This window comes from Pseudoruminococcus sp. (assembly GCF_047012705.1).
Classification (GTDB): Bacteria; Bacillota; Clostridia; order Oscillospirales; family Acutalibacteraceae; genus Pseudoruminococcus.
Genome location: NZ_JBKXNW010000010.1, coordinates 1 through 57,671, shown reverse-complemented (window position 1 = coordinate 57,671; position 57,671 = coordinate 1). Strand labels below are relative to the sequence as shown.

The following is a 57,671-nucleotide window of genomic DNA, read 5'->3' as shown; positions in this document are numbered from 1 at the left end:
TCGTCTGTGACAGCCTTTTTTATCTCATCAGCATAACTTACATCTGATGGTGTTACAAGAAGTGCATTAACCTTACCTTCTTTTTCAACAATAGCATAGTCCGCCAATGCTTTAGCTTCTGCTGCATAGTCGGTTGTTATGCTTGAATCTACAAAGTGGTCTTTTGTGCCGACTTGTGTATTATCAAGGCTTATAATTTTTAAACCATTTGCCTGAGCTGTTTCAATAGAAAGAGAAATTTTGTCTTTATTGATATTTCCGATAAGTATTACAGCTGAGCACTGGTCAGAAACGGCATTTTCAAGTGCAGAAATATGAGAATTTGATGTTCCGTCAGTATCGTAAATAAGTACATCCTTAAAGCCCACTTCTTTTGCAACAGACTTTAATTCCTGTGAGATATAAGATGAATAGGTATTATTGTTTGAATCTGAAATAACCGCTATTTTTTTATTTTTAGAGATTTTCTTTGCGTCAATAGATTTTGTGGCATTAAATTTTGGCTGTGATTTATATGCCTCAAGTTCAGCAGAAAGTGTAGCAAATTTTTCCTTACTTGCTACTGCATTATTTGTAGATTTTGATTCTGTAACTGATTCTGTAGCAGAACCATTTCCATTATCCTTACAACCAGAAAGCATCGCAACAGATGACAAAACCATAGCTGAAAGCAATACTGCTAAAATTCTCTTCATTTATAATTTCCTCCCATTTTCCCAACTATCAACATCTGTCAGTAAAACAGCACATTATTACGCAAATTTATTATACTTCCACATCTCATTCATGTCAATAAACATAATTGTAACATTACAATTTATTAACACTTAATATCCTCAATAAAGCTTTTCATTGCTTCATTTACTTCCGGAGGATAAACTATTGCAACAGGTTCTGAAAGTCCCAAAAGCCATGCAAAGAATTGTCTGCTGACAGCGACCTTTGCACCGACAACATAGTAATCATCATAATTTCCGCATATATCAAGACTGCTTCCGAATTGGTCAACAAAAACATCAACCAATCTGCTCGGAATTTTCATCTTAACATAACATTCCTCGCCACCAAACATTCCAAAGATTTTTGAGGAATAACTTTCTATATCAAACTCCCTGAAATCATTGTTCTTAATCCGAGCATTGTCTGAAACAGTAGTGTTTCTCATTCTGTCAACTCTGAAATGTTTAATAATCTGGTCCTTATGGTCAAAGCCTATAAGATAATAATTTCCGTCGCTCCAGCTTACTCCCCAAGGAGAAACTTCATAGAAGCTTCCTTGATGTTTAAAAGCCATTGCCGGTTTATTATTTTCGTCAATTATCCACTTGAAATATTTGAATTTTACCGCTCTATCAAGATTTATCGCATTATGAATTGTATCTATCGCATAGTAGATGGTTTCATTCATACTTTTAACACGGTTTTTCACAAAAACCTGCCTTTTAAGCAATTCCGCCTGATAAATGCTTGTCAGACATTCAAGCTTAGATATGAGCTCCTCTGTTTTTTTGAGTGTAAAAAATCTCGAACAGCCAACAGCGTCTATCAATAATTTAAGCTCCGAAAGCTGAAACTCTCTATTACCGACATAATATTTAACCGTGTCAGACTTTGTGCTCAGAATATCCATTCCGCTCTCTTTAAGAGCGTTAATATCGTCGTAAAAAGTCTTTCTGCCAAATTCAAAGCCTTTTTCAGCTAAAATCTGTTCTATCTCTATTCGAGAAAGAGCGTGTTCTTCATCTGTATATTTAAGTAAATATTCTCTGAGATAAAGCAATCTTTTCTTTTGTTCAGAAGCCATTATATAAACCTTTCTATGCTGAGGACGCTGACCTTAAAGCCTGCGAGGGACACTGTTTCTCTACCCTGCAAGCCTTTGAAAAAACTTGAGCGTGATTTTTAAATTTCTATCAGGCTCAAATTAAATTATCGAGCAATAGAGGTGACAAAACCCTAACCCTAATTAATAAAATGTAATTATCACAAAATAAATTACAAGGAGAAAGGTCAGAATGTCATACATTAAACTTTTACATCACAAATAGTGATAATTTTAGCTATAGAGCCTTCGTATCAATTTGCTGTTTCAAGCAGGTTACTTACCTTTTCCAAAACACGAATATCATTTTCGTGCTTACAAAGTTTTTGAGCCTGGTCCATAGTTACCCAGCGGTAATAATCAATCTCCCGCCGTTGAATACTTACTTTGTCACTATTTGTTTCGGCAAGAAAGAATACAACCTTTTTGCTTGTCCTGCCGAATGGGTGATATATTCCCGTTTCTCTGAAATCTGACTTGAAATGTACATCAAGTCCTGTTTCTTCTTTAATTTCTCGTGCGGCGGTCTGCTTTTCGCTTTCTCCATTTTCTATATGTCCTTTAGGAAAACTCCAACAGCGACCATTGCGGTTTTTGACAAGAAGATATTTTATAGCGTCTTTCGAACGATAAAAAACTACTGCGCCGCAAGATTTTTCATATAAGCAAATCATATGTGAAATTTCAGTATGAGCCATAGCAACACGCTTACGGATTTCAGGTTCATAAAATATTTCTCCAAGAGGTGCGGCAACAAGCTTTTTTGTAGAGGAATTTTCAATAAATTCCTCTGCAATGATAACGCACTGCTCGCTTGTTTTTAGCTTGTGGTTTGTAAGTATGTAAACCTTATAATTCATACCCTTTTCGCGATAATAACCGAAATAAATCGAGCCTTCGGATATTGTGCCGAATATTTCTATATCAAGTTTTCTTCCTAACAATATGCACATCTCCTTTCGGCTTTAAATTTCTGGTTTTATGTCATATCAGAAAGGGCGCTAATTTGCTCTTTCTCGTTAGCTGTATTTATACCATTTATGAAAAGGACATCAGTTATACTATGGTTATAGCAATAGCCTGTCAAAGAACCTTCAAAAAGCCTTGCGTCAATTATATGAACTTCGTCATAATTTTCCATAAAGTATGGGGCAAGCTCGGAACCATAGCTATCCTTTACAATACAAAGGCGTTTGCCGGTGCTTTTACCTGTATTAATTTTAAAAAGGGAAACATCTCCATAGCAAAATATATCTCGTGCATTTTTTGCGGAAACTGAGTTATTGATGAAAGAAACTGTTTCTTCCCCGCTATTTTTAGTTTTCCAGATACCGCATTGATAATTGTTTCCGAAGTTATAATATGCGACAGTATCAGGATTTTTCAAGAGGTCGGCATTGCCTTTTTTATTTTTGTCAGTTTTTGTCGAAGAAATAAGTCCGCCCAAAAATCCCTCTATCTGCTTTTTTTCTACCCCTGAAAAATCAGTTGCGGTAAGTCCTGCATTTTCACAAAATTCTTTATAAGCGTAATATGCTCCGAGAGAAGTCCAGTTTTCATCGGTATTATAGTAAATATATTCGTTTTTCTTGTTCTTGAGAGCATTTTCTACATCTATAAAGCTAATTCTTTCAGAAAGATTATTGCTGATAATCTGAAGATTAGCTTTTTCATTGGCATTGTTTTCTTTTTGAAGCTTATCAAGAGAAACTGTGCTATGTGTAGGAACAATAATTGAATAAATACTTACGCTTGAATCGAGCGTTGAGGCGATAGCATTCAGACTATTTGCGTATTTTAAAGCGCTTTCGTCAGAACCCTTAAAGCTTGAATAACCTATATTTTTGTATATAAATACATTTCCGTCAAGATAGCCTGTGTCCTCTTTTTGACTTGTTTCGGGCTTTGAACTTTCAGCTTTGGAATTTTCTTTTTTTGATGTTTCAGACTTTGAACTTTCTGCCTTACTTTCTGGTTTAGAGCTTTCGACCTTGCTTATAGTTGAAGATTCCGCTGAGGACTCTGTGCTTATAAAGTTTTTCTTTGAAATATCGACTAATTTCGGAATATATACAGAGCAGCAGAATATAACAAGCGAAGTTGCAGCTACAACAGCAAAAGATAAAGCTACAGCCTTGCCTAAGCCTGTTCCCTGAGAACCTGTTGAAGCAGAATATCTTTTGTAATGATTATACCCGCGATATGAGGAAGTTCTTTTAATTTTATTGCGTCTATTAATATGATTTTTGCTCATTTTTTCTCCCTTCATATCCCATATGAATATAACCAAAGTATAATTTTAGAAAATACTGTCGATTTCTGATAATTCCCTACCTTATATTATATAATGAACAGTAATGGAACACAAGCAATTTTGAATATAAAGTCCGTAGAAAATTACGCAAAAATCCGCACAATATTTCGACAGATTTTTAATATACGCTGATAGACATTTATTTTCATATATGATATATTTGTGTTTGGTATAAATATAAAGGGGAATTTAATGATGATATTTACGAAAATAGTGGGTTTTGCTAAGAAAAATGTTGTTCTTATGGTAGCAATTCTTGCAGCGGTGATTACATCTTTTATTATACCTCCTGACGGACAATATATTTCATACTTCGATTTCAAGACATTGAGTTGTTTGTTTTGTGTTCTTGCGGTTGTATGCGCCTTAAAGAATGTAAATTTCTTTTATATCCTCGCACAGAGAATAGTCAAATCTTGTCGGAATATTCGCGCGTCAATTCTTACTCTTGTTTATATAACTTTTATCGGTTCAATGCTTATCGCTAATGATATGGCATTGCTTACATTTTTGCCTCTTGGATATTTTGTGCTTGAAAGCACAGGAAAACAAAAGTATATGGCGTTTACATTTATTATGCAGAATATTGCCGCAAATCTCGGAGGTATGCTTACTCCCTTTGGAAATCCACAAAACCTATATCTATATACAAAGTATAATATAAACGATTATGAATTTGTCGGGATAATGTTTGTTCCGTTTGCTGTTTCGGTAATTCTCATAACTATTTGTTGTCTGTTCGTAAAGAAAGAACCGCTTGAGATTTCCGAGAAAACCGAAAGCTTTAACAAAAAACGCACTATCCTATATGCTATTCTTTTTGTACTTGCAATAGCAATAGTATTTCGAGGAATACCCTACTATGTAGGTCTAATAGTGATACCCATCGTTTTGCTTTTTGCCGACCGAAAAGCACTTAAAATGGTTGATTACCCGTTATTACTGACCTTTGCTGCATTTTTTATTTTTGCAGGAAATATGGCAAGAATAGACGCCGTTCGGAATCTTTTCTCTTGGTTACTTGAACAAAACACTCTACTCTTTAGTGCGATTTCGTGTCAGGTGATAAGTAATGTTCCGTCTGCAATATTGCTTTCTCAGTTTACGGATAATTACAGAGAATTGCTTGTAGGTGTAAATATCGGTGGCACAGGAACCCTAATAGCCTCTCTTGCAAGTTTGATTACATTCAGAGAGTATACTAAACATAATCCGACTAAGGTTAAATCCTACATAGGAATGTTTTCAGCGTTTAACTTTGGCTTTTTGATAATTTTGCTTATTGTTTCATCGTTGTTATTCCACTAAATAAAGACTAACCATAATAACTATTCTAAACTTTAATTTACTTCTATTGCACCACAAAATAATTTATTGGGAACGATTTTTTTCGTTCCCTTTTATAATGCTTGAAATATACGGAAAAATGGTATAATATATGTATGTATATAACTTAATGTAGGAAGTAGGAGGATATTATGGATAAGAAAACATTCTATATAACAACACCGATTTATTATCCGTCAGGCAATCCGCATATCGGACATTGTTATACTACGGTTGCCTGCGATTCTATCGCAAGATATAAGCGTATGCAGGGCTACGATGTAATGTTCTTGACAGGCACAGATGAACATGGTCTTAAAATAGAGCAAAAAGCCGCTGAGAAGGGCGTAACTCCAAAGGAATATGTTGATGAAATCGTTGCTATTTTTAAAAACCTTTGGAAATATATGAACATAAGCTATGATAGATATATCCGTACAACTGACGATTATCATGTAAAAAGTGTTCAGAAAATTTTCAAAAAGCTTTATGATAAGGGTTATATCTATAAGGGTGAATATAAGGGCAAATACTGCACTCCTTGCGAAAGTTTCTGGACTGAATCTCAGCTCAAAGACGGCAAATGCCCGGATTGCGGCCGTGATGTTGTAGAAGCTAAGGAAGAAGCATATTTCTTTAAGATGGCTCCTTTTGCTGACAGAATTGAAAAGCTCCTCACAGAAACAGACTATCTCCGTCCAAAGACTCGTGCAGTAGAGCTTGTCAATAACTTTATCAAGCCAGGTCTTGAGGATTTGTGCGTATCAAGAACAAGCTTTAAGTGGGGTATACCTGTAACTTTCGATACAAACCATGTTGTCTATGTTTGGATTGACGCACTTTCAAACTATATAACTGCTCTTGGCTATGAGAATGACCAATATGACGATTACAAAAAATATTGGCCTGCTGATGTTCATATGGTTGCAAAGGATATTATGCGTTTCCACGCTATAATCTGGCCTGCAATGCTTATGGCTCTTGAAGAACCACTTCCTAAGCATCTTGCTGTTCATGGTTGGATTACTTTCAACGGTGAAAAGATGAGTAAATCACTCGGAAATGTTGTTGACCCTCTCGTTCTTGGCGAAAGATATGGTGCAGACGCTATTCGTTATCATATCCTCAGAGAAATGGCTCTCGGTTCGGATAGCTCATTCTCTAACGAAATTATGATTAAACGCATTAACTCCGACCTTGCAAACGGTCTTGGCAACCTTGTTTCAAGAACCGTTGCAATGGTAGAAAAATATTTTGGTGGAACTCTCCCGACAGAGCGTGAAAGTGGTGAATTTGACGAAAGTCTTATCGAAACTGCAAAGGCTCTCCGTCCTGCTGTTGATGATTATGTTGAAAAAACACAGCTTAATAATGCTCTTGCAGAAATATTCAAAGTTGTTTCTCGTGCAAATAAGTATATTGATGAAACTACACCTTGGATTCTTGCAAAAGACGAAAATAACAAGATTCGTCTTGCTACTGTACTCTACAATCTTCTTGAAACAATTCGTATTATCTCAACACTTCTTTCTGCATTTATGCCTACAACTATGCCAAGTATCTGGGAACAGATTGGTGCTTCTAAGGAAGATGTAAGCTATGAGAATGCAGCTAAATTCGGCGTGCTTCCTTTAGATGTTACTGTTAAGAAGGGTGAAGTTCTCTTCCCAAGAATTGATGTTGATAAGGAAATTGAAGAACTTAACGCACTTATTGCTAAAAATCAGCCTAAAGAAACAGCAAAGCCCAAAATAGAAGGTCTTGCTCAGATTGGTATAGATGATTTCGCAAAGGTAGAACTCAGAGCTGCAAAGATTCTTGCTTGTGAGCCTGTCAAGAAGTCCAAAAAGCTTTTGAAACTAACGCTTGATGATGGTGAAGGCGAAAGAACTGTCGCAAGCGGAATTTCACAATATTATAAGCCTGATGAATTAGTCGGAAAGACAATCGTTCTTGTTGCAAATCTCAAGCCTGCAAAGCTTTGTGGAGTTGAGAGCAATGGTATGATTCTTGCCGCTGATTGTGGAGAAGATGATGTAAAGGTATTGTTCCTTGATGATTCAATCCCGGCAGGTAGCCGAATCCGTTGATTAGCTAATGCACTTCTCTAAGACACTTAAAAGTTTCGCTCGAGCCTTTGTAAAGGCTCGCAGGGCCGAGGGACAGAGTCCCTCGTGGGTTTTAAGGGCAAAGCCCTTAACATTCTTTACACTCTAAGTGCGGACTTTGTCCACCCTTAATGACTAATGTTGCTAATATACAAATAATCAGCCTATTATAAATTTCTAACGGAGAATTATATGCAAAATATTTTTGATACTCACGCACATTATGATGACAGCAAGTTTGATGATGACCGCACTACTTTGCTCGAAACACTTCCTCAAAAAGGTGTGTGTAATGTTGTGAATCAGGCAACAGACCTCAAAACAGCTCAAATCTCTATCGGATTTGCGGAAAAATATGATTATATTTATGCGGCTGTAGGAATTCACCCAGAAAATCTCGATGGCTTGCCTGATAATTATATTTCCGTTTTGCGTGAGCTTACAAAGCATAAAAAGGTTGTCGCAATCGGCGAAATAGGACTTGACTACTACTATGATATTCCAAAGGATTTTCAGTTTAGAGTTTTCGAGGAACAGCTCGCCCTTGCAAATAAGCTTTCTATGCCTGTATGTATTCATGACAGAGAGGCTCACGGCGATACGCTTTCTTTACTGCAAAAATATAAGCCAAAGGGCGTTGTACATTGTTTTTCTGGAAGTAAAGAAATGGCTCGTGATATCTTGAAACTCGGAATGTATATAGGAGTCGGCGGAGTAGCTACCTTCAAAAACGCACGAAAGGCAATAGAGGTAATTGAGGAAACACCACTTGAAAGAATAGTCCTTGAAACAGATGCACCCTATCTTGCACCTGTACCATTCAGAGGCAAGCGAAACGATTCTTCAATGATAGTTTATATAGCTCAAAAAATTGCAGAAATTAAAAAACTTTCAACAGAAGAAATTCTGAAAATCACCTGTGAAAACGCGAGAAAAATGTATGAAATAAATTAAAAATTCGCTCGGGTCTTTTCTTTGAGCTATTATTAACTAATATCTATCATAAAATCTATACTAAATTAACAGCAAACTTTTGCAGCAGTTTTTGTTGTATAAAATAAACTTAGTAACTTATTGCTGAATTTATTATAAACATCTTTTAAAAAGACGAGGAGGACACAAATTATGAGAGCATTGATAACCGGGGCAAGCTCAGGAATGGGGCGAGATATGGCAAGAGTTTTGTCGTGTATGGGCTGGGAGCTTTTCCTTGTTGCAAGGAGAGCCGATAGACTTCTCGAAATCAAACAAGAGCTTGGTGACAAAACGGTTTGTATTCGCTGTGACATTTCTAAGGAAGAAGAATGCAGAAAGCTTTATGAGGTTCTCAAGGATAAGGAAATAGATATGGTTATCAATAACGCAGGCTTTGGTTACTGCGGAGAATTTGTTTCTTCAACTCTCGAAAATGACCTCGCAATGATAGATACAAATGTAAGGGCCGTTCATATACTGACAAAATTATTTCTAAAGGATTTTGTTTCAAAAAACAGCGGAAGAATATTAAATGTTGCGTCTATGGCAGGTTTTATGCCTGGTCCAATGATGGCAACATATTACGCAACAAAAAATTATGTTACGAGCCTTTCAAGAGCTGTTTCATATGAGCTTAAAGAAATGGGAAGTGCAGTTACAGTTACAGCGTTTTGTCCGGGACCTGTTAATACTGAATTTAATCAGGTTGCGGGGGTAAGCTTTGCAACAGCCTCAATAGAAAGCAAAACGGCCGCAAGAATGGCTATCACAGACGCACTCAACGGAAAGCGTGTTTCTATCCCTACATTTAAAATGAAGCTGGTTCGTTTTGGGGCAAGACTTGCTCCCGATTGTCTGCTTCTAAAAATATGCAGTAATATTCAACAAAAGAAAATAAACTAAATTGTCTATTAAAAAACTGCACCAAATCGTATCTATGTTATTGATTTGGTGCAGTTTTTATTTGAAATTATTGAATTTTAATGATGAAGAAGTAGTTACTGAACGACCTAAATATTCATTTGATACACAGTTTATAAATTTAAGCTGTATATTTTGAATTATGCTTTTTCGCCAATCATAAATTCTATTTCAGGGTGCATTTCTGTAAGGGCTTTAATAATGGTTTCCTTTGCATTTGTATGGGATATAGGGTCTATTTCATTGTGAAAGCTTAAGTCGAAAAGGATATAAGTTTTCGCATACCCTTTTGTTATGCGAAAATGTTTTACCGAAATCAGCTGGTCTATGGATTTTACAGCTTTTAGTACATCTTTATATATCGGTGTGGTTATCTTTCGGTCAACCTCAATCGGGTCTGCATGAATTGTAATTTCACAACCGAATTTTGTATGAATTTTGTCCTCAAGTTCATCAACGATATTGTGTGCGGTCATAAGGTCTATATTTGCAGGGAGTTCGGCGTGCAGAGAGGCAACTATGTGTGTTGCACCGTAGCTATGTACGAGAACATCGTGTAGGCCGAGAACTCTTTCGTCTTCCAGAACGGTCTTTTCAATTTCAGCGACAAATTCGCTGTCGGGAGCTTCTCCGATAAGTGGATTGAGGGATTCTGCAGCACTCTTAAAGCCGGCAACAATGACAAAGCAAGCAACAAGCATACCAATATATGCGTCAAGGTTTATTCCTGTGAGCATACCGATAACAATTCCAATTATGACAGCGGAGGTTGCTATGCAGTCGCTGAGGGAATCTATTGAAGTTGCGTGTAGGGCAGAGGAATTGAGTTTTTTACTGAGCTTTCTGTTGAATAGCGACATCCATAGCTTGACCAAAATAGAAAATATCAAGACGATGATTGATATAATGCTAAAATCGGTTTCTGATGGATTTATTGCGGTGTCGATAGATGAGCGGAAAAGTTCAGCTCCGACAAGCATAATCACAAGCGAGATAAGCAGACCTGTGATATATTCGATTCTGCCGTGACCATAGGGATGTTCTTGGTCGGCGGATTTTCCGGCCATTTTAAAGCCGACAAGGGTTATAACCGATGAGGCCGCGTCTGTGAGATTGTTTATAGCGTCGGCAGTGATGGATATAGCGCCGGTTAAAATACCTGTAATAAGCTTTGAAATGCAGAGAATTATATTGCATATTATTCCGACAATTCCTGCCATAGCTCCATATGAACGCCGAACTATACGATTATTTATGTTTTCGCTGTCTTTGATAAAAGTCCGAACCAAAAAATCCGTCATAATCATTCGCACCTTGTTAATAGTATAATTCTTATATTATATCATATTAAAAGTGTGAAATCAATAATTATATTGAAGATATTTTGTTTTTAGGCTTAAATATATAAATTCGAGAGAAATTAGTTTTATTTTTAAATTTGTATATGGACAAATTGCCCAATTTATAATATAATTAAGAAAGTATAGTGTATTATGATATGATTATGATTTAAAATAGTACATTTGGATAATTATTTTAAGCTTTCTCTGTTAGTAGCTATAAAAATGTAATTATCACTTAATTTAATGCTTCAAATAAAGAGAGGAAAGTTAAGATGGAGATTCAATTCACACCTATTGTAACACAGAAACAAGCGTCAGAGCTTGCAAAGGTTGCAGAGAAAATTTATTATGATTATTATGCAGGTCTTATCGGCGAAGAAAATGTCAAATATATGCTCGCAGAATATCAGACAGCTAATTCTGTTATAGAGCAAATCAGAACTCGCAAGCATAATTATTACGAAATCTTCTGTGATGGGGAATTTTGCGGATATTTCGATATAATGTATGAAGGCAGACGAGTTATTCTCGATAAAATCTATGTTAGTAAGGAATATAGAAAAAAGGGCATAGCAAGATATGTTGTTGCACATATAGAAAAGCTTTGTCAATCAGTTAATGCGAATAAGATTATCGTAGATATTCTTGTTAAGAATGAGGCTGCTTGTATAGCATATGAACACTTAGGCTTTGTTAAGCTTAAAGAGGGAGTTATGACTCTCGGAAACGGTTTCCAGACAGAATATGCTGAGATGGAAAAGAAAATAAAATAAAAATAAGGTGATTATATGGGCAAGAAGTTAAAAAACTATGTGCTTTATTTAGAAGCACTTCTTGCGGATAGGTCTAAGATAGAGGATATAGAAAAGTTAAAGCACGATATTTTGTTAGAGATTGGTTTCTGGCAACACGAAAGGCTTATACATCTTCTTATAACGATATTATTTTCGCTTTTGCTTATGTCTATGATAATAGTAAGCTTTTTCTATGCGACTATTCAATCACTTGCACTGACCTTATTGCTTTTGTGCTTAGAGATTCCATATATTCGTCACTATTATATATTAGAAAACAATACTCAAAAGTTATATCGTATTTATGAGCAGTTTGCCGAGGTCGGTGGCTGTGACGAAAAATAATTTATTCAAAGCTGAACCTTAGATGGTTCGGCTTTTTTGTTTTTAGAAAATAAAATAATAGCCATTCAGGCTCAAATATGCTATAATGTAAGTGCAATTAATCTAAAGACTTCCACAAGACAGTTAAAAGTTTCGCTCGAGGCGGCGAGCCGCCGCCCCCAATACACGGAATCGATCGACAAGTCTCGCTCGGTTGTTGGTAAGGAAAACTTGTTGACGCGGTCGAAGAAATTAGCAATGAAATACCGCTTGGTTAATAAACTTCTCCAAGACAATTAAAAGTTTCGCTCGAGCCTTTTTAAAGGCTCGCAGGGTTGAGGGACGGAGTCCCTCATGGGTTTTAAGGGCAACGCCCTTAACCTGTCTTGCCCCTAAATTTCTTTTGGTAGCAACATTAGTCAACAAGGGCGGACAAAGTCCGCACTTTAGGAACAAAGAGATGTTAAGGGCTTCGCCCTTAAGCGGCGAGCCGCTGCCCCCAAGACGCATAATCGTTCGGTAAGCCTCACTCGACATCTGCAAGGGAAGTTTATTGCTGCGAATAAAGTAATTACCAATGAGTTACCAAAGGCTCTGCCGTAGGTGACTACCTTTGGAAACCGCAAGCCTTTAAAAAGGCTTGACCTAAACTTTGAGTGTATTGGGAAAGATTGCTAACTAATCGGTAGTTCATTGGCAGTTTATTATATATAAGAGTGTTAGCAACACGCATCTTGACAAATAAACCGATAGCGTATACAATAAATAGGATATGCACACATGGATTTTATTCGGGCTTCTGCTGAGATAATGGCTTTATCTGATATGGCAGAATTTCCGAGAAAAGGAGGGGCTTGTTTGAGATATACTGAAAAAGAAGTTCTGCAATTTATCGAGGAAAACGATGTTAAGTTTGTAAGACTTATGTTTTTCGATATTTTTGGTACAACTAAAAATATTTCGATAATGGCAGATGAGCTTCCTGCTGCTTTTAAAAAGGGTGTTACCTTTAATGCTTCTGCTATTGGAGGCTTTGAGGGCTTTGACGCAGACCTTGTGCTTGTGCCGGACCCTGCAACACTTGCTGTCTTGCCGTGGCGACCACAGCACGGCAGAGTTGTAAGACTTTTCTGCACGATAACTTATCAGAACGGTGTGCCTTTTGATGCAGATGTCCGTATGGTACTTAAAAAGGCTATGAAAAGAGCCGCATCTGTCGGTCTGACCTGTAATATCGACCTTGAATGTGAATTTTATCTATTCAAGACAGATGATGACGGCAACCCTACAAAATTGCCGTATGATAACGCAGGCTATCTCGATATTGCACCGCTTGATAAGGGCGAGAATGTCCGCCGTCAGATTTGCTTCACACTCGAGCAAATGGAGATGACTCCGCTTTCATCTCATCATGAGAGAGGTCCGGGACAGAATGAAATCGACTTTATGTATTCTGACCCACTAACCGCAGCCGATAACTTCTCTATGTTTAAGGCTATGGTTAAAACTATCGCAAATTCAAACGGACTTTTTGCTTCATTTATGCCAAAGCCGCTTGATGATAAGAACGGAAACAGTATGCACATCAATGTTATGATTGAAAGATATGGCTATAACATATTCAAAAAGAAGGACGGCGAGCTTAATACAACAGCTGGTTACTTTATCGCAGGTGTGCTTAAAAGAATTTCTGAGATTACTGCTTTCCTTAATCCTATCGAAAATTCATATAAGCGTTTCAATACCGACCTCAAGGGTGGCAGTGTTGGCTGGGCTTACGGAAGTAATATGGATATAATCAGAGTTATTTCCTCTGAGCGTGATAATGCCAAGCTACAGATTATTTCGCCGGACCCTGCCTGCAACCCATATCTTGCCTTTGCGTTGATAATTAACGCAGGTCTTGATGGTGTAGAGGCTCGTGAGGAACTTCCTGCCCCTTCTGTCGGAATGAGCAAGCTTGCTTTGCCGTCATCGCTCGAATCAGCAATAAATCTTGCAGAGAAAAGCGAATTTATTAAATCAATTATTCCAGAAAAGCTTTTTGAGAGCTATATAAGCCATAAACGACAAGAGCTTGAACTTTCTAAGAGAAGTGATGAGATAAAGCTTGCAACAGACCACAAGTATTTTGAAATTCTATAAGAAATATTTCATTTAATACTTGATAGAATTATCAGGATTATGTACAATAGATAGAAAGGGTGTCGGCACTTGGACAATGTTCTTCTTGTGTCCAAATCAGAGAAAAGTACCGATTCTTTGTCGGGACTGCTTCGTGAAATCTCAAGTCCCACTATCGACATTGTAAGGAGCGGTTCGGAGGCTCGGCGAATATTACTCGAAAAAGAATACGATTTCGTTTTTATCAATACGCCGCTCACTGACGAGTTCGGTGACGGTCTGTCGATATATGTTTCCGAAAATACTCATGCAGGCGTTGTCCTGCTTGTCAAGGCAGAGATTGAGGAACAGGCAGAGGCTAAAACAGAGGACTATGGTGTTTTCGTTTTGCCAAAGCCGCTGAGCAAACATCTGATGTTTAAATCAATTAAGCTTCTTGAGGCGACAAAACACCGTCTTGAAGGAGTTCGTAAAGAAAATATCAAACTTCAGAAGAAGATTGAGGATATAAGAACAATCAACAGGGCAAAATATGTGCTTATGGAGTATCTCTCTATGAGCGAACCGCAATCGCACAGGTATCTTGAGCGACAGGCTATGGACCAGCGAATAACAAAGGTCGAGGTCGCAAAGAGAATCCTTAGCACCTATGAGAACTGATTGAGAGCTTATAGATGAGCCACAAGGCTCGAAAATTGTAGAAAATATGCTTTTAATGCAAATTGGGTAACTGCTTTGCTTAAATATACACACGAAAGGAATGGTCAAAGAATGGAACAAAAGGCATACCTTACCTTAGAGAACGGTGATGTTTTTGAGGGTTATTCTTTCGGAGCCCAAACCGAAACCACAGGAGAGCTTGTCTTTACTACTGCTATGACAGGCTATCTTGAAACACTTACCGACCCAAGCTACTATGGACAAATTGTCTGCCAGACATTTCCGCTTATTGGTAACTATGGGGTTATTAAACCTGACTTTGAAAGCAAAAAGCCGGCTTTGAAGGCTTATATCGTAAGAGAATGGTGTCAGCAACCCTCAAACTTTAGGTGTGAGGGACAGCTTGACACTTTTTTAAAGGAGGCAGGCATTCCTGCTCTCTATGGAATCGATACAAGACATCTTACGAAAATCGTTCGTGAATACGGTGTTATGAACGCTCGTATATCCTTCGAGAAGGTTTCAGAAGATGTTATCAAGAATGAAATCAAGCCTTATAAGATAGTTGATGCCGTAAAGTCCGTAACCTGCTCTGATTTTGAAACATATCAGGCAGAGGACGAGAAATTCAAGGTCGTTCTTTGGGACATCGGTGCTAAGTATAATATCAGAAGAGAGCTTGTAAAGCGTGGCTGCACAGTTACAGTCGTGCCTGCAAGCACAACAGCAGAGCAGATTAAGGCACTCAATCCTGATGGCATTATGCTCTCTAATGGTCCTGGCGACCCGGAGGAAAATGTTGAGATGATTGCCGAGCTTAAAAAGCTTTGTGACGCTAAGATTCCTACTTTCGGAATCTGCCTCGGACATCAAGTCCTCGCACTTTCACAGGGTGCTAAGACTGAAAAGCTCAAGTATGGTCATCGTGGAGCAAACCAGCCGGCTGTAGAAGTAGGCACAGGCAGAGTTTATATCACAAGCCAGAACCACGGCTATGCCGTTATCGCTTCATCTTTGCCGGCAAATGCAAAGGAAAGCTTTATTAACGCAAATGACGGTACTTGCGAGGGCGTAACATATACAGATATGCCAGCTTTTTCCGTACAGTTCCACCCGGAGGCTTGCGGTGGTCCACAGGATACATCATTCCTTTTCGATAGATTTATAAATATGATGAAGGAGGGTAAATGAGATGCCAAAGGATAAAAGTATAAAGAGAGTTATGGTTATTGGCTCGGGTCCTATCGTTATCGGACAGGCTGCCGAATTTGACTATGCAGGTACACAGGCTTGCCGTGCTCTTAAAGAGGAAGGTCTTGAGGTTATCCTCATTAACTCAAACCCGGCTACTATTATGACGGATAAGGCTATGGCTGATAAAATCTATATCGAGCCTCTTACCCTCAAGACAGTAAAGAGAATTATCAAGAAAGAAAAGCCGGACAGCCTTCTTTCCACTCTCGGCGGACAGACAGGTCTTACACTCTCTATGCAGCTTGCAAAAGAGGGCTTCCTTGAGAAAAACGGTGTTAAGCTCCTCGGTGCTAACCCTGTAACTATTGATAAAGCAGAAGACAGACAGATGTTCAAGGATACTATGGAGGAAATCGGTCAGCCGGTTATCCCTTCAACAGTTGTAAACGATGTTGAATCTGCTGTCGACTTCGCAAACGAAATCGGCTACCCTGTTATCATTCGTCCTGCATTTACACTCGGCGGTACAGGCGGCGGTATCGTTAATAACGAGGACGAGCTTCGTGAAATCACTGCAAACGGACTTGAGCTTTCTCCTATTACTCAGGTTCTTGTTGAAAAGTGCATCGCAGGCTGGAAGGAAATCGAATATGAGGTAATGCGTGATAAGAAGGGCAATGTAATTACCGTCTGCTCTATGGAAAACTTCGACCCTGTCGGCGTTCATACAGGCGATAGTATCGTTATCGCTCCAACAGTAACTCTTGCTGATAAGGAGTATCAGATGCTACGTTCAGCAGCTCTTAATATAATTTCTGCTCTTGGCGTAGAGGGTGGCTGTAACTGCCAGTTCGCTCTTAACCCTGAAACCTTTGAATACGCTGTTATTGAGGTTAACCCAAGAGTTTCCCGTTCATCTGCTCTTGCTTCTAAGGCAACAGGTTATCCTATTGCTAAGGTTGCCGCAAAGCTTGCTATCGGCTATACTCTTGATGAAATCAAGAATGCCGTTACAGGTACAACATATGCTTGCTTTGAGCCTGCACTTGACTATGTTGTTGTTAAGTTCCCTAAGTGGCCCTTCGATAAATTTGTTTATGCAAAGCGTACACTCGGCACACAGATGAAGGCAACAGGTGAGGTTATGGCTATCGCTCCTACATTCGAGCAGGCCATTATGAAAGCTGTTCGCGGTGCTGAAATCGGTCACGATACAATGGATAGCCCTAAGTTTGCCGCTCTCACAACAGAAGAACTTAGAGAAAGACTTCATGTCTGCGACGATGAGCGTTCTTTCTGCGTATATGAGGCATTGAAGCGTGGAATTACAGTTGATGAAATCCACGAGATAACTCTCATTGACGAATGGTTCTTATCTAAGCTCCTCAATATTATCGATTGCGAGCGTGAGATGGAGAATGAAAAGGGCGAGATGAGCAGAGAGCTTTATGTAAAGGCTAAGAATCTCGGTTTCCTCGACAGAACTATTGAAAAAATCACAGGCAAAAAGGTTGAAAATCCACTCGTTCCTGTCTATAAGATGGTTGATACCTGTGCCGCTGAATTTAAGGCTGAAACTCCTTACTTCTACTCTACCTTTGACAACGACAACGAGGCAGAGGCATTCATTGAGGAGCAGAACAGCGACAGAAGAACAGTTATCGTTTTCGGTTCAGGCCCTATCAGAATCGGTCAGGGTATCGAATTCGACTATGCTTCAGTTCACTGCGTATGGGCGTTGAAAGAGGCTGGCTTTGATGTTGTTATCGTAAATAACAACCCTGAAACAGTTTCTACTGACTTCGACACAGCAGACAGACTTTATTTCGAGCCACTCACAAATGAAGATGTTATGGGCATTATCAACACAGAAAAGCCATATGGCGTTGTTGTTGCCTTCGGTGGTCAGACAGCTATTAAGCTTACAAAATACCTCAGCGACCACGGCGTAAATATCCTCGGAACATCTGCTGACAGCATTGATATGGCAGAGGACAGAGAACGCTTTGATGAGCTTCTCGAAATGCATCATGTCGCTCGTCCTCAGGGCTATACAGTTATGACAACAGACGAGGCTCTCGATGTTGCAAATAAAATTGGCTATCCTGTACTTATGCGTCCATCATATGTTCTTGGCGGTCAGAATATGATTATTGCCTTTAATGATGACGATATTAAGGAATATATGGCTATCATTCTCGCACAGAATATCGAAAATCCAATCCTCATAGATAAATACCTTATGGGTATCGAACTTGAGATTGACGCTATCTGCGATGGTGAGGATATTCTTATTCCTGGTATTATGGAACATGTTGAGAGAACGGGTATCCACTCAGGTGACTCTATTGCTGTATATCCGGCTTGGAACATCGGCGATGAGATGACTCAAACAATCATTGAAACCTCTAAGAATCTTGCAGTTTCACTCAGAACAAAGGGACTTGTCAATATTCAGTATCTTATCTATCATGATAGACTTTATGTTATCGAGGTTAACCCTCGTTCTTCAAGAACTATCCCATATATCAGTAAGGTTACAGGCGTACCTATGGTAGACCTCGCAACTCGTGCTATGCTCGGCGAAAAGCTTGCAGATATGGGCTGGGGAACAGGTCTTTATAAGAAAGCTCCTTACTTTGCAGTTAAGGTACCTGTATTCTCATTCGAGAAGCTTATAAATGTTGATAACCACTTAGGCCCTGAAATGAAATCCACAGGTGAGGTTCTCGGTGTTGCTAATACACTTGAAGAAGCTCTCTATAAAGGACTTATCGCAGCAGGCTACAAGATGAAAAAGCACGGCGGTGTATTCATCACTGTAAGAAATTCCGACAAGAACGAAGTCGGTCAGCTTGCAAGAAAGTATGCAGACCTCGGATTTACAATCTATGCAACAGTCGGTACTGCAAGGGTTATCAAGGATTACGGCATAGACGCTATTGTTGTTCCTAAAATTCACGATAACGCTAAGGAAAATACTCTCACACTTATCGAGAGCGGTATCATCAACTATGTTATCTCTACATCTTCTAAGGGCAGAATTCCTACAAGAGATAGTGTTAAGATTCGCCGTAAGACAGTTGAAAGAAATATTCCTTGCCTTACTTCTATCGACACTGCAAACGCACTCGCAGAATGCCTAAAGAGTAAGTATTCTGAGGAAAGCACAGAGCTAGTCAACCTCAACGATATGAGAAGTGAAAAGGTTAAGCTCCATTTCACAAAGATGCAAGGCATAGGCAATGACTATATTTATTTCAATACATTTAACCAGAAGATTAACAATCCGGAAGGACTTAGTATAAGACTTTCCGACAGACATTTCGGAATCGGCGGTGACGGCGTTATCCTCATAGGCCCATCTGATGTTGCAGACGCTAAGATGAGTATGTTCAACCTCGATGGCAGTGAGGGTAAGATGTGCGGAAACGGTATCCGTTGCGTTGCAAAGTTCCTCTTTGATAACGGTATGGTTCAGGGCGATACGGCAACAGTTGAAACCCTTAGCGGTATCAAGAAACTCAAAGTATATAAGCAAGATGGCTTAGTCAACAGAGTAAGAGTTGATATGGGCAAGGCAGAGCTTAACCCTAAGAATATCCCTGTTGCTATGGATAAGACCAAGATTATCAATGAGCCAGCCTTTATAGATGGCGTTGAATATAAAATCACCTGCGTTTCTATGGGTAACCCACACTGCGTAGTATTCTGCGATAATATAGACAGCCTTGATATAGATAAGGTAGGCCCTGCATTCGAGAATAGCCCACTCTTCCCAGAGAGAGTAAACGCAGAGTTTGTTAAGGTAGTTGACAGCAACACAATCCGTATGAGAGTATGGGAGCGTGGCAGCGGCGAAACCTGGGCTTGCGGTACAGGTGCTTGTGCGGTTGCAGTTGCAGCGGTTGAGAACGGCTATTGCAAAAAGAATGAGGACATCACTGTTAAGCTAAAGGGTGGCGACCTCGTTATTAAGTATACAGATGACGCAGTTTTCCTCACAGGTAATGCAGAAACAGTATTTGAAGGAGAAGTAGAGCTATGACGACAAAGTATATTTTCGTTACAGGCGGAGTTGTTTCGGGTCTTGGTAAGGGTATAACAGCAGCTTCTCTCGGACGACTTCTCAAGGCAAGAGGACTTAAAATTGCAGCACAGAAGCTCGATCCGTATATAAATGTTGACCCGGGCACAATGAGTCCATATCAGCATGGAGAGGTTTATGTCACAGAGGACGGTGCAGAAACCGACCTCGACCTCGGTCACTATGAGCGCTTTATAGATGAAAACCTCAACAGATTCTCAAATCTTACTACAGGTAAGGTTTACTCAAATGTTCTGGAGAAAGAGCGTAACGGCGAATATCTCGGCGAGACTGTTCAGGTTATTCCTCATGTTACAAACGAAATAAAGGAATTTATCTACGCTGTCGGTAAGCACTCTGACGCTGATGTTGTTATCACAGAAATCGGTGGTACAGTCGGCGATATAGAGAGCCAGCCTTTCCTTGAGGCGATAAGACAGGTTTCTCTCGAGGTTGGTCTTGAGAATAGTTTGTTTATTCACGTTTGCCTTGTACCTTATATAAAGGGTAGCGAGGAGCATAAATCCAAACCGGCACAGCATTCCGCAAAGGAGCTTCGTTCTCTCGGAATCAACCCTGATATTCTCGTTCTCCGTTGCGATGAACCGCTCGAGGAAAGCATTTTCAAGAAGATAGCAATGTTCTGCAATGTTAAGCCGGATTGCGTTATTGAAAATATAACTCTCCCTGTTCTTTATGAAGCACCTATGATGCTTGAAAAGAATAATTTCTCCGATATTGTCTGCCGTGAGCTTGGAATAAATCTTCCGGCCGGCGATATGTCTGAGTGGGAAAAAATGCTCGAAAGAATCAAAAATAGCGCAAAGACTGTCAGAATAGCTCTTGTCGGTAAGTATGTTCAGCTTCACGACGCTTATTTGTCGGTTGCCGAAGCATTAAGACATGCAGGCTATGAGAATAGTGCTGTTGTAGATATTAAGTGGGTTGACGCAGAGCTTGTCACAGAATATACAGTCAATGAACTTCTCGGCGATTGTGACGGCATACTCGTTCCTGGTGGCTTTGGCGACAGAGGCGTTCAGGGCAAAATCAATGCCGCAAAATATGCTCGTGAAAACGATGTTCCATATTTCGGTATTTGTCTTGGTATGCAGACCGCTGTTATAGAGTTTGCTCGCCATAAGCTCGGCTTTAAGCACGCAAATTCAAGCGAGTTTGATAAGGATACAGAATATCCTGTAATCGACCTTATGCCAGACCAACAAGGAAATATTCCGCTCGGCGGAACAATGCGTCTCGGAGCATATCCTTGCAAGGTTCACCCTAATTCAATTATGGAAAGAGCCTACGGCAAGCCGGAGGTTGCAGAGCGACACAGACACCGCTATGAATTCAACAACAAATATCGTGATATATTTGAAGAGAACGGTATGGTCTTCACAGGCACATCTCCTAATGGCTTGCTTGTAGAGGCTGTTGAGATTCCTGCGAATAAATTCTATATCGGTGTTCAGTATCACCCAGAGTTCAAGAGCCGTCCAAACAAGGCTCACCCGATATTCAGAGAGTTCATCAAGGCTTCTTTAGAGAATAGGGAAGCAAAGTAGGGGAGAACTTGTTCGCTTGCTCGGAAGTTTGAAAGCAACATTAGTTAATAAGGGCGGACAAAGTCCGCCCTTTGGGGGCAAAGAGATGTTAAGGGCGTTGCCCTTAAAACCCACCAAAGGCTCCGCCTTTGGAAACTGCAAGCTTTTGAAAAAGCTTGAGCAAAACTTTTGAGTGTCTTAGAGAAGTGCGTTAGCTAAGCGGTAGCTCATTGGGAATTTCCCAGACTGCGTCAATAAACTTCCCTTGGTGGTGGCGGCTCGCCACCGAACTATGTTCGCCCGTTCGGTAGCTCATTGGGAATTTCCTCGACCGCGTCAACTATCTTACCACGCTCACTACGAGCGAGACTTGTCGAGCGATTCCGCGTCTTGTCCTGTGCGGTCACGCACCGCGTCTTGGCGGTGGCGGCTCGCCACCGCCCTTAACAACAAATTATTATAAAGGTGGTTAGTAAAATGCCAAAGTTAAACGAAAATTATCTTAAACTCGAAAAGAATTATCTTTTTATCAATATTGCTAAGAAGATTAACGAGTATATCAAAAATAATCCTGATAAAAAGGATAGAATTATCCGTATGGGTATCGGTGATGTTACCCTGCCTATCGCACCTTGCGTTGTTGAAGCAGTTAAAAAGGGTGCTGACGAAATGGGCGTTAAGGAAACCTTTAAGGGCTATGAGGATAGCGGTACAGGCTACGACTTCCTGAAAGAGGCTGTTGCTGGCTACTACAAGAGCTTTGGCGTTGACATTGCCACTGACGAAATCAGAATAAGCGACGGTGCGAAGTCTGACTGCGGAAACATTGTTGATATTTTTGGCGATGATAATGTTGTGCTTATCACAGACCCGGCATATCCTGTTTATGTAGATTCTAACCTTATGAACGGCAGAAAGGTTATCTATGCTGATTCTACTGAGGAAAACGGCTTCTCCGCTGTTCCGGACCCATCAGTTCACGCTGATATTATCTACCTTTGCTCACCGAATAACCCAACAGGTGCAGCTTTCAAGACAAGCGAACTCAAGGCTTGGATTGATTATGCTATTGCAAACGAAGCTGTTATTATCTACGACGCAGCTTACGAAGCATTCATCACAGAGGACGATGTTCCGAGAAGTATCTTTGCCGTAGAGGGTGCAAGAAAGTGTGCTATTGAGATATGCTCACTCTCTAAAACAGCAGGCTTCACAGGTATGCGTTGCGGATATACAGTTATCCCGAATGAACTTGAGTTCAAGGCTTCTAATGGCGAAGTCGTTAAAATTTCACAGCTTTGGGGCAGACGAGAGGGCAGTAAGTTCAATGGTGTTTCATACCCTGTTCAGTGTGGTGCTGCCGCTGTATTCTCTGAGGAAGGTCAGAAGCAGTGCAAAATTAACCTCGAATACTACAAGGAAAATGCCCGTATCATCGCAGAAACTCTCGATGAACTCGGTATCTGGTATTCAGGCGGTAAGAACTCCCCATATATCTGGCTTCGTTGCCCGAACGACATGAAGTCTTGGGATTTCTTCGATTTGCTCCTTGAGAAGGCTAATGTTGTCGGCACACCAGGTGCAGGCTTTGGTAAGAATGGCGAAGGCTATTTCCGCCTTACATCATTCGGCGACAGAGATAAGACAATAGAGGCTATGGCAAGAGTTAAAGAGCTTATCAAGAGCCTTTAATTAAATAAAAATTATTCCCGGCAGGCTGATATGGTCTGTCGGGATTTTTTTGTCTGTATTCAGCAAAATAGTAAATATTTTCAAAGCAGTCTAAGCCGATAGGGTTGCAGGTGATACCCTCGGAAATATTACAGCTTAAAAAGGCATAAAATAGAATGCTGCTGTTTACGCTCTTTTAGCGTTCAGTAGCCTTTGTTTTTTCGCAATAGTAGACAAATCGACTTTTTTAGGTATAAAAAATCAAGCCCATTTCCGAAGAAAGGCTTGATTAAGTGGTTAAGTTTACTGCTAACATACTCATATTCAGACGCGTGAAGATAACTTAAAACAGAAAATGCCCCGCACGCGTAATGCGTGTCGAGGCACTCGACTGGAGCTGATAGGCAGGCTCGAACTGCCGACCTCATCCTTACCAAGGATGCGCTCTGCCGCCTGAGCTATACCAGCAAAATTGGCGACCCGGATCGGGTTCGAACCGACGACCTCTAGCGTGACAGGCTAGCGTTCTAACCAACTGAACTACCGGGCCAAATGGCAGGGGCAGAAGGACTTGAACCCTCGGCACGCGGTTTTGGAGACCGCTGCTCTACCAACTGAGCTATACCCCTATGTGAGCCGAATATAATATTATCATATTCGGCGTAGTTTGTCAAGAATTTTTTGAGATATTTTATATAATGAAGACTGAGAAATTATCCTGCAGCTTTAGCCTTATCGGAGAACATAAGAGTTAAGGTTTCGTAATCGCAGTCACCGGATTGCTTGAGTTTGTTGGCTTTTTGGAAAGCCTTTACGGACTTTTGAGTGACTTCTCCGTAGTAACCGGACTTTTCTTCTTTGAAGTATCCGAGAACCTCAAGGCGATTTTGAACCTTCTTGATATCGTCCTCAATGTCGCCGAACTCAAAGAACATATCTTTAGTTATTTTTAAGGAAGTATCGGCTTTAACCTTTGTGGTATTAGCTTTGCTTGATTCAGCTTTACTTGATTCGGCCTTGCTTGATTCGGTCTTGCTTGATTCGGTCTTGCTTGATTCAGCCTTGCTTGATTCGGTCTTGCTTGATTCAGCTTTGCTTGATTCGGTCTTGCTTGATTCAGCTTTGCTTGACTCGGCCTTACTCGATTCATCTTTCTTTGTGGGGTCTTCCGGATTGATAGAAACCGAAGGATACATAATTTCAATCATATCCGTAAGAGCTTCTACAAGAGAATTTCCCTGACGAGAAAAAAGCTTTGATGAAAGCTCATAAACCTGTTTATTCTTAACGGCAGAAAAGTCTTTGAAAAGCTCGCTTTTCATAATCTTATCTTTAACGCCTATATCACAGAAGATATATTGCGGATTTGCAAGCTTTAGTGCATTGAAAGCCTCGTCATCAGCAACACCGGCTTTGCAGACATTAACGGCATTGAGATATTCAAAGAGCTTGCCAGAAGGCGTATCGTCCTTGAGTGAAGTGCCTTTTTCGTCATATAGATAGCAAGCAGTTACAAGAACCTTGCTTTCTGGAATGAGTCTTTGTAGGTCGTCCATAGTTACAGAGAGAGTTTCGGCTCTTTCCTCACCGATTTCTCTGCCTGTTGTTTCGCCTGCCATAACCGCACCAACATTTCCGAAAAGGTCGCTGATACCGCTCATACTTGTCGCAGGAACGAAGGTGATTACTGTAAATCCCGATTCGTTCAGCTTAGTAAGCTGTTCCTTTGGCATATCGCTGTCGGCAAATATAACGTCAGGGCTTAGTGCAGAAATCTTTTCGAGGTCGGGTTTTAGCTTAGAGCCGACCGTTTTGACGCCTGAAATTTCTTCCTGAGTACACTCATCAGATCTACCCTCTATCTTCTTGATAAATCCGCAGGAAACGAGAATATCTGCAATAGAATCCGAAAGTACGACAACTCTGTCGGGGGCTTTACTTATTGTAATGTTGGCCAATTTCACAGGATATTCTTCAGAACGGTTTGAATTACAAGCCGCCGCTGAAAGCACCATACCTGCCGCAAGTGCCAGTGCAACAATTTTCTTAAACATTTTACATTTCCTTTCTGAAAAAGGTTAATTGTTTTTAAGCTGTCTTGCCTCTGCTATAGCGACAAATTGCTTTGCACATCTCGGAGAACGACCGCCACGTTCCAAAGCCCACTGTTCAGCCTCGTTTTCAAGGGTTTCTATATCTATTTCAAGACCTTTTTCATTTGCAAGTGAACGAACAATCTCAAGATAGTTTTCTTTATCAGGAACGCTGAAATTAACTGCAAGACCAAATCTATCGGAGAGCGAGAGGGTTTCTTGCATAGTATCATTTCTGTGCATATCGTCGTTGCCTCTGTCAGAATAGGTTTCTTTAATGAGGTGACGGCGGTTAGATGTTGCATAAATGAGAGTATTGTCAGGGCGAGCCGCAAGACCGCCCTCAAGAACAGCCTTGAGCTGTGCATAAGTTTTATCGTCAGTAGAGAACGAAAGGTCATCTATGAAGATGATAAATTTAAGCGGTAGGGCCGCAATTTTGTCTACAAGTATAGGAAAGTCTCCGAGCCTGTCCTTAGGCATTTCTACCATTCTAAGACCGTCCTTATAGAATTCATTGAGGATAGCCTTTACAGTTGAGGACTTGCCTGTTCCTCTGTCGCCATAGAGCAAACAGTTATTGCAGTGTATGCCGTTAAGGAAAGCCTTAGTGTTATCAACAACAAGCCCACGCTGTATCTCGTAGCCCTTGAGTGAGGAAATAGAGATTTTATCAGGGTGTACGACAGGTTCAATACTGCCGTTTCTCCATATAAAGGCTCTGTATCTTGCAAACATACCACAGCCATTTTTTGCATAATAATTTACAAGCCTGTCTACACATTCTCTTAGAGTAGCAAATTCCTCACAAGGCTTACCAGTACCCCATCTTGGCAACGAATGTTCAAAAGAACCAAGCTCATCTCTGTGTTCGTAGCCGAGAAGAATTTGTTCAGGGGTAATTCGGCTAATTTTAATGATAGCGGCAATATCACGCTTAGTTGCGGATAAAGCCTCTGCGGAAAGTTCATTTATGCGGTTATCTGCTGCAAGCATAGAAAAACGGTTCTCGTCAAAGAGAGCGGTTTCTGTTATACAGCCCGCAAAATTGCTGGCGAAACCTCTATCACTAAGAACTTGGAAAAATTCTCCCCAAGCGCCGGCAAATTCGATAGGTTCTTTATCGAGCGAGCAAAGCAGCTTAAAGAAAGCCTTAGGCACAGTGCGGTTTAATATTCCTCTGTATATTGAAAGTGACGACATCAAAAGTGTCGCCTCTCTTGCTAAACTTATCATTATAAATCCTCTCTTTCTATGTTAAGGGCTTTGTCCTTAAAACCCACGAGAGACATTGTCCCTCAACCCTGCAAGCTTTTAATTGTCTTTGAAAAAATAATTTGACTAAACGGCAATTCATTACTAATTTTTTAATCAGCAACAATAAACTTTTCATGCAAGTTTCGAGCGAGACTTGTCGCAGGTAGTTGCCTGATGTGATTTTGCTTCTCGTTCTGTGCGGTTACGCACCGCATCTTGATAGCGGAGGCACTTCGCCACACGCCACTTATGCACTAATTTTACGACATTTTAACATATAAGTCAAGATAAGGTAAAGTCTGCTTATTGCTCAATAACTGTGATTTTCTTTAGTATTCCTGTGTTTGGATAATATTCTATATCAATATAATTGATATGGTGTAGGTATGAAGTATTGCTGACATATGAATTATTTACATCTATTGCATTATTATTTTCAAGATAGCTGAGTGTATTTTTATCAAGTCTGAGAGCCTCTTCTTTATTTTTGTTATCGGCAAAATATATGCTCTTGTTGTTTTCCTTGCCGATTACTGAATAATCGCTCGTTATAACGCTTGTAGTCTTATTCTTGAAATCATTTATATAAGGCATACCTAAGTACCCTTCACCGATAACACAGCCGAGCATAATTATTGTAATAATTGCAAATCCAAAGGATAGAGCTTTTCGTTTTATGCAGCTTATTATAAAGGCAATTACACTTATAATTCCTGTGAGCATTTGCAGAACGAAAGAAATGCTAAGTGCATAGAAATAAATATCGCCAACCATAGGTAACATTATCTTAATAACCAATTGTAAAGCGGTAATCAGCAGAAATATAACAAAGCACCAGACGGATAATTTCATAGCACCGCCAGAATCTTGTTTCTTTGAATTTTTCATAAGAATCTCCCCTTAGCTTTTACTAAATAATACCACATCATAAGATAAAAGACAATAAAAACCGTTCTTTTGCGGAATATATTCCCAAAAATTTCATACGTTTAAAATAAATTTCATATCATACATAAATTTTCTTTTTTCGCAGAATACTTCGGCTATGATATAAGCAGTGGATATATCTTCGAGGAGGAGCAATATGAAGAAAAAACAAATTAAAAGCATTAAAAAATTTATTCCGCATATATCGGCGTCTTTGTTGTCGGTTCTTGCGGTGGTTTGTGTGATATTCAGAGTAATTAGTTCTCCTCCTGACTATAACGAGGCTATGGTTTTTGCAGCTAAACTTTCTTTGCCGACAGGTAATACCTCGATGAGCGATACTGAAGAAACAAGCAAAGTTGAAAATCAAGAGCCAAGCGAAATATCAGAAGATAAAAAACAGGAATCCTCCCAAAAGCCACCTAAAAAAGCAGATGCAGTCCCAGTAAATGCAGAACTTTCAGAGCCTACCGAAGAAGAACTTGCAGAATATGATAAGGCTCACGAGGGCGAAAATAAATATACTGTCTATGAAACGAATATAACGGGCGCAGGGAAGAAGTATGATAATTTTTATGTCAAGAATAATGCCTCTGCGGATATAGATATAGGCGAGGAATTAAGCGAAGAACTTGGCTTTAAAGTCGAAAAAACCGACCAGCCACAAGTTTTGATAGTACATACGCACACAGGAGAAAGCTATCTTAAATACGATACAGGATATTATTATGAAAGCTACTATCCAAGAACAGATGATAATAACGAAAATGTATGTGCGGTTGGTGCGGCTATAACAAAATCTCTCAATAAGCGTGGCATAAAGACCATACACGATACCACAAAGCACGATGAAAGCTATAACGGAGCTTATGATAATAGTATGGAAACCATTCAAAGCTATCTTGAAAAATATCCATCAATAAAGGTGGTTTTGGATATTCATAGAGATGCGTTCAGTACAGATGAGGACGGTGCTATGAAAAAACCGACCTTTACGACTGCTGATGGGCAAAAGGCGGCACAGATAATGATTATGGCGGGTTGCGATGTTGATGGAGTAAGAGACTTTCCGGAATGGCGATATAATCTTCGTTTCGCACTAAGGCTACAGCAGACGGCAGAAACGCTATATCCGGGTATGACCAGACCGCTGAATTTCGGAGATTTCGTATATAATATGAATGCGAATACAGGTTCGTTACTTATAGAAGTCGGCACGGACGGCAATAGCTTAAATGAAGTTAAGCTTGCAGGTAGTTTACTTGGCAACGCTTTAGCAGAGTGCCTTGAAGAAAGTGCGAAATAACTCTCTCTAAGATGTGGTAGAAGAAATTATCAATAAACTGTTGATTAGCTAAAAAACTGCCCAAAAGACACTCAAGGTTCAGTTCGAGAGGTAGTGTCCCTCGTGGATTTTAAGGGCGACACCTTTAACATCTCTTTCTCTTAATGGTGAACTTTGTTTGGCGGAGTGCCTCCGCAATCAAGATGCGTAGTTGCTCGGCAAACCTCGCTCGATACTTTCAAGGGTAGTTAATTGTCGCAGATTAAAAAATTATCAATGAACTGTCATTTAGACAAAAAATTTCTTTAGCTTCAACGGTTGTTCATTGCTAATTTCTTCGATCTCGTCAACAATCTCACCTTGCGAGTGTCGAGGTTTTGCTTGAAAAACTGATTTCGCGTCTTGACAGCAGAGGCACTCCGTCATTTATTTTCCAATAACCCTTTTATATAGCTTGTTTTTGTGGTAAAATTATTCTTAAATAATGTGCGAGGTGAGGATTTTGAAAAGGCTTTCGGCTTTTATCGCAATAATTCTTTCGGTTATGGCTATTGTAGTGCCGAGCTTTGAGGCATTCGCACTATCTGATTATAAAATAGAAAATACTGTCGAGCTTTCTATACCTGATAATATCGGCATAGAAATTCCAAAAACAAATGAAGGCGTTTCTATACTTGGCATAATAATGTGGGCGTTGGTGGCTGTTGTGGTTATGGCGGCTCTGATTGTAATTTTTGCGAATATAAGCGGAGCAAATTCGATAGATAAATCTGTACGCCGAGAACGCTATAAGAAAAAGCCTATGAAAAAAAGCAAGTATTCCAAATATAAATAAAGATGGTTTGCATCTATGATTAGTGAATAGATTTCTCTAAGATAATTAAAAGTTTCGCTCGAGCCTTTTTAAAGGCTCACAGTTTCCAAAGGCGGAGCCTTTGTTGGGTGTTAAGGGCAATGCTCTTAACATTTTTTGCTCATAAGGGAGGACTATGTCCGCCCTTATTTACTAATGTTGTTAACAAAAGAAAATGAATCGGCGGATAAAATCCGCCGATTTTAAGAAAAAATAAATGTTGGGCAAAGCCCAAAGGTGTTTCGCTCTCTGCGGAGAGCGACAAGGGCGTTGCCCTTGACCTACGAGCCTTTGAAAAGGCTCGAGCGAAACTTTTAATTTTCTTAGAGAAGTGCGTTAGCTAAGCGGTAGTTTAGCCCTTTGCGTGGATAAACTTCTTATGCTTATTACAAGCAAAACTTTTATTTTTAATGATTTTGGGAAATTACCAATTTTTGACAATTATTTTATTTCCCGTGCGTTACAATATCAATCATAAAGACTGTTTAATTGAAAAGGACTGATATTGTGAGAGAATTGGTAATGAGAATAAGAGGTGGCTGTGGACAAGCTTTCGGGAATATTGCTTCTCGTGGAGCATTTGTTCAGATGGTTTATTTTATTTCAGGATTTATAGCTGCTCGTGCGGCTGTTTTTGGCTCGTATGCTCCATTCGGCATATCTATTATGGCGGCAGCACCATTCAAAAATATGCTTGCAAGCGTGTTGGGAGCGTCTATTGGCTACTGTACTATAAGCGGTACAGGAAATACTATCCGCTATGTTACGGCTATGATTGCACTTGCGGCAATAAGATGGACTCTCAATGACATTGCAAGAATCCGTAAAAGCAAGCTGTTTGCACCGATAATAACACTTATGGCTCTCATAGCAACGGGCTTGGCTATGATGAGCGTCAGCGGATTTTCGGGCAGAAGTATGGTGCTTTATATGATAGAAGCGGTACTTGGTTCAGCGGGAGCATATTTTCTTTCAAGGACTATAACAATATCCTATGGTACAAAAAGTCTTGGAATGTTATCTATACCAGAAATTTCTTGTCTTGTGCTTTCACTCTGTATAATGATACTGTCGTTTTCAAGTATAACGATAGGTTCGCTTTCTATCGGAAGAATTTTATCAGTAGTTGCCATACTCTTCTGTGCGAGGTATGGCAGTATTTCGGGAGGTGCTATTGCAGGAATTTCAGCAGGAATAGTAATGAGCCTTTCAAGCTCGGAAATGAGTTTTCTTGCGGGTTCATACGCTTTTGGCGGACTTATGGCAGGTATGTTTTCAACAGCGGGCAGACTTGCCTCAGCCATAGCGTTTATACTATGCAACGGCATAATTTCTATGCAGACAGGAAATTTAACACTTGTAATACTTGGACTTTACGAAGTATTAGCGGCAAGCTTGATATTTATAATTTTGCCAAAGGATACGGGAAGATTTCTCGGTGCGATATTTATGGAAAAGGATAGCGATACACGCTGTGAAGGTTTGCGAAGGTCCGTTATTATGCGTTTAGACTTTGCATCTAAAGCACTTTCTGATGTTTCAAGCGATGTTGAAGATGTCGCACAAAAGCTTGCGGAGGTAGTTTCGCCGGATATGAGCGGAGTTTATAAGAAAGCCGTTTCTGAAACCTGTAAACGCTGTGGACTTAAAACCTATTGTTGGGAGAGGGAACACGGTGCAACGATTGCAAGCTTTGATTGTCTTGATGAAGTTTTACGAAAAAATGGAGAAGTAACAGAGGACGATTTTCGACAAGATTTCCGCAAACGCTGTTGCAAGATACATGAAATGGCTAATGCCGTCAACCGCAATTACGATAATTATATTACCTACGAGGCGGCTCAACGCAGAGTTGATGAGGTTCGTGCGGTTGTTGCGGGACAGTTTTGCGGTTTAGGCGAAATTCTCGGAGAAATGGCTGAAGAATACGAAAGCTACGAAAGATTTGATACAGACGCCGCACACAGAATAAGCGTTATGATGAAGGACGAGGGCTATGTTCCTATGGATATAAGCTGTCGTATAGATAGACTTGGCAGAATGAGCGTTGAGATTGAAACCGCCGATACGGAAAGAAGTGTGCTGAAAAGGTCCGTTCTGACAAGAGAGGTTTCTAAGCTTTGCGGAAGAAGATTTGAAAATCCGGCTGTTACTATGGTTAACGGCAGATGTAGGATAGTTTTCAGCGAAAGACCTGTCTATGATGTTGATATTGCAACGGCTCAACATATTTGTGGAAACGGCAGGCTTTGCGGTGACCATTTCAAGTATTTCTGCGACGGTATGGGCAGAATGGTAGCTGTGATAAGTGACGGTATGGGAACAGGCGGCAGAGCGGCTGTTGATGGAAGTATGGCGTCAAGTATAATTGCAAAGTTAATTAAAGCGGGTTTAGGCTTTGATTGTGCTTTAAAGGTTGTAAATTCTGCATTGATGGTTAAATCGGGTGATGAATCACTTGCCACCCTTGATGTGCTTTCCTTTGATATGTTTACAGGCGGGATTGAGCTTATGAAAGCCGGAGCGCCTATGACCTTTATCAGAAAGGGTGGAAAGGTTTTCTCTATAGAATCACCGTCACTGCCCGTAGGAATCTTGCCGAATGTTGAATTTTCGTATAGTACAGAGGCTTTACTGCCTGGAGATATAGTAGTTATGCTTTCTGATGGTGCGGTTGCTACGGGAGAAGATTGGATAGCAAATATTATTCGTAATTGGAATAAAAGTTCGCAAGAGTTGGCGAATTTGATTACGGATGAGGCAACGGCGAGGAGAAGTGACGGGCACGATGATGATATAACGGTTTTGACGATGATAGTGCAGTCTGCGAATGGTGAAGAAGATGAATAAGCGGCGAGCCGCCGCCGTCAAGACGCGTAATCGCTCGACAAGTCTAGCTCGACACTTATAAGAGAAGTTTGTTGACGCGGTCGAAGAAACTACCGCGTAGCTAACAAACTACCCTTAGACAATTAAAAGTTTTGCTCAAGCTTTTTCAAAAGCTTACGGATTCCAAAGGCGGAGCCTTTGGTGGGTTTTAAGGGCAACGCCCTTAACATCTCTTGCCCCTAAAGGGCGGACAAAGTCCGCCCTTATTGACTAATGTTGCTAATGAGAGAAAATTAAGCGGTGGACGAAGTCCACCGCTTAAGGAGCAAAGAATGTTGGGCAAAGCCCAAAGGTGTTTCGCTCTCTGCGGAGAGCGACCAAAGGCTCTGCCTTTGGAAACTGCAAGCCTTTGAAAAGGCTTGACCTAAACTTTGAGTGTCTTAGATAAGTGCATCAGCTAAGCGGTAGTTCACTTGGAATTACTTCCACCACATCAATAAGTTTTCCTTACACAGACCGAGCGAAACTTTTAATTTTTGTTCAACTCACGAAAAAGGCTGAGAACCAATGAAAGTTCCCAGCCTTTTGTTTTAAGCACCAATCTGTTCAGAGAGGATTTTGTTAAGAGCGGTAGCACTGCTTGAATGACAGCGACAGACAGGTATATTACTGCGTTTCGCCTCGCCTAAGGCACTGATTACCATTTTGTGAGAAACGGTGTTTGTAAAAAGAATTAGTAGGTCGGGATTTCCCATTTTTTTATCTAAAGCACCTCGTTCTTTAACGAATATTTTCGCTTTGCAACCGTAATTCTTGCATATATCTTCATACTGACAAACCATTCTTTCGTTTCCGCCAACGATAACAATACTCATTTTGCATCACCTTTCTTTGAATAAATCGAGTGTATGTGCGGTTATAAAAAATATATAAAAAACTCCCCTTGTTAGTTAAAACTAACCACTTACTAATTAAATAGACGCTTCTACAAAGAAGCCCCTTGAATAATAAAATATATCAAGTTAGTTAGTTTTAACTAATGCAACCATATGATACCATTACTTTCTTAATATGTCAAGTATTATGTTAGAATATTCTTATTGATAATTCCTATATTTCCTATATAAATCAAATATAAATTCAAAATATTATAAATTTTTCTTGACAATAAATTGTAAAATAGTTATACTTGTATTATCACGATGATACAAAATAACTTCAAGGAGGAAACTATGGAATACGCATTAAGAACTTTTGAGCTCACAAAAAAATATGGCGAAAAATTAGCAGTAAATAATGTTAATATGAATATCCGAAAAGGCGAAGTATATGGTTTTGTCGGAAAAAATGGTGCAGGTAAGACAACTCTTATCCGCCTTGTACTTGGTCTTGCAAATCCAACATCAGGTAGTTTTGAATTTTTCGGAGGAATGGATAGCTATAAAGCTCGTGCCAAAATCGGCAATCTTATCGAAAGCCCAGCAATATATCCGAATATGACAGGCAAGCAGAACCTCACTATATTCTGTAAAATGCTTGGCATAAATGAGGATTTAATTCCTGAACTTCTTAACCTTGTCGGACTTAGTGATGTTGGTAAGAAAAAAGCAAGAGATTATTCTCTCGGTATGAAGCAAAGACTTGGTATAGCAATCGCCCTCATAGGCGACCCGGAATTTCTCATACTCGATGAACCTATCAACGGTCTTGACCCGTCAGGAATTATCGAGGTTCGTGACCTCATCATCAAACTAAATAAGGAACTTGGAAAAACTGTCCTTATTTCAAGCCACATTTTAGGAGAGCTTAGCAAACTTTCTACTTGCTATGGCATTATCAGTAACGGTAAGCTTGTAGAGGAACTTACCCACGAGGAGCTTATAAGCAGATGTACAGCAACTACTGTTATCAAAACAAATAATCCTGAAAAGGCAAAGCAGATTATTTCAAATCTTCTTGCGGATAAATACGAAAAGGTTCCAGAACTTTCCATAAATAATAACAATGAAGTTGTTATTGGTTCAGCTATTGATGATACGGGTTCAATCACAAAGGCTCTATTTACAAATGATGTAGTCGTAGAATCTCTGACCACAGCTGGCAGTGATTTTGAAAATTACTTCGTTGAGAGAATGGGTTGATAGTTTTTAAGAAAGGCGGTATAATAATGCAAAATCTATTAAAATCAGATTTTTACAAGCTTTTCCGAATGAAAAGTTTTTATGTATGTTGTATAATTTCCGCTGCAATAGCAGCAATAGCAATGTTTATTAGTTCACAATTAAATCAAATGATGGAAGACATCAGTAATTCGGTAATGACAATAGAAAATGTTTTACCAACTATGTTATCTCCAGCATCGACTGATTATTTTATACTTATAATAATCGGTGTCTGTCTTTTCATTACAATAGAGTATAACGCAGGAACTCTTAAAAATATTGCCGCCAGAGGTTTTAAGAGAGAATACATATTCTTATCAAAGCTTATTGTTTGCATAGTAGAGGCTTTGATAATTACACTTTGCTTTGCAGTAAGCTGTGTTATTTTCGGTTTGATTTTTCTTGGAACTCCAGCAGGCGGTTTTGGTGATGGATACTTTGCAGAACTTTTCACTACATATGGGGTAGATATTCTTATACTTATAGGTTATGTATCACTTATAGCTATGATTGCCTACTTAATTCGTACAAACGGTGGTACTATTGCAATAACACTTTGTGTACATTATCTTATTCCAATAATTATTAATATGTTTAATGTTTTAACTATTATGAATGATGCTTCTGATTCAGATTTAGAAAAAGTGGTGTCATATAATAATAATCAATATGGGCAAATTGCTTATTATTGGATAGGAACATTAGGCGGAACAGTTTCCGAAAGCTATCATAATGGAACGATATATATACCGATATTGGTAGCTCTTGCATATATAGCTGTAAGCATTATAATAGGTATGTCAGTATTCAAAAAGAGAGATATTAAGTAATATCAGAGATATAAAAAATCCCGCAACTTATATTGGTTGCGGGATTTTTGCTGTTATTTATGGATTTTGTTGCTAACGAAAGAATTAAGCGGTGGACTATGTCCACAGCTTAAGAAGAAATAGATGTTATTGCTCTAACACTCACCAAAGGTTACGCCTTAGGTGACTACCTTTGGAAACTGAAAACCTTTGAAAAGGCTCGAGCAAAACTTTATAATTGCCTTAGAGAAATCTGTTCGCTAAGCGGTAGCTCATTGCTAATTTCTTAATCCGTGTCAATAAATTACCCTTGCAAATGTCGAGAAATTACGCATCTTGTCCTGTGTGCTCACGCACCGCATCTGGGTAGCGGCGGCTCGCCGCCTTAAGTAAAATTTTTGATTGTCTTAGGGGAGAATTGTCGTTTATTTTATGAAAGGCATACCAAGAGGTATTTGTTGTGTCAGACAATGAAAATTACCGCCGCCAATAAGAATATCTCTCGCATAAATACCAATAATCTCTCTTGTCGGGAATAGTGATGTAAGAATATCCCGTGCGATTTTATCATTTTTATCATTAAAAAATGGCATAACGATTGCAGCGTTTGAGATATAGAAATTGACATAAGATGCGGCAAGTCGTTCGTTTGGTGTTCTCGTCGGAAGACCGTCCATTGTATCAAGACCTTCACATTCGTTTTTGGTAATAAATATAGGTTTAGGTAAAGGGAGCTTGTGGATAGTGAATTTTTTGCCATCAGAGGTTGTTGAATTTTCAAGGACTTTCAGACAGGCTGAAGAAAGCTCATATTGCGGGTCGTTTTCGTCATCAGTCCATGCAAGAACGATGTCTGTTTCAGAGGTAAAGGCACAGATATTATCAATATGACCGTTAGTTTCGTCATTGTATATTCCGTATGGTAGCCAGATGACCTTTTCTGCACCGAGAGTATCTTTGAGCTTTTTCTCAATTTCAGCTTTTGTCATATGGGAGTTTCTGCCCTCACTCAAAAGACATTCCTCAGTTGTAAGTATAGTGCCTGCACCATTTGAATGAATAGAACCTCCTTCAAGAATAAAATCTCTCTCATCATATATATCAACATCGTAGAGGTCGCAAAGTTTTCTTGCAAGCTGGCGGTCACGCTCCCAAGGAAAATAAAGGCCGTCAGTAAGACCGCCCCAAGCGTTGAAATTCCAATCTATTCCACGAATGATTTTGCCGTTGGTTACGAAAGTAGGGGCAGTATCTCTTGCCCAGGAATCATCTGTTGAAAGTTCCACAACACGAATATTTTCCGCAAGCATAGCACGAGCATTGTTATATTGAGCCTCAGATGTGAGAACGGTCAACTTTTCTGACCTTGCTATAATTTCAGCAGCCTTTATAAAAGCCTTTCGTGCCGAATATCCGCCATATTGCCACGAATCGCCACGCTCAGGCCAAATCATTATACAGCCGTAGTGTGGAGCAAATTCAGCAGGCATATAGAATCCATCATTTTTCGGAATTGACTTTATTGTTTTCATAGCAATCTCCCTACAAAAATGTTATTATATATTTATTATATCAAATTCAGATATTACAATCAAGCATTGCAATTTATGATACTCGACAAATATTAGGGATTATGTTATACTGTGTATTATTAAATTAAATCTGACGATTTTAATAATATTATTGTTATTTATCTATTAAGTAAAATATACTTTGAAAATCAGGCTATAATATTTCTAAGGACATAAAATAAATTTGGAAAAGAGATGCTATCTTGGAAAAGAAATTTTTTGATAAAGAGAGTAAGGAACAGTTTAAGGTAATGCTTTTTCTGCTAATAATAATCTGTGTATTATTTACGCTTTGCTATCTTCTTAGCTCAAATTCTAATAATAAAGCAACAAATTCTTCTGCAAATACCTCATCAGAAACCACTTCTGTTGTTTCTAGTAAAAGCAATGTTGAAAGCAAAACTCCAAGTAAAGCTGAATCTTCTAAGCCTAATGTTCAGCCGGCACCAAGGCTTGATGGCACGCAGCAAGCTATAAAACTAAATAACAGTGATGTTCATAAAGGTAGCTTGATACTCGTCAATAAGGATAATCCTTCATATGTTGACGGCGAGGAGGCGGTTTCACTCTATGACTATAAAACAAACACATATACTGTTGCTGATACGAATGTTATGATAAATAAGTCTATTGTTGATGCAACAAATAAGATGTTTGATGATTTTTATAGTATTTATGGTGAAAGCGACCTTTATATAGCTTGTGCATACAGAAGTTATGCTACTCAGAAGGGGCTTTATCAAGATGAACTCAATAGTGACCCGGAGGCGGGTGTAAATCTTGTTGCACCTCCGGGATATAGTGACCATCAGACAGGCTATGTTTTTGATATAGACCACTATAATGCTACGGATAAGAGTGGTATTGCTTTTGACGGAACAGGCAATGATGAATGGTTCTTGAATAATTGTGCAAATTATGGCTTTATAGTGCGTTATCCTGAAGATAAAGTAGATGTAACAGGATATTACTATGAACCTTGGCATTATCGTTATGTTGGTATACCTCATGCAATATATATGAAGCAGAATAATCTTTGCCTTGAGGAATATCTTGATAAGATTAAGAGTAATACAAAGGATAATCCATTAACGGTAAGTGCAGAAGATGGCACAACATGGAGTATGTGGTATGAGAAAGCATATGAAGATGGAGATATAACTCAGATAGCTATTCCAAAGGATTGTGATTATGAGGTTTCGGGAAATAATGTAGATGGTTTCATCATAACTGTTAAGTCTAAATAATAAGTTAAGATAATTAAAAGTTTTGCTTAAGACGGCGGGCCGCCGTTCCCAAGATGCGGTGCGTGACTGCCCAGGACAAGACGCGTAATCGCTCGATAAGTCTCTTTCGACATTCTCAATCGGCTTATATTGCTGCGGAGAAAGTAATTACCGATTAACTACCGTTTAGATAATTTTGTCTTTCCCAAGACAATTAAAAGTTTCGTGCGAGCCTTTCAAAGGCTCGCAGTGTTGAGGGATAACGTCACTCGTGGGTTTTAAGTGCAAAGCTCTTGACATCAAAAACGAAAAAATTCGATTAAATTGGTAAACCGTACTAAATAATTAGTGCATAATTTGTCAGTATGTGCTATAATATGTTTGTTATAGCATTTATAAAATTATTTTTTAGAAAATAAGTAAAGGAAGTGAAACCGAATGAGAGTTATTACAGGTAAGGCGGGCGGAAGGAAGCTCGAAACGCTTAGTGGCAACGATGTCAGACCTACTACAGATATGGTTAAGGAGGCTGTTTTCTCAATTATTCAGTTTGAACTTGAGGGCAGAGTATTTCTTGATTTATTTGCAGGCTCAGGACAAATGGGTATAGAGGCTCTTAGCAGAGGAGCGAAGAAAGCTATACTGGTCGATTCCTCAAAGAGTTCACTTGCTGTTATAAACCGTAACCTCGAAACAACCGGGCTTTCTGAAAATGCCGAGGTTAAGTCATCTGATTCGATTTCATATTTAAAGGGCTGTGACGAGAAATTTGATATTGCTTTTCTTGACCCGCCTTATAGAAAGGGTTTGCTTGAGAAAGCCCTCGATATTTTGCCTATATTTATGAATAGAACAGGAAAAATAATCTGCGAACACCCAAGAGATGAAGAACTTCCAAATCAGATTGGGGAGTTTGTTATGAAAAAACAATATCGTTATGGCAAGATTATGCTAACAGCTTATGTTCACGAAAGTATGTTATAATAAACATTCAGAGGGTGGTCGGATAGATGAAAACAGTTATTTGTTCAGGTAGCTTTGACCCTGTTACCGTAGGACATATTGATATTATTACAAGAGCTTCAAAGATGTTTGATAAAATTATCGTAGCAGTTTTACATAATATGAATAAAAAAGCTTGCTTTACAGCAGAAGAAAGAGTAAGGCTTTTAGAAAAAGCAACAGCAGACTTACCGAATGTTGAGGTTACAAGTTTTGATGGCTTGCTTGCAGATTTTGCGGCACAGAAAAATGCAACTGCAATAGTCAGAGGACTTCGTGCTTTGTCTGATTTTGAATATGAATTTCAGATGGCGCTTACAAATAAAAAGCTTAATCCTGAGCTTGAAACAATCTTTCTTACCACAAGGTCAGAGAATATGTTCCTAAGCTCAAGTATAGTAAAACAAGTGGCACAGCTCGGCGGAGATATATCGTCATTTGTCCCCGAATGTGTTCACGATGAAATTATAGAAAGGTTGAGAAAGGATTAGTCGTTATGAATAATATTAGTGTAGAAACAATGATAAATGACCTCTATGAGATGATAGATGCTTCGGCGAAGCTGCCGCTCAGTAAAGATAAGGCAATAGTAAGTGTGACCGGCTTTAAGGATATACTTGATGAGATTAAGGCTAATCTTCCGCAAGAAATCCGTCAGGCAAGAGGAATAGTTGCCGATAGGAATAGAATCATAAGTCAGGCAAATCAAGAGGCGGAGGCTATAATTCATTCTGCTGAAGATAGAGCGAGAAAGATGGTAGCCAAGAGCGAGATAGTCCGACAAGCACAGCACCGTTCAAGCGAGATGATAAGCGATGCAAAAATGAAATCAGGCGAAATGAGAAAAGCTGCGGCGGAATACATAGATGATATTATGAAGCAAGCCGATGACGATATGAGTAAGACGCTTGCAGAACTTAAAAAAGCAAGACAGAATATAAAGGCATCGCAGAGAAAGTAAAAACTTTAAAACAAATAAAAGTTTTTAATTTTTTTCAAGGATAGTTGCCTATGGCAGAGTATTTGTTTACTTTTCGCAGATAGCTAAATCCTACCCTTGATATTACCTATAATTTCTAAGAGCTGAGCGGCGTTTTCATCAGTGAAATTCGCCGCTTATTTAATCAATATGAGTTTGATAGACAATTAAAAGTTTTGTTCAAGCTTTTTCAAAAGCTTACAGTTTCCAAAGGTAGTTGTAGTTACCTACGGCAGAGCCTTTGGGCGATCTTCGCATGGAACGAAACACTTTATGCTTCACAAAGCGCAGGAGGGTAGAAAAACATCTCTGTGGAATATTTTTTGTAGAGAACCCTCACAGGGGGTTCCCTGACAGAGTGCCTCCGCAGTCAAAATGTGTTTCACTTTGTTATTAAATTATTTATGGAGGATAGCAGATGAAAAAAACCGCTTCAAGAATTGTATATGTTCTGTTTTTTATTGTTTTAACGGCAGTTTTCACCTGCTGTACAATCTATTTTCTAAATCTTGGCAGATCTACTATTATAGATAATAATTTTGCAAATCCTGATACTATAAACGCCGTGAATATAGATGGTGACGATACGGGACTTTCTTATCGCCAAATAACATTAGAAGATTTTTCTCAATCTCCATATTATCAACCGATTAAAACAACAAAAGGCAGAGAATCATTGAATTCAGATTCAGAAAAGAAACTTTATGACCTGATTTCTAAAAGCGTTACGGTCATAAGCGAAACTAAGGATGAGAACGACCACTATCGTACCGAGAGAGTTAATATCAAAGGTGTGCATATGTCAGAAAGTGAAATTCGCCGTTCAATTAATGCCTTTGTTTTTGATAATCCTCAGATATTCTGGCTTGATAATCTTTTTGGCTATGCCTATGTTGGCGAGGATACTATGGCGGAATTTTATTCTGTAATATCTGCCGATGAGTGTGAGAAAAAGTATGGTGTGCTTAATAGTGCCATAAATAGGGTTATGGCATCTCTTGAGGACGGAATGAGCGAATTTGAGAGAGAAAAGTTTATGCACGATTTCGTAATAAATAACTGTATATATAAAGGTACGGTTGCGAGTCTTAGCGATGGTTGGGAATATTTTTCTTCATATGGTTCTATTGTTAAAGGTGAGGCTGTCTGTGAGGGTTATGCGAAATCTATGCAGCTTTTATTAAATCTCAGCGGCATAGAATGTATGACCATTCGTGGCGATAGTGAGGGCGTAGGTCATATGTGGAATGTTGTTAAAATAGATGATAAATGGTATCATCTTGATTCTACATGGGACGATACAACCAATGGTGCAATTTATGATTTCTTTAATGTTGATGACGAGATGATAAAAACAAGCCATACTATAAGCCCGATTGTTGATGAGGTAAGTCTTGACCAAAGTAAAGAAAATGACTTGAGATACAATTTCTTTATTCCGAAATGTACATCGACACAGGCTGGGTATTATTCAAAAAATGCGGCGGTAATTACAACATTTGACGAGGAAACTAATAATAAGGTTATTTCAGCTTTGATAAGTGCCGCAAACAGTAAGGAAAAGTATCTTCCGATAATGTTTGGCAAGGAAATGCAATATGAGGAGTATATAAATACTCTGTTCTTTAATCAGCCATATAAGTTTTATTCCTATGTTAATTCGGCAAACGAACAGCTTGACGATGAGCATAAAATCGACAGAGATGGACTTTCCATTGTAAAGAACGAAAACGCATCACTTGTAAGAGTCGTTTTAGCTTATACCAGCGATAGCGAAGAATCTTAGAGAGAGGGATTAGCAGATGATAGATAAACAAAGAGTAGAAGCTGCCGTAAAGGAACTTTTAGCAGCAGTCGGAGAAGATGTCGATAGAGAGGGCTTGCTCGAAACGCCAAAGAGAGTAGCTAATATGTATGAGGAAATTTTTGCAGGCTTAGACGACAACCCTAAGAAATATCTCAAGATATTCAATGTTCCGGAACAGGAGCAAGAGCTTGTAATAGTTCGTGATATACCGATGTATTCAGTGTGCGAGCATCATCTTTTGCCTTTTGTAGGAGTAGCACATATTGCATATATACCTAAGAATGGAAAGATAATCGGTTTATCAAAATTTGCGAGAATAGTAAGTTGTTTCGCAAAAAAGCCGCAGGTTCAGGAGAGATTAACAACAGAAATTGCAGATTTCTTATATGATAATTTAGAGCCTTTGGGTGTGGCGGTTGTTATAGAGGCGGAACATTTGTGTATGACAATGCGAGGAGCGAGAGCAGCTGGTGCTAAGACGATGACATCTGCATTAAGAGGAGCAATCAGGACTGATGCAAAGACAAGAGCTGAAGTAATGTCGCTTTTGACAAATAAATAAAAATTTGTTGGTGAAATTATGAATTTAGAAATCGATATTTCAAATGTTGTTATAAAAACAGAAAGACTTATATTACGCCCTTGGAAAGAAACCGACTTAGATGATTTTTTTGAATACGCAAGTGTTGATGGAGTTGGAGAAATGGCAGGTTGGCCTCATCATAAAAGCAAAGAGGAATCTAAATTGATTATAGATTCTTTTATAAATGACAAGAAAACTTTTGCTATCGAATATAAAGGCAAAGTTATCGGTTCATTAGGTATTGAAGAGTACAATGAAAATACACTACCTGAGTTTAAAGATAAAAAAGTTAGAGAATTAGGCTTTGTATTATCCAAGGATTATTGGGGTAAAGGATTTATGCCAGAAGCCGTAAAAGGAGTTATTGATTATCTATTTAATCAACTTCAGCTTGATATTATTGTTTGCTGTCATTTTGCAAATAATATTCAATCTAAAAGAGTACAGGAAAAATGCGGTTTCAAGTTTTATAAAAAAAGAAGATATGGAACAGGATATGGTACTATAGAAGATGATTGCATAAATATATTATGCAAAAATGAGGTCTGATTTGGAGGCAAAAATGCAAAAGGTATTTAAAGCAAGAAACTATACTCTCCCACTTGGTGAAAAAACTTATGTTATGGGCATACTCAATGTCACCCCAGATTCATTCTCCGACGGCGGAAAATGGTTTGACATAGATTCCGCAGTAGAACACGCTCTACAAATGCAGAATGACGGAGCGGATATTATTGATATAGGTGCTCAATCCACCCGTCCTGGATATACAAAAATTTCTGCTGAGGAGGAAGAAAACCGTCTGATTCCTTTCTTAAAGGCTGTCAGAAAGGCTGTAAGCGTGCCGATTTCTATTGATACATTCTATCCTTCTGTTGCCGAAAAATCCCTTGAATACGGTGCAGATATAATTAACGATGTTACAGGCTATGTAGACGAGGAAATGTATAGAATCTCCGCAAAATCCGATTGTGGCTGTATTATTATGCACGATAAAGCAGACGGCATTAAAGAATTTTTTGAATCCGTTATAGAAAAGTGCGATAAATATGGTATAGCAAGGGAAAGAGTTTGTCTTGACCCAGGCATAGGCTTTAACAAAACGCATAGTATGAATCTTGAAATCCTCAGAGAATGTGGAAAATATCGTGTAGATGAATGTGCAATTCTCATAGGTGCTTCAAGAAAGAGAGTTATAGGTGCGGCTTGTGGAAATCCACCATTTGACCAAAGACTTGCAGGAACTATTGCGGCACATACGCTTTCTATTGCGTCAGGAGCAGATATTATAAGAGTACACGATGTTGCAGAGTCGGTTCAAGCAGCAAAGGTAGCGGATTCTATTGTGAGGGGATATAATGGACAAGATTGCTATTAAGGACTTGAGGATATATGCCTATCACGGTGTGCGAGATTTCGAGAAAGAGCGAGGACAGCTATTTATATTAGATGTTGATATTTTTGCTGATTTGAGCAAGGCTTGCCTAACAGATAATCTTGAAGCTACAATAAACTATTCACAGGCGACGCAGAGTATAAAACGAGTTATGACCGAAAATCGCTATGATTTAATTGAAGCGGCGGCACAGGCTGTTGCAGACTGTATTCTTACGGAATTTAGCCTTGCTAAGAGTGTAAGAGTTTGCTTGAAAAAGCCTAATGCACCGATAGCGGCAGATTTTGGATATGTTGCAGTTGATATTACAAGAAGTAGGGAGTCTGAATAAATGAGAAAGGCTGTACTTTGTTTAGGCACGAATATAGGCAATCGTCTTGAAAATCTCAATGGAGCGATTGAGGCATTATCGTTTTTGATTGATACAGAGCTTGTCAAAGCTTCAGCAATCTATGAAACAGAGCCGTTTGAAACACCCGATGAACAGCAGAATTTCTATAATTGTTGTGTTATGATAGAAACCGAGCTTTCGCCGGAAATGCTTATGGGAGCTTGTTTAGGTATTGAAGCTAAAATGGGCAGACTTCGCCCTTATAAAAATTCTCCGAGAATTATAGATATTGATATAATTCTTATTGAGAATGAAACTCGAAATGATAAAGCACTTACACTTCCACATCCAAGATTTCTTGAAAGGGCATTTGTAATGGTTCCGCTTCTTGATATTTTTCCGAATGGAAATGCTTTCGGGATTGATTTCAAGAAAAGTCTTTCAATCTTCGATACTTCTGGTATAAATAAGGTAGGTCTATTGTGAATTTATTAGATTTATTTTTTCCAAGGAAATGTCCGTATTGCTTAAAACTGATTAACAGAGGAGAACTTGAATGTGCTGAATGTCGTTCAGAATTTCCCAAAGAGCCTTATATAAGAACTTTACCGAGCGGAAACAAGTGTGTTTCCGCTTTTATGTATGACAGCAAGGTTCGTGAGGCTTTAACAAGATATAAATTTCGTGGAAAACGAGAGTTTTATAAAAGCTTTGGTGCGATTCTTGCAAATGTAATTGCCGATGGTGAGATTATAGCTGATATTGTAACGAGTGTACCGCTTTCAAAAAAGCGTTTGCGTGTGCGAGGTTATAATCAATCCGAACTTATAGCAAGAGAGCTTGCAAAGATTCTTGAGTTAGATTACGCAGAAACTCTCATAAAATGTTGTGATAATCTCGAACAGCATACTTTAAACCACGATGTTCGTGCGGAAAATATTATCGGAGTTTATAAGGTAATAGATAAAATAAATTTGCAAGGAAAGAAAATTTTGCTTATAGATGATATTGTCACAACTGGCTATACGCTTTCAGAATGTTGCCGAGTACTTTCAGAAAGCGAAAATATAAATATAACTTGTGCAACATTAGCAACGGCTTTATAAGAATTTCCAAATAAGGTAAAATTGTTTAAAAGAAACAAATAATTCAATTTATACAAATTTACAAAAATAAGTCATTATTATACAGCTATTCTGTTAAAAAGTCAATATAATGTTAAATAAACGAAACTATAGTAACAAAATTGTTAATGGAAATTACAGGAAAATATGGTATAATAATATTTGTGCTAAGGGGATGGAAATAAAAACGAAAGCTGTGATAATTTGAAATATTATTCGATAACAGTTACAGAACTATACGACGATGAACTCAAACAACTAACTACCTACGGAATCGAATATAACAACGGCGAAAGAAAATTTACAATTGCAGATATAAGCACAGATTACGGGCAATTAAAACAGCTTGTAGACCTTTGCAACGAACTTGAGCTTGAGGTATCTCAGCTTAATGATGTAGTGGAAGATTTTCTCTCTGAATAACTGAATTTAAGCTCCATATGAATTAAAAGTTTCGCACAAGGCGGCGTGTCGCCGCTATCAAGATGCGAAATTGCGTCATGTGACTACTTACTAAAATTCTTGATAGTAGTTTATTAGGAAGGTTTGTTGACGCGATCGAAGAAACTACAGATTAGTTAATAAGCTTTTTTAAGACAGTTAAAAAGTTTCGCTCAAGCTGTTTGCGACGAGCAACTACTTCCAGGATGCGTTCTAATTTTTTGCTAAATTTTCAAATTACTATTCTCGTCTAAGTTATTTATGAGCCAAATTATTTTATGCTCTTAGGACAAGAGCAACTCCCTTGTAGCTCTCTGCAGAGAGCGAAACACTTTATCTTTCTCAAAAATACAGGAGAGTAGAAAAACATTCTTTTAGTAGGGAATCCTCGTATAGGATTTTCTAAAAAATAGATGTTAACTAAAAACTTAAATTTTATGGTGTAGTTTTAAATTGGTAAGGTTTGGTATAACCTTGCCGTTTTTTCTTTTTCTATAAAAGTTGTAGATAATATCTTTATAGTTTAGCTTTATTTTATTGTCGAATTATGATATAATAAAAAATCATAAAAAACTTGATTACTTGCTGGTCATCTATCAATTATTGGTAGATTTTTAAGTATATGAGAGGAGCGGTTTCTAATGGGCTTGTTTAGAAAAAAGCGAGAGGATAATCCGACAGCCTTGAAAATGAAAAGCCTTGCAAAGAAAGCCGTTGAACATGGCAAAAGATTTAATTATGATTTCGATTATAAAAGAGAAAGCATAGAGGAGCTTGAAGAGGTTCTCTATAAATATGAGTCCGCTTTAAAGGAAATTCACGCGACGGATGAAGAAATATGGGAGCTTTCTCTTATATTCGGAGCGTATCTCGGCGAAGTACTTTTGCTAACAGGATTAAAGCACGCAGGCTTTGTGTGGTCAGACGAAAACGGCATACCAATACTTAAAAAGAATGAACAGACAAAGGTTTCTCCGGTCTCTAAGGTCTTTAAGAGATTAAAAAATGGTAAAGAGGATAATATCAAGCCGTTTTTTGATATAGGCATCTGTATTGCCCAGCAAGAGTCTAAATTTAAAAGAAAATAGTGTGTGCATTTACTTACATAGAAAATCAGAGAGACTCGAAAGAGAGCCTCTCTTTTTAATTTATAAAATGGCTGTTAAAGCTGTTACAAAATTGTTACACTAAAACGCAGATTTCGACAGAAAATGTAATTTTGCAGAAATGGTAGTTTATCCCCGAAATATAGTAAAATCAGGTTAAAAATGACTACAGTTGCGGTAAAAAAGTGATTTTATATATTAGAAATAAGTAAAATCGTAAGACTATATAGTGGAAAAATATTGTAAATTGATTAAAAATTTTTTACAAAACTCTTAAAAGAAAATTTGAAACTATTGCACAAAAACAATAATGGAAATTTATGGTAATTACATCAAAAAGCCTATAAAATAGCGAAAGTTTGCCTATTGAAATTAATGCTAATCTATCAAATATGTATAAAAGTGACCTTTTTGAGCGCTTTTTAAGCTTGTTACTTATTTGTAACATTTGATTTTCTGCAATTTGCACAGACTTTAATTGAACTTAATTCTTAAATAGAAATATAACCTAATATTTATAGCTTATTCGACCGAAAGTTCGTTCGGTCTGTTGGCAAAATGCACAATTGTTAACCTCAAAACTTGTTTGACATAATGCAAATTCAAGACTATAATAGCCACATCAACTAAAAGTTGTCCAGTCGTTAGCGTTATTAATTAAAATAACGATTTGAGGACAGTCGTAAGGAGATTACATAATGGAATTACCTAAGAATAAATATGTGGCAAAAAGAGAAAAGAAAGCCAACGGTAAGACAACTGGTAAAATCGTTAAGATTGCTATCTTTTCGGTAATGGGTGCAGCGTGTCTTTCAGCGGCGCTTTCAGTCACAGCTCTTACTAAGACTGTTAAGATTACAGATGGCGAAAATACAACAGTTATCAATACAATGAATCTCGATAAAGACGCAATTCTTGAGCAGGCGGGCGTTAAGCTTGGCGATAATGATAAGGTTGTTCTTACAGAAACAAGTGACAATGGCGTAGAAGTTTCCATAATGAGAGCATTTAATGTAAACCTTGAGGCTGACGGCAATGTTAAGAGTATTGTTTTTAGCGAAGGAACAGTTGCAGATGCACTTAAGGCTGCAAATATCAAGGTAGACGGTGCGGATTCAGTTACACCTTCCGCAACAACAGCTCTTGAGCCTGATATGAAGATTAAAATTCAGCGTTGGCACACAATTTCCATCAATGATGCAGGCAAAACAGTTTCTAAAGATGTTCCCGAGGGAACAGTTGCAGAAGCACTTGAATTCCTCGGTATTAAACTTTCACCGACAGATAAGCTCAATGTAAAATCCGATAGTAAGGTTGAAGACAACCTTAAAATTAAGATTGACAGAATTACTCATAAGACAGTTCAATCAAAGAAAGCTATAGCATTTAAGGAAGTTGAAAAGAAAACAGATGAGCTTTATACAGGCGAAACAGAGGTAAAGACGGAAGGTTCTAAAGGTACAAAGCTCATAACTTCACAGGAAACATATGTAAATGGCAAGCTTACATCAACAAAAAAGATTGCTGAAAAGACAATAAAAAAAGCAGTGAATAAAGTTACTCTCGTAGGTACAGCAAAAAGACCTGAGCCGGCTAATGAAGTAACAGGTTCATCAAATTCTTCAACAAGCAGTGAGAATTACTTTAATAAGAATGCTGCTGATTCCTCATCATTTAGTTCTGATTCTGCCGCACAGACCTTCACAGATATGAACGGCAACACAGTTAAGTATCTCCGTTCATATACAGGTTCAGGCACAGCGTATTATGCGCCGGCAGGTTCTTCAACAGCTTCAGGCAGACCTGCGCAGCCAGGCAATGTAGCAGTTAACCCGAATCTCATTCCATATGGTTCGAAGCTTTATATCGTATCTAACGACGGTCAGGTTTGCTATGGTTATGCAACCGCTGCAGATACAGGCGGAGCGCTTTTCGATGGTTCTGCAATCGTAGATCTTTACTACAACACACTTGGTGAATGCACACAGTTCGGCAGAAGAGACGTTACAATTTATGTTCTTGAAGAGGGCGACAACGCCTATGTCGGCTGATAAATAATTGAAATATTCAAACGCTTCGTTTTATACGGAGCGTTTTTTATTGTGAAAATATAATAATGATGAATAGTTAAAAAGAGCCGATACAAAGCAACACCAAAGCAGAGAAGAAATTTTTGCTTTTTGATGAAGCTGTGTATCGGCTCTTGAATCTAAAAATTCTTTGTCAAGGTAGGAAAAATAATAAATCTATAGTGCATATTACAGTGGTTTTAATTTTGTCACTCATTCTGCAAAGTTTAATTATGAATCCTAAAATCAAATATACGCTTAATCCAATAATTACAGGGGCTACTATTTGAGTATTTGCTAATACAGTTAGTGAAAAACAAATCATTGCTATGGCGATAAGTATACCTACAATATATAATAACGCTTTTTTCATATTATAATCTCCTGATATGTAGTTATGTTTATATAATGTTGCTGATTTAATATCGCTAAATAATGAAATTATTATATCATTTCAAATTTTAAAAGTCAATTTTAATATAGTAAGAGATTTTTTATTTGTCATACCTATATAATTCTTTAAAGTAATTATTATTAAGAATTGCTAATATATAATTAAAAAGAAAAATATTTTATTAAAAAATAGGCTTGTTGCTTATCAAATTCATAGTTTTTAATGAAAATTTTATTTTTGATATTTATAAAAATTAAGATACGAGGGGAATATATCATGGGGAAAAATACATCAATAGAGGACGCTATGAAAGAACTCAATAGTGTATCCAGTATGATAAAAAATAAAAATCAAAATAATCAATATGATGCATATAATGAATTTGATATATCTCAAAGAAATAGAGATGAAAGAAAGGCTGACCCAAGCATATTTTTTAATAAAACGGGAAATCCATTTTTGGGAATAATGCACTTTTTAAAAAGAAAGCCTATTCCACCAAAACAGATTGACGAGCAGGCTCTTATTCAAGAATTTTCAAAACATGCTAAAAAGCAAAGATTTTTTCAAAAATATCTCAAAATTGGAATTATAATAATACCAATTTCCATAGTTTTATCTGTGTTTTTAAGAGGCGTATTAGGAGCTTTGCTTCAACTTATGCCATTTATTGTTGTTATAACGTTGCTCGTTATGTTTATTAGTTCTACTATTAAAAGTAAAAATAATCCAAGCTATTATACTATCGATGATTATAAGGCTTATGTTATAAAAAAAGCTATTGAAGATAGGGTTGAGGAACTTGTCTATGAACCTAAATTCGGTTTGCCTGAAAATGTTTATGAAGATTTAAGTGTTATGAGACGGGGAAATCGTTATCATAGAGAAGACCTTATAACAGGCAAATATAATAATATATATTTTGTTCAGTCGGATCTCAAAGTACAATATACAAGTAACAGTAACGACCATAATTATACAACCACATACTTTAAAGGCAGATGGATGGCTATTGATTATCCAAAGAAATTTAGTGGAACAGTTGTGATTATAGATAATAATTTTGCTTATGGCATAAAGAGAAAAGACCTTGAAAAAATACAGTTGGAAAACCCTGTTTTTAATGATAAATTTACAGTAAGAACTAACGATATGCAATTAGGCTATTATCTCTTAACACCACAGCTTGTTGAAAAAATTATGGAGCTAAAGCAAAGTACTAAAGGAAATGTAATTGCTTGCTTTAAAAATGGTTATCTACATATATTTATTAATGATGGGAAGGATTCTTTCGAGCCCAATATAAATAATGTTAATCTTATGGCTGATATACAGAAATTTATAAAGGACTTCACCCTTGTTAGCGGAACAATAGACATTCTTGATGTTAATAATAGTGTTTATGTTCAAGGCAATGCACAACCACCCATACAAGCTCAATATCAGCAATTTACACAGCCACCTATGCAGCAAGTACCATATCAAAACTATTCTAATCCGACACCACCGATAGATAATAATAGTAGTTCCGGTATAAGCATACAGGGTGGAAGATTCTAAGGAGAATTTATATGGCAAAAAGCGGTCAGAAAAACAATATATATAACGAAACTGATATAAACGAAACAAATGATGATGAATATGAATCAGAGTCGACAGAAAATCCATTTTTGGATGCAATTCCGTCTTTAAATAATCAAGTTTTTATTCAGGCAAGTCAGGTTGATGAACAAAAACTTATACAGGATTTTTTTAAATATGCTCAAAGGCGAAGTAAAAGCAGAAAATTGATAAAAATAATTTTTGTAGTGACAGTACCTATGATGATTCTCTCTGTAATATTTGGTATATATTTAATGTTTGTATTTTTATTTTTTGCACTTATGTTGCTTACTCCTCCATTGATATTAATTGAATGTGATATCCATAATGTGCATTATAAATATAAGGAATATGTCATTCAAAAAGCTATTGGCAATAAAGTTGAAGATATGATTTATAAGAATACATTTGATTTTCCATTTAAACTTTATAAGAGTTTAAATGTTATAAAAAAGGGAAATAAATACTGTAGTGAAGATATCATAACCGGAAAATACAATGATGTATATTTTGTTCAATCAGACCTTGATATAAAATATGAAAATGGTAGTACACATAAAGTATATTTTTCTGGCAGATGGATAATCATTGATTATCCGAAAAAATTCAGCGGAACAGTTGTAGTTAACGATAACGATTTTGATGGCGCCGATAGAGAAGATTTGGAAGTAATAAAGCTTGAAAATTCTTATTTTAATGAAATATTTACAGTAAAAACAAGCGATATGCAATTAGGCTATTATATATTAACACCACAAATTGTGGAAAGGTTTATAAATTTAAAGAAAAATATCAATGGTAATATAATTGCTTGCTTTAAAGATGGTCTTTTACATATATTTGTTAATGATGGCAAAAATTCATTTGAACCGGATATAGATAAAGTGGATTTTATTGATGATGTAATGAGATTTGTGAAAGATTTTTCTCTTGTCAGTGAAACAATAGATATTTTAAAGGTAAACCATGGTGTTTATGCTCAAAGTGAAATACAGACATCCGTAAATCAGACACAACATCAGAACCATTCTAATTCCACACCTTCGCAAAGTAGTGGTTCAGGCATAGGAATACAGGGCGGAAGATTCTAAGGAGAGTTTAATATGGCGAAAAATTATCAGACAAACGAGGTATATAACAATCAAATTGGTATAAATGATTATGAATATTATGACAACTCAGCAAAGAATTCATTTTTAGGAGATAAAGTTTTCGCCCAGATAAGAAGTGTAGATGAACAAAAACTTATAGCACAGCTTTCAGAAGAATCTAAAAGACAAAGAAAATTAAAAAAATATTTAATAATTGATATTGTAGCAATAGTTTTAATATTAGCTGTTATGTTATTATTGGGATTAGATATTAAGTTTTTAAGTATTTTTATACCCTTAGCTGTTGTAGCAGCTTTGATTAACATACTTATTATAATTATTAAAAACAATAAAAATAGTCGTAATTACCTTGATTATACAGAAGATGAGTGTAAGAATTATATTCTTAAAAAAGCTGTCGGAGATAAAGTTGAAGAACTTGTTTATGACTCACATTACGGCTTGAAATCGGATATTTATAAAGATTTGAATATTATAAAAAGTGGAAATAGATATAATACAGAGGACTTTATATCAGGAAAGTATAATGGCGTATATTTTGCACAAGCAGACCTTAGAGTAAAATTAGAAGGAGGAAATGATAATACCGTAGAATATTTTAATGGAAGATGGATAGCTATTGATTATCCGAAAAAATTCAGCGGAACAGTTTCTATAATTGATAATAGCTTTAAGTATAGCGTAAAAAGAAATGACCTTGAGAAAATACAGCTTGAAAACTCCACATTTAATAATATGTTTAAAGTAAAGGCAAGCAATATGCAGTTAGGCTATTATCTCTTAACGCCACAGCTTGTCGAAAGATTTATTGAATTAAAGCAAAAATCCAATGGAAAAGTTATAGCTTGTTTTAAAGATGGTTTTCTGCATATATTTATCAATAATAGAAAAGATTCATTTGAATTGAATATTGATAATTTTAATATAACAACTGAAATTCAGAGATTTTTGCAAGATTTTGAGCTTGTCAACGGAACTATTGATGTTTTAGAAGTTGGCAATAGCTTTTATGTTCAAAGTGAAACACAGCCATCACAATATCAGAACCATTCCGATGATACACCTCAACAAACCAAAAATTCAGGCGTAGGCATACAAGGCGGAAGATTCTAAGGAGAGTTTATATGGCAAGGAACTACCAAACAAACGATGTATATAATGAAATTAATGTAAGTGAGAGAAATAAGGCAGAGAGAAAAGCTGACCCAAAGATATTTTTTTATAAGGAAGGCAATCCATTTTTAGGATTTATGCACTTTTTGAGGAGAAATCCTGTTCCGCCTAAGCAGATAGATGAGAAAAGATTGGTGGAGGATTTGACGGATTATGTAAAAAAAAGTACATGTAATGCAATAATTGTTATTATAATATTTTTTATTTTTATTATGGCATTGATTATAGCTATGGTTGATCCCAGAATAGACCCGATGTTTGTTATTGGAGCATTAACAGTTGTGGCTTTAATATTAATTATAATACTTATTATAAAAAATTTAATAAATAAAGAAGACCACAACAAATATACAAAATTAGATTATAAGAATTATGTTATCAGAAAAGCCATTGAAGGAGAGGTTCAGGAGCTTGTATATGAACCACGCTTTGGTTTGCCAAATAGTGTTTATGAGGATTTAAATGTTATTCTTGACGGAAATATGTATCGCAAAGAGGATTTCATAACAGGAAAATATCACAATGTATATTTTGCCCAGTCGGATCTTGTTGTAGAATATAAGGACAATAGTAGTTCTGCAACATATTTCAAGGGTAGATGGGTAGGCTTTAATTATCCAAAGCAATTTCAGGGAACAGTTATAGTAAAGGATAAAAATTTTTTCTATGTAGCAAAGAGAAAAGACCTTGGTGATATACAACTTGAAAATCCGCTTTTTAACGAAATGTTTACCGTAAAATCAAGTGATATGCACTTGGCCTACTATTTACTTACACCACAGATTATGGAAAGACTTATGTATTTAAAGCAGAATGCAAAGGGTACCATTATTGCTTGTTTTAAAGATGGAATTTTACATGTATTTATAAATAATGGTGAAAATTCGTTTGAACCAAATTTACGCCAAATTAATCTTATGTCAGATATACAGAAATTCAAATATAATTTTAGCCTCGTTAGCGGTATAGCGGCAATTCTTAATGTTGATAATAATGTTTATGTCCAAGGTGATACGCAAGCTACTATAAATCCGATGTATTAGTAAACAAAATATCAAGGCTATTCAGCCCCGTTCCACCAATGAATAATAGAAGTTTTTAAGTTTTAAGGAGAGTTTATATGGCAAAAAATTATCAGACAAACGACGTATATAATGAAATAGATAGGCGAAAAAGGCGAAAATCCGAGCGAAAAGCTGACCCAAGAGTTTTCTTTAATAAAGAGGGCAATCCATTTTTAGGTTTTATGCACTTCTTAGAGAGGATTCCTGTTCCACCAAAACCAATAGATGAGCAAAGACTTATGTCGGATTTTATATATGATGCCCGAAAGCGTCGCAGCATAAATTTTGGTTCGCTTCTTGTTACTATGGCTTTGGTGATAATTCCAACTATAATTATGTGTGTTTTCCCGTTTTTATTTATATCTAGAGTATCTCCAATAGCAATATTTATAATTACAGTATTGGCTATACTGATTATTGTTGTAATCAAAATGGTGTCAAAGTCAAAAAAGAAACAGCCACTTAATTATTATACCGTAGAAGATTATAAGAATTATGTAGTTCATAGAGCTATTGGCAATGAGGTTCAGGAGCTTGTATATGAACCATATTTTGGTATGCCGCAAAGCGTTTATAAGGATTTGGGCGTAATATCCCTTGGAAATATATACAGAACAGAAGACCTCATAACAGGAAAATATAACGATGTATATTTCGCACAATCAGACCTTGTTGTTGAGTATGAGAGCGGTAGCGAAGAAAATAATGACTATAAAATAGTTACATATTTCAAAGGAAGATGGATAGGAATTGAATATCCTAAGAAATTTACAGGAACAGTTGTAATTACAGATAATAGTTTTGCCCATTCGCCTAAGAGAAAAGACCTTGAGCATGTTGAGCTTGAAAATATCAATTTCAATAGAATGTTTACAGTAAGGTCTAATGACACTCATTTGGTATATTATCTTCTTACGCCACAGATTATGGAAAGGCTTATGTATCTCAGACAAAACGCAAGAGGAAATGTTGTTGCCAGCTTTAAGGATGGCATTTTGCATATCTTTATAAATAACGGTAAGGATTCATTTGAGCCAAATAGGTATCAGGTTGACCTTATGAGAGATATACAAAATTTCAAATATGATTTCAGTCTTGTCAGTGGTGTAGCGGCAATTCTTAACATTAACGATAATATTTATGTTCAACACAATGAAGAACCACCATATCAACAGCCGTATCAAAATAATCCAATGCCGCCGATGAATAATAATGGCTTCTAAAAATTAAGGGGGAAACAATGTGCCATATAGTGACCCATATAACGAAACAAACCGCAAACAAAGACTTGAAGCGGAAGCTGCCTCAGACCCGAGATTATTTTTTAATAAGAAAGGTAATCCATTTTTAGGATTTATGCGTTTTTTGAGGAGAGTGCCTGTTAAAAAAGAACCAATAGATGAAAAAGCCCTCTTGAGTGATTTCTCTTCCATAGCCTCAGATAAGATAAAAGAGGGAATAGTTGTTATAATAATAACCATTATAGCAGGTGTATTATGGGTTTTATTGCGATTTAATCTTATTTCAAAAGATATAATGACTGTAGTAGGGTTATTTTTTATGGCTTCCTTAATAGGTGTTACATACTACTTTAAACGAAAGGATAAGAAAAGTAATCGAAAATATACGCTTGATGACTATAAAAATTATGTAATAGAGTCTGCACTTTCAGATGAGGTTGAAGAACTTGTATATGAACCATATTTTGGCATACCACAGAGCGTTTTTGAGGATTTGAATGTTATGCAAATGGGAAATCGTTATAGCTCAACAGACCTTATTACTGCAAAATATCATGGAGTATATTTCGCACAGACAAATATTAAGATTGAAGATTGTGATAGAGAAAATACGGTATATTTTAATGGGCGATGGATTATAATTGATTATCCAAAGAAATTCTCAGGTAAGGTTACAATTTTTTCTAAGAAAAGCTATGGCTTTTGTAACACTAAGAAAGACAAAAAACTTGAAAATATAGAGCTTGAGAATACAGAATTTAATAAAATATTTGAGACTTCAGCGAGTGACCAACAGCTTGCGTATTATCTGCTTACACCACAGCTTATGGAAAAACTTAGGTATATAAACCAAAGCTTAAATAATGCATTGATATTGTGCTTTAAAGATGGTGTGTTATATGTAGGAATAAATAATATAGGAGGTGTTTTTGCACCTAATTATGAGAAAAAAGATCTAAATTATGATATAAATAAATTACGGTCAGATTTTATGCTTATTTCAAGTTTCATTGAGATTATGAAAATAGATAATAATGTTTATGTTGGATGATTTTATATTTATTTTTTTAATTATTTAAAAATAATTTTCCAATAATTCTTTAAAGTAATTATTGCTTGGGTTCCTTAATATATAATTATGTCAATAAATATTGGGGAGAATATTCCAATGTGAAGCTAATGTTTTTAATATATTATCAAATAAAAATTTATAGACAGTTTTAGCTGTCAGAAGGAGATTATCATGTCAATTGGAGTTTATGTTGTTATAGGCATTATAGCTTTAGTGCTTATCATTCTTATAGGTTGGTGGATTTCTACATCGAATACTTTTCGCAGAACGGAAGTTAAAATCAATGAAGCGGAATCCGGAATAGATGTAGCCCTCACAAAGAGGTATGATACACTCACAAAGATGCTTGATATTACTCGTGCATATGCAAAGCACGAGGCAGATGTAATTCAAGGTACAATCGAAAGACGCCAGATGAATTCTATGCAAGAGCGTTCACAGTTTAATAATTCAATTAATGAAGCTATGGGCAGAATCAATGCTGTTGCTGAGCAGTATCCTGTACTTCTTTCATCTCAGGTATTTAAGCAACTACAAGTCGCCGCTTATGATGTTGAAGAGCATCTCCAAGCTGCAAGACGAGCATATAACGCAAATGTTTCTCAATATAATCAAATGATAGTAACATTTCCTAAGAGCATTGTTGCAGGTGCAATGAGCCTTCAGAAAAAAGATTTCTTCGAGGCTGAATCAGCTAAGAGAAACGATGTAAAAATGAGTTTCTAATTATATCTAATTATAATAGATTTATGTAGGATAATTAAAAGTTTTGCTTGAGCTTTTTCAAAGGCTCGCAGGTCAAGAGCGTTGTCCTTCTTAAAGCACAGGAGGGCAGGAAACCCTTGCAGGGGGACCCTGAAAATTACCACATAATTCAATATTAAGAATGGCTACCGCAAAATAATGATATGTACCCTCTTTGCTGGACAAAACCAGTAAGGAGGGTTATTTTT

49 protein-coding genes and 3 tRNA genes (1 of these 52 running past the window's edge) are annotated in these 57,671 nt (G+C 37.5%); 38 read left to right on the top strand and 14 right to left on the bottom strand.

Annotated elements, in window-relative coordinates; genetic code table 11:
* The 4 genes from ACLU24_RS10615 to ACLU24_RS10600 form a co-directional block, all read right to left on the bottom strand.
* On the bottom strand, window positions 1-695 hold the 5' portion of the coding sequence (locus ACLU24_RS10615; protein ID WP_412612526.1) for a sugar ABC transporter substrate-binding protein. The gene continues 562 nt to the left of window position 1, outside the view; only the first 695 of its 1,257 coding nucleotides appear in the window; the start codon lies at window positions 693-695; its stop codon lies off the left edge, out of view.
* 125 nt (window positions 696-820) lie between these two features.
* A complete protein-coding gene (locus tag ACLU24_RS10610) occupies window positions 821-1,804 on the bottom strand; it encodes a helix-turn-helix transcriptional regulator (protein ID WP_412612524.1) in 984 nt (327 codons plus the stop codon).
* Window positions 1,805-2,076: 272 nt separating this feature from the next.
* Window positions 2,077-2,766 carry a bis(5'-nucleosyl)-tetraphosphatase gene (locus tag ACLU24_RS10605; RefSeq protein ID WP_412612522.1) on the bottom strand — a complete coding sequence of 230 codons (690 nt, stop codon included), beginning with the start codon at window positions 2,764-2,766 and terminating at the stop codon, window positions 2,077-2,079.
* Window positions 2,767-2,801: 35 nt separating this feature from the next.
* Window positions 2,802-4,076 (bottom strand): DHHW family protein, encoded by a 1,275-nt coding sequence (locus tag ACLU24_RS10600; protein ID WP_412612520.1) that lies wholly within the window; start codon window positions 4,074-4,076, stop codon window positions 2,802-2,804.
* 252 nt (window positions 4,077-4,328) lie between these two features.
* Between ACLU24_RS10600 and ACLU24_RS10595 the strand changes: the two genes are divergently transcribed.
* The 4 genes from ACLU24_RS10595 (at window position 4,329) to ACLU24_RS10580 (ending at window position 9,448) form a co-directional block, all read left to right on the top strand.
* A complete protein-coding gene (locus ACLU24_RS10595) occupies window positions 4,329-5,444 on the top strand; it encodes an SLC13 family permease (RefSeq protein ID WP_412612518.1) in 1,116 nt (371 codons plus the stop codon).
* A gap of 170 nt (window positions 5,445-5,614) precedes the next feature.
* Complete coding sequence (gene metG / locus ACLU24_RS10590; protein WP_412612516.1) at window positions 5,615-7,552, top strand: methionine--tRNA ligase; 1,938 nt, start codon at window positions 5,615-5,617, stop codon at window positions 7,550-7,552.
* Window positions 7,553-7,762: 210 nt separating this feature from the next.
* On the top strand, window positions 7,763-8,524 hold the full coding sequence (locus tag ACLU24_RS10585) for a TatD family hydrolase (protein ID WP_412612515.1): 762 nt from the start codon (window positions 7,763-7,765) through the stop codon (window positions 8,522-8,524).
* 171 nt (window positions 8,525-8,695) lie between these two features.
* Window positions 8,696-9,448 carry an SDR family NAD(P)-dependent oxidoreductase gene (locus tag ACLU24_RS10580; RefSeq protein WP_412612513.1) on the top strand — a complete coding sequence of 251 codons (753 nt, stop codon included), beginning with the start codon at window positions 8,696-8,698 and terminating at the stop codon, window positions 9,446-9,448.
* 158 nt (window positions 9,449-9,606) lie between these two features.
* On the opposite strand, the gene ACLU24_RS10575 is transcribed toward ACLU24_RS10580, so the two are convergent.
* Entirely contained in the window at window positions 9,607-10,767 is a 1,161-nt protein-coding gene (locus ACLU24_RS10575; RefSeq protein WP_412612512.1) for a cation diffusion facilitator family transporter, read from the bottom strand.
* Window positions 10,768-11,081: 314 nt separating this feature from the next.
* On the opposite strand from ACLU24_RS10575, the gene ACLU24_RS10570 reads away from it, so the two are divergent.
* The 8 genes from ACLU24_RS10570 (at window position 11,082) to ACLU24_RS10535 (ending at window position 23,231) form a co-directional block, all read left to right on the top strand.
* On the top strand, window positions 11,082-11,582 hold the full coding sequence (locus tag ACLU24_RS10570; protein ID WP_412612511.1) for a GNAT family N-acetyltransferase: 501 nt from the start codon (window positions 11,082-11,084) through the stop codon (window positions 11,580-11,582).
* Between the two features lie 15 nt (window positions 11,583-11,597).
* Window positions 11,598-11,948, top strand: a complete 351-nt coding sequence (locus ACLU24_RS10565) for a hypothetical protein (RefSeq protein WP_106764392.1) — start codon at window positions 11,598-11,600, stop codon at window positions 11,946-11,948.
* A 759-nt stretch (window positions 11,949-12,707) separates the two neighbouring features.
* Entirely contained in the window at window positions 12,708-14,072 is a 1,365-nt protein-coding gene (locus ACLU24_RS10560) for a glutamine synthetase family protein (protein WP_412612509.1), read from the top strand.
* Window positions 14,073-14,141: 69 nt separating this feature from the next.
* Window positions 14,142-14,711: an ANTAR domain-containing response regulator gene (locus ACLU24_RS10555; RefSeq protein ID WP_412612508.1), complete on the top strand. Its 570-nt coding sequence runs from the start codon at window positions 14,142-14,144 to the stop codon at window positions 14,709-14,711.
* A 111-nt stretch (window positions 14,712-14,822) separates the two neighbouring features.
* A complete protein-coding gene (locus ACLU24_RS10550; protein ID WP_412612506.1) occupies window positions 14,823-15,902 on the top strand; it encodes a carbamoyl phosphate synthase small subunit in 1,080 nt (359 codons plus the stop codon).
* Window position 15,903: 1 nt separating this feature from the next.
* On the top strand, window positions 15,904-19,953 hold the full coding sequence (carB, locus tag ACLU24_RS10545) for a carbamoyl-phosphate synthase large subunit (protein WP_412612504.1): 4,050 nt from the start codon (window positions 15,904-15,906) through the stop codon (window positions 19,951-19,953).
* Window positions 19,950-21,560 carry a CTP synthase gene (locus ACLU24_RS10540; RefSeq protein ID WP_412612502.1) on the top strand — a complete coding sequence of 537 codons (1,611 nt, stop codon included), beginning with the start codon at window positions 19,950-19,952 and terminating at the stop codon, window positions 21,558-21,560. Before carB ends, ACLU24_RS10540 begins: the two co-directional genes overlap by 4 nt.
* Before the next feature lie 456 nt (window positions 21,561-22,016).
* A complete protein-coding gene (locus tag ACLU24_RS10535) occupies window positions 22,017-23,231 on the top strand; it encodes an LL-diaminopimelate aminotransferase (protein ID WP_412612500.1) in 1,215 nt (404 codons plus the stop codon).
* Between the two features lie 371 nt (window positions 23,232-23,602).
* Here the strand turns inward: ACLU24_RS10535 and ACLU24_RS10530 are convergent.
* The 6 genes from ACLU24_RS10530 to ACLU24_RS10505 form a co-directional block, all read right to left on the bottom strand.
* Window positions 23,603-23,678, bottom strand: a tRNA-Thr gene (locus ACLU24_RS10530).
* Between the two features lie 5 nt (window positions 23,679-23,683).
* Window positions 23,684-23,760: transfer RNA gene (locus ACLU24_RS10525), tRNA-Asp, on the bottom strand.
* A gap of 3 nt (window positions 23,761-23,763) precedes the next feature.
* Window positions 23,764-23,839: transfer RNA gene (locus tag ACLU24_RS10520), tRNA-Trp, on the bottom strand.
* A gap of 84 nt (window positions 23,840-23,923) precedes the next feature.
* Complete coding sequence (locus ACLU24_RS10515) at window positions 23,924-25,264, bottom strand: ABC transporter substrate-binding protein (RefSeq protein WP_412612498.1); 1,341 nt, start codon at window positions 25,262-25,264, stop codon at window positions 23,924-23,926.
* A 24-nt stretch (window positions 25,265-25,288) separates the two neighbouring features.
* Complete coding sequence (locus ACLU24_RS10510) at window positions 25,289-26,539, bottom strand: ATP-binding protein (protein ID WP_412612497.1); 1,251 nt, start codon at window positions 26,537-26,539, stop codon at window positions 25,289-25,291.
* A 324-nt stretch (window positions 26,540-26,863) separates the two neighbouring features.
* Window positions 26,864-27,448 (bottom strand): hypothetical protein, encoded by a 585-nt coding sequence (locus tag ACLU24_RS10505; protein WP_412612495.1) that lies wholly within the window; start codon window positions 27,446-27,448, stop codon window positions 26,864-26,866.
* Window positions 27,449-27,644: 196 nt separating this feature from the next.
* Here ACLU24_RS10505 and spoIIP point away from each other — a divergent pair, with 196 nt between their 5' ends.
* From spoIIP to ACLU24_RS10490, 3 genes are all read left to right on the top strand, one after another.
* On the top strand, window positions 27,645-28,793 hold the full coding sequence (gene spoIIP, locus ACLU24_RS10500; protein WP_412612493.1) for a stage II sporulation protein P: 1,149 nt from the start codon (window positions 27,645-27,647) through the stop codon (window positions 28,791-28,793).
* 481 nt (window positions 28,794-29,274) lie between these two features.
* Window positions 29,275-29,607 (top strand): hypothetical protein, encoded by a 333-nt coding sequence (locus ACLU24_RS10495; protein WP_412612491.1) that lies wholly within the window; start codon window positions 29,275-29,277, stop codon window positions 29,605-29,607.
* Between the two features lie 540 nt (window positions 29,608-30,147).
* Window positions 30,148-32,475 carry a SpoIIE family protein phosphatase gene (locus ACLU24_RS10490; protein WP_412612490.1) on the top strand — a complete coding sequence of 776 codons (2,328 nt, stop codon included), beginning with the start codon at window positions 30,148-30,150 and terminating at the stop codon, window positions 32,473-32,475.
* Between the two features lie 569 nt (window positions 32,476-33,044).
* Here the strand turns inward: ACLU24_RS10490 and ACLU24_RS10485 are convergent.
* Window positions 33,045-33,329 (bottom strand): DUF2325 domain-containing protein, encoded by a 285-nt coding sequence (locus ACLU24_RS10485; RefSeq protein ID WP_332018038.1) that lies wholly within the window; start codon window positions 33,327-33,329, stop codon window positions 33,045-33,047.
* Window positions 33,330-33,686: 357 nt separating this feature from the next.
* Between ACLU24_RS10485 and ACLU24_RS10480 the strand changes: the two genes are divergently transcribed.
* Together ACLU24_RS10480 and ACLU24_RS10475 are read left to right on the top strand one after the other, a co-directional pair.
* Window positions 33,687-34,595 (top strand): ABC transporter ATP-binding protein, encoded by a 909-nt coding sequence (locus tag ACLU24_RS10480; RefSeq protein WP_412612489.1) that lies wholly within the window; start codon window positions 33,687-33,689, stop codon window positions 34,593-34,595.
* Window positions 34,596-34,621: 26 nt separating this feature from the next.
* Entirely contained in the window at window positions 34,622-35,446 is an 825-nt protein-coding gene (locus ACLU24_RS10475) for an ABC transporter permease (protein WP_412612488.1), read from the top strand.
* Window positions 35,447-35,850: 404 nt separating this feature from the next.
* Here ACLU24_RS10475 and aguA read toward each other — a convergent pair whose 3' ends face one another.
* Window positions 35,851-36,957 (bottom strand): agmatine deiminase, encoded by a 1,107-nt coding sequence (gene aguA / locus ACLU24_RS10470; RefSeq protein ID WP_412612487.1) that lies wholly within the window; start codon window positions 36,955-36,957, stop codon window positions 35,851-35,853.
* A 242-nt stretch (window positions 36,958-37,199) separates the two neighbouring features.
* Between aguA and ACLU24_RS10465 the strand changes: the two genes are divergently transcribed.
* From ACLU24_RS10465 to ACLU24_RS10400, 14 genes are all read left to right on the top strand, one after another.
* Window positions 37,200-38,243, top strand: coding sequence for a M15 family metallopeptidase (locus ACLU24_RS10465; protein WP_412612486.1), 1,044 nt, complete (start codon window positions 37,200-37,202; stop codon window positions 38,241-38,243).
* Window positions 38,244-38,660: 417 nt separating this feature from the next.
* Window positions 38,661-39,206: a 16S rRNA (guanine(966)-N(2))-methyltransferase RsmD gene (gene rsmD / locus ACLU24_RS10460; RefSeq protein WP_412612484.1), complete on the top strand. Its 546-nt coding sequence runs from the start codon at window positions 38,661-38,663 to the stop codon at window positions 39,204-39,206.
* Between the two features lie 26 nt (window positions 39,207-39,232).
* On the top strand, window positions 39,233-39,715 hold the full coding sequence (coaD, locus tag ACLU24_RS10455; RefSeq protein ID WP_412612482.1) for a pantetheine-phosphate adenylyltransferase: 483 nt from the start codon (window positions 39,233-39,235) through the stop codon (window positions 39,713-39,715).
* Between the two features lie 5 nt (window positions 39,716-39,720).
* The gene (locus ACLU24_RS10450; protein WP_412612481.1) at window positions 39,721-40,185 is read left to right on the top strand and encodes an ATPase; all 465 of its coding nucleotides are present in this window, start codon (window positions 39,721-39,723) and stop codon (window positions 40,183-40,185) included.
* 436 nt (window positions 40,186-40,621) lie between these two features.
* The gene (locus ACLU24_RS10445; RefSeq protein ID WP_412612479.1) at window positions 40,622-41,989 is read left to right on the top strand and encodes a transglutaminase domain-containing protein; all 1,368 of its coding nucleotides are present in this window, start codon (window positions 40,622-40,624) and stop codon (window positions 41,987-41,989) included.
* 16 nt (window positions 41,990-42,005) lie between these two features.
* Window positions 42,006-42,572 carry a GTP cyclohydrolase I FolE gene (folE, locus tag ACLU24_RS10440; protein ID WP_412612477.1) on the top strand — a complete coding sequence of 189 codons (567 nt, stop codon included), beginning with the start codon at window positions 42,006-42,008 and terminating at the stop codon, window positions 42,570-42,572.
* Between the two features lie 18 nt (window positions 42,573-42,590).
* A complete protein-coding gene (locus ACLU24_RS10435; RefSeq protein ID WP_412612476.1) occupies window positions 42,591-43,142 on the top strand; it encodes a GNAT family N-acetyltransferase in 552 nt (183 codons plus the stop codon).
* Between the two features lie 13 nt (window positions 43,143-43,155).
* Window positions 43,156-43,971, top strand: coding sequence for a dihydropteroate synthase (gene folP / locus ACLU24_RS10430; protein ID WP_412612474.1), 816 nt, complete (start codon window positions 43,156-43,158; stop codon window positions 43,969-43,971).
* On the top strand, window positions 43,952-44,320 hold the full coding sequence (gene folB / locus ACLU24_RS10425; RefSeq protein WP_412612473.1) for a dihydroneopterin aldolase: 369 nt from the start codon (window positions 43,952-43,954) through the stop codon (window positions 44,318-44,320). Before folP ends, folB begins: the two co-directional genes overlap by 20 nt.
* A complete protein-coding gene (gene folK / locus ACLU24_RS10420; RefSeq protein WP_412612471.1) occupies window positions 44,321-44,806 on the top strand; it encodes a 2-amino-4-hydroxy-6-hydroxymethyldihydropteridine diphosphokinase in 486 nt (161 codons plus the stop codon).
* Window positions 44,803-45,426 (top strand): ComF family protein, encoded by a 624-nt coding sequence (locus tag ACLU24_RS10415; RefSeq protein WP_412612470.1) that lies wholly within the window; start codon window positions 44,803-44,805, stop codon window positions 45,424-45,426. The genes folK and ACLU24_RS10415 overlap by 4 nt, the downstream gene beginning before the upstream one ends.
* Before the next feature lie 222 nt (window positions 45,427-45,648).
* Window positions 45,649-45,867, top strand: a complete 219-nt coding sequence (locus ACLU24_RS10410) for a DUF6514 family protein (RefSeq protein WP_412612468.1) — start codon at window positions 45,649-45,651, stop codon at window positions 45,865-45,867.
* Between the two features lie 659 nt (window positions 45,868-46,526).
* Window positions 46,527-46,973, top strand: a complete 447-nt coding sequence (locus ACLU24_RS10405; RefSeq protein ID WP_412612467.1) for a hypothetical protein — start codon at window positions 46,527-46,529, stop codon at window positions 46,971-46,973.
* 716 nt (window positions 46,974-47,689) lie between these two features.
* Window positions 47,690-49,042 carry a ubiquitin-like domain-containing protein gene (locus ACLU24_RS10400; protein ID WP_412612465.1) on the top strand — a complete coding sequence of 451 codons (1,353 nt, stop codon included), beginning with the start codon at window positions 47,690-47,692 and terminating at the stop codon, window positions 49,040-49,042.
* Between the two features lie 172 nt (window positions 49,043-49,214).
* Here ACLU24_RS10400 and ACLU24_RS10395 read toward each other — a convergent pair whose 3' ends face one another.
* Window positions 49,215-49,433 (bottom strand): hypothetical protein, encoded by a 219-nt coding sequence (locus ACLU24_RS10395; protein ID WP_412612464.1) that lies wholly within the window; start codon window positions 49,431-49,433, stop codon window positions 49,215-49,217.
* Between the two features lie 297 nt (window positions 49,434-49,730).
* Between ACLU24_RS10395 and ACLU24_RS10390 the strand changes: the two genes are divergently transcribed.
* The 7 genes from ACLU24_RS10390 to ACLU24_RS10360 all read left to right on the top strand — a co-directional run bounded on the left by ACLU24_RS10390 (window position 49,731) and on the right by ACLU24_RS10360 (window position 57,444).
* The gene (locus ACLU24_RS10390; RefSeq protein ID WP_412612463.1) at window positions 49,731-51,014 is read left to right on the top strand and encodes a DUF3137 domain-containing protein; all 1,284 of its coding nucleotides are present in this window, start codon (window positions 49,731-49,733) and stop codon (window positions 51,012-51,014) included.
* A gap of 11 nt (window positions 51,015-51,025) precedes the next feature.
* A complete protein-coding gene (locus ACLU24_RS10385) occupies window positions 51,026-52,147 on the top strand; it encodes a DUF3137 domain-containing protein (RefSeq protein WP_412612461.1) in 1,122 nt (373 codons plus the stop codon).
* A 12-nt stretch (window positions 52,148-52,159) separates the two neighbouring features.
* Window positions 52,160-53,281, top strand: a complete 1,122-nt coding sequence (locus tag ACLU24_RS10380; RefSeq protein WP_412612460.1) for a DUF3137 domain-containing protein — start codon at window positions 52,160-52,162, stop codon at window positions 53,279-53,281.
* 11 nt (window positions 53,282-53,292) lie between these two features.
* The gene (locus tag ACLU24_RS10375; RefSeq protein WP_412612459.1) at window positions 53,293-54,384 is read left to right on the top strand and encodes a DUF3137 domain-containing protein; all 1,092 of its coding nucleotides are present in this window, start codon (window positions 53,293-53,295) and stop codon (window positions 54,382-54,384) included.
* Window positions 54,385-54,461: 77 nt separating this feature from the next.
* Entirely contained in the window at window positions 54,462-55,628 is a 1,167-nt protein-coding gene (locus ACLU24_RS10370) for a DUF3137 domain-containing protein (RefSeq protein WP_412612458.1), read from the top strand.
* 19 nt (window positions 55,629-55,647) lie between these two features.
* Complete coding sequence (locus ACLU24_RS10365) at window positions 55,648-56,697, top strand: DUF3137 domain-containing protein (RefSeq protein ID WP_412612457.1); 1,050 nt, start codon at window positions 55,648-55,650, stop codon at window positions 56,695-56,697.
* Between the two features lie 192 nt (window positions 56,698-56,889).
* Window positions 56,890-57,444 (top strand): LemA family protein, encoded by a 555-nt coding sequence (locus ACLU24_RS10360; protein ID WP_412612456.1) that lies wholly within the window; start codon window positions 56,890-56,892, stop codon window positions 57,442-57,444.
* Window positions 57,445-57,671 lie beyond the last annotated feature (227 nt).

What these genes read in the sequence shown, in the direction of transcription:
- ACLU24_RS10380 (WP_412612460.1), top strand. Translation starts at nt 52,160, where the DNA reads ATGGCGAAAAATTATCAGACAAACGAGGTATATAACAATCAAATTGGT.
- ACLU24_RS10510 (WP_412612497.1), bottom strand. Translation starts at nt 26,539, where the DNA reads ATGATAAGTTTAGCAAGAGAGGCGACACTTTTGATGTCGTCACTTTCA.
- ACLU24_RS10560 (WP_412612509.1), top strand. Translation starts at nt 12,708, where the DNA reads ATGGATTTTATTCGGGCTTCTGCTGAGATAATGGCTTTATCTGATATG.
- ACLU24_RS10450 (WP_412612481.1), top strand. Translation starts at nt 39,721, where the DNA reads ATGAATAATATTAGTGTAGAAACAATGATAAATGACCTCTATGAGATG.
- carB (WP_412612504.1), top strand. Translation starts at nt 15,904, where the DNA reads ATGCCAAAGGATAAAAGTATAAAGAGAGTTATGGTTATTGGCTCGGGT.
- rsmD (WP_412612484.1), top strand. Translation starts at nt 38,661, where the DNA reads ATGAGAGTTATTACAGGTAAGGCGGGCGGAAGGAAGCTCGAAACGCTT.
- folP (WP_412612474.1), top strand. Translation starts at nt 43,156, where the DNA reads ATGCAAAAGGTATTTAAAGCAAGAAACTATACTCTCCCACTTGGTGAA.
- ACLU24_RS10375 (WP_412612459.1), top strand. Translation starts at nt 53,293, where the DNA reads ATGGCAAGGAACTACCAAACAAACGATGTATATAATGAAATTAATGTA.
- ACLU24_RS10585 (WP_412612515.1), top strand. Translation starts at nt 7,763, where the DNA reads ATGCAAAATATTTTTGATACTCACGCACATTATGATGACAGCAAGTTT.
- ACLU24_RS10370 (WP_412612458.1), top strand. Translation starts at nt 54,462, where the DNA reads ATGGCAAAAAATTATCAGACAAACGACGTATATAATGAAATAGATAGG.
- ACLU24_RS10505 (WP_412612495.1), bottom strand. Translation starts at nt 27,448, where the DNA reads ATGAAAAATTCAAAGAAACAAGATTCTGGCGGTGCTATGAAATTATCC.
- ACLU24_RS10610 (WP_412612524.1), bottom strand. Translation starts at nt 1,804, where the DNA reads ATGGCTTCTGAACAAAAGAAAAGATTGCTTTATCTCAGAGAATATTTA.
- ACLU24_RS10535 (WP_412612500.1), top strand. Translation starts at nt 22,017, where the DNA reads ATGCCAAAGTTAAACGAAAATTATCTTAAACTCGAAAAGAATTATCTT.
- ACLU24_RS10565 (WP_106764392.1), top strand. Translation starts at nt 11,598, where the DNA reads ATGGGCAAGAAGTTAAAAAACTATGTGCTTTATTTAGAAGCACTTCTT.
- ACLU24_RS10570 (WP_412612511.1), top strand. Translation starts at nt 11,082, where the DNA reads ATGGAGATTCAATTCACACCTATTGTAACACAGAAACAAGCGTCAGAG.
- ACLU24_RS10480 (WP_412612489.1), top strand. Translation starts at nt 33,687, where the DNA reads ATGGAATACGCATTAAGAACTTTTGAGCTCACAAAAAAATATGGCGAA.
- ACLU24_RS10400 (WP_412612465.1), top strand. Translation starts at nt 47,690, where the DNA reads ATGGAATTACCTAAGAATAAATATGTGGCAAAAAGAGAAAAGAAAGCC.
- ACLU24_RS10540 (WP_412612502.1), top strand. Translation starts at nt 19,950, where the DNA reads ATGACGACAAAGTATATTTTCGTTACAGGCGGAGTTGTTTCGGGTCTT.
- folE (WP_412612477.1), top strand. Translation starts at nt 42,006, where the DNA reads ATGATAGATAAACAAAGAGTAGAAGCTGCCGTAAAGGAACTTTTAGCA.
- ACLU24_RS10445 (WP_412612479.1), top strand. Translation starts at nt 40,622, where the DNA reads ATGAAAAAAACCGCTTCAAGAATTGTATATGTTCTGTTTTTTATTGTT.
- ACLU24_RS10395 (WP_412612464.1), bottom strand. Translation starts at nt 49,433, where the DNA reads ATGAAAAAAGCGTTATTATATATTGTAGGTATACTTATCGCCATAGCA.
- folK (WP_412612471.1), top strand. Translation starts at nt 44,321, where the DNA reads ATGAGAAAGGCTGTACTTTGTTTAGGCACGAATATAGGCAATCGTCTT.
- ACLU24_RS10360 (WP_412612456.1), top strand. Translation starts at nt 56,890, where the DNA reads ATGTCAATTGGAGTTTATGTTGTTATAGGCATTATAGCTTTAGTGCTT.
- ACLU24_RS10485 (WP_332018038.1), bottom strand. Translation starts at nt 33,329, where the DNA reads ATGAGTATTGTTATCGTTGGCGGAAACGAAAGAATGGTTTGTCAGTAT.
- ACLU24_RS10390 (WP_412612463.1), top strand. Translation starts at nt 49,731, where the DNA reads ATGGGGAAAAATACATCAATAGAGGACGCTATGAAAGAACTCAATAGT.
- folB (WP_412612473.1), top strand. Translation starts at nt 43,952, where the DNA reads ATGGACAAGATTGCTATTAAGGACTTGAGGATATATGCCTATCACGGT.
- ACLU24_RS10435 (WP_412612476.1), top strand. Translation starts at nt 42,591, where the DNA reads ATGAATTTAGAAATCGATATTTCAAATGTTGTTATAAAAACAGAAAGA.
- ACLU24_RS10600 (WP_412612520.1), bottom strand. Translation starts at nt 4,076, where the DNA reads ATGAGCAAAAATCATATTAATAGACGCAATAAAATTAAAAGAACTTCC.
- ACLU24_RS10475 (WP_412612488.1), top strand. Translation starts at nt 34,622, where the DNA reads ATGCAAAATCTATTAAAATCAGATTTTTACAAGCTTTTCCGAATGAAA.
- ACLU24_RS10385 (WP_412612461.1), top strand. Translation starts at nt 51,026, where the DNA reads ATGGCAAAAAGCGGTCAGAAAAACAATATATATAACGAAACTGATATA.
- ACLU24_RS10595 (WP_412612518.1), top strand. Translation starts at nt 4,329, where the DNA reads ATGATGATATTTACGAAAATAGTGGGTTTTGCTAAGAAAAATGTTGTT.
- ACLU24_RS10490 (WP_412612490.1), top strand. Translation starts at nt 30,148, where the DNA reads ATGAGAATAAGAGGTGGCTGTGGACAAGCTTTCGGGAATATTGCTTCT.
- aguA (WP_412612487.1), bottom strand. Translation starts at nt 36,957, where the DNA reads ATGAAAACAATAAAGTCAATTCCGAAAAATGATGGATTCTATATGCCT.
- ACLU24_RS10405 (WP_412612467.1), top strand. Translation starts at nt 46,527, where the DNA reads ATGGGCTTGTTTAGAAAAAAGCGAGAGGATAATCCGACAGCCTTGAAA.
- ACLU24_RS10575 (WP_412612512.1), bottom strand. Translation starts at nt 10,767, where the DNA reads ATGACGGATTTTTTGGTTCGGACTTTTATCAAAGACAGCGAAAACATA.
- ACLU24_RS10515 (WP_412612498.1), bottom strand. Translation starts at nt 25,264, where the DNA reads ATGTTTAAGAAAATTGTTGCACTGGCACTTGCGGCAGGTATGGTGCTT.
- ACLU24_RS10580 (WP_412612513.1), top strand. Translation starts at nt 8,696, where the DNA reads ATGAGAGCATTGATAACCGGGGCAAGCTCAGGAATGGGGCGAGATATG.
- coaD (WP_412612482.1), top strand. Translation starts at nt 39,233, where the DNA reads ATGAAAACAGTTATTTGTTCAGGTAGCTTTGACCCTGTTACCGTAGGA.
- metG (WP_412612516.1), top strand. Translation starts at nt 5,615, where the DNA reads ATGGATAAGAAAACATTCTATATAACAACACCGATTTATTATCCGTCA.
- spoIIP (WP_412612493.1), top strand. Translation starts at nt 27,645, where the DNA reads ATGAAGAAAAAACAAATTAAAAGCATTAAAAAATTTATTCCGCATATA.
- ACLU24_RS10550 (WP_412612506.1), top strand. Translation starts at nt 14,823, where the DNA reads ATGGAACAAAAGGCATACCTTACCTTAGAGAACGGTGATGTTTTTGAG.